The following is a 57,671-nucleotide window of genomic DNA, read 5'->3' on the forward strand; positions in this document are numbered from 1 at the left end:
GCAGATCCAATCACCCCACTAGGCACCGGCATGGCCGACGCCAAAGGCAACGGCAAGAGCAGCTTTAGGGATGGCCGCGGGAGGCTGCTCCACCCATCGCATCGCATATCGCAACGCCCCCCAATGTGCCGCGCCCAACCGGCGTCATCCGCCGCCAAACAACGTCGACGCCCCGACCACCGCGACCATGTGGTCGATGAAAGCGCGTACGCGGCGAGGCACTTGGCCGCCGCCGACATATACGGCGTTGATCATTTCCAAATCGCCGGGGTTGTGGGCCTCCAGCACCGGCACCAACTCGCCGCGGGCGATGGCCTCGGCCACGTGCCAGTGGCTGAGACGGGCCAGGCCCAGGCCCGCCAGGGCCATCTGGCGCAGGGTCTCGCCATTGTTGACTTGCAGGCTACCGGACACCGGCACCTCAATCTCGCGTTCCCCTTCCCGGAAGGGCCAGCCGACACGGCTGCGGCGGAAGTTGAAGCCCAGGCAGTTGTGGTGGACGAGGTCGGCCGGCGTTCCCGGCGTGCCGTGGCGCGCCAGATAATCGGGCGCGGCGCAGATCACCCGCCGGCTCTGCCCCAGCTTGCGCGCCACCAGGGCGCTGTCCGGCAAGCCGCCCACACGGAAAGCCAGGTCGGCCTTCTGGGCCAGCAGGTTCACCACGTCGTCGGTGAAGCTGAGGTCGACGGTCAGGTCGGGATGGCGCGCCAGGAAGGCCGGAAGGGCGGGCGCCAGCACATGCGTGCCGAAGGGGACGGAGGCGTTGATGACCAGCCGGCCGCGCACGGTACCCGACCCCACCGCCTGGTCGGCGTCGTCCAGCGCCCGCAGCGCCCGCTCCGCCCCCTGCAGATACCCCCGCCCCTCGTCCGTCAGGGTCAGCGCCCGGGTGGTGCGGTTCAGCAGGCGGGCGCCCAGCCGCGCCTCCAGCCGGGCGATCAGCTTGCTGACGGCAGACGGCGTCAGGTCCAGGGTGCGGGCGGCGGCGGAAAAGCCCCCCTCCCGCACCACGCGCACGAACACCTCCATCTCGCCGGAGCGTTCCATCAGCACGCGCGCCATCTGTGCCTACCATTCATAGATATTGTTCCTGCATACTCCATACTCCCGCCGCCAGCCGCTGCCTAGATTTCGCGTCGAAACGTCATCGGGACGTGATGAGAGGAGTATGGGTCATGGACCTGAAGATCGCGGGCAAGACGGCCCTGGTCACCGGATCGACGGCCGGCATCGGCCTGGAAATCGCCCGCAAGCTGGCGGTGGAGGGTGCTGCCGTCATCGTCACCGGCCGCGACGGCCGCAAGCTGGACCAGGCGGTGGAGAGCATCCGCGCCTCGGGTGGTGTCCCGGTAACGGGTGTGCAGGTGGCCGGCGTGCGGGCCGACATCACCACGGCGGATGGCGCGGCCGAGCTGCTGGGCCAGGTGCCGTCGGCGGACATCCTGGTCAACAACCTGGGCATCTATGAAAGCAAGTCGTTCGCCGACATCAGCGATGCGGACTGGCAGCGCTACTTCGACGTCAACGTCATGAGCGGCGTGCGCCTGACCCGCCACTATTTCCCGCAGATGCTGGCGCGGAACGACGGCCGGGTCATCTTCGTCTCCAGCGAGACGGGCCTGGCGGTGGACCCGGCCATGATCCACTACGCCATGACCAAGACGGCGCAGCTGTCGATCGCGCGCGGCCTGGCCGGCCAGACCAAGGGCACGCGGGTGACCGTCAACTCGGTGATGCCCGGCCCCACCCGGTCGGAAGGCATCGTCGACTTCCTGCGCGGCGTGTCCAGCAAGCCGGACACCACGGTGGCCGAGGCGGAGGCCGAGTTCTTCGCCACCGCCCGGTCCGGATCGCTGCTGCAGCGCATGATAGAGCCGGAGGAGATCGCCAACATGGTGGCCTTCCTGGCCAGTCCCCTGTCGGCCGCCACCAACGGCGCCGCCATCCGGCTGGAAGGCGGACTGATCAACACCCTGGCGTGAGACGGACCCGCGCCCCGGCCATTATGGGCTGCCCCCCATGGAAGTTCTGATTTCAGAACTTCCATGGGGCCGCGAGGGGCGCACCCTGCGGCGCGCCAGGGGTCACTTCGCCTGCCAAACCTCGGGATGGGCGTCCATGTAGTCGCCCAGCGCCTTGGCGATCTTGGCGTCGTCCGCCAGGCTTGGATGGGAATGACAGCCGCTGAAGGCGATGTCGTGCATGGGCAGGAAGGCCAGGCGGCTCTCCCCGGCCGCGTGCAGCTTGTCCGCCACCTTGGCCACCTCGGCCGTGATCTCGCCCTCGGCCATGTCGGTGGCCCACAGCAGGAAATAAGCCTGGGGGTTGTGGGCGCGCAAGCCTTTCACGAAGTCCACATAGGTCGCCTCGTAATCGGCGTGCAGGGCGTCACGGGTGGCCCACTTCTCCCCCGCGTGCAAGGGCGTGGTGAAGTCGTTGGTGCCCAGGGCGATGACGATGACCTGGGGGTGCCAGGCCGGATCGTCATAGCGGACGGCATGGTCGAACAGGGTATAGGGGTAGGCCTGCGGCAGGGTGTCGGCAGCGAAGCCGTTGTAGTTGCGGACGATGCCCCGGCCGGAAATGGCGTTCACCTGGTAATCGGCGCCATAGCGGCCGGCCAGACGCGGCGCGATGCCCTGCGAAGTGTCGGTGGTGTCCCACACCTCGTCCGTCGTGCAGGTCTGCTGGAACGCCGCCTGGTCCGCCGTGTTGCCGTAGCCCACGGTGTGGCTGTCGCCGATGAATTCGATCTGCCGCGCCCGTGCCGGAACAGGCAGCGGCTTGGTGCCAGCCAGGGCGAAGAAACCGCCGAAGGTGCTGGGGCCGGCCTGGGTTTCGCTGGCAGTATCGACACGCAGGGTGTGCGCGCCCGCCTTCAGCCCCGTGACGCGATAGACGCCCGGCTTGGGCTTCACCAGCGCCACGGGCGCGCCGCCATCGACGCTGACGCGCAGGCTGACGTCGCCTGGGCCGACACGGAACAGGGCCGAGTTCCCATTGAACCGGGTCTCGACATAGGTGCCCGGCCATTGCCGGCGGAAACCGCCGTCGGTTCCCTCCGCCAACACCCGGCCCCCGATGTGCCCCGGCAGGGCCGTGGCCCCGGCGGGCAGGTCGGCCACAGGCTCCACCTTGGGCGCCCCCTTGAGGGACGGTGGCTCCTTGGCCAGGGCCGGGCCGGCGGCCAGGGTGGCCGTAAGCGACAGAACGAACGCCGACAGAACATTCAGGGACTTCACCGTTTTCCTCCCAGCATCAGACTTATATGCCAAATGCCGGGAGAGTAGCGGCATCGGCTGCCGGCTGCCAGTGCGCGAACTAAAGCGTCCCCGGCTGGCCGTAGGGATGCGGCCGCAAGATGTCCTCCAGCCCGATGCGACGCAGCAGTTCGGCCCGCACCCGGTCGGCCACGCCGTTCACCACCTCGCAGCCATCGCTGGCGGGATCGACATGGGTGCGAAAGGGACGCTGGCCGTACGGCATCTCCACCACCCGGGCCAAGGCGTCGGCGACCAGGCGGGCGTCGGCGTCCGGTGGTTCCAGCTTGGCCAGGCCCGCCTCCGCCACCTCGGCCATGCCCTTGTCCGGCCCCTGCTCATAGGCCAGCACGGTGGCCAGGTCCGCCGGGCGGCCGGCGTGCGCGAAATGGTTGGTCCCCTTGGTGAAGGCGCCCGGCACCAGGATGTTGGTCTCGATGCCCCAGCGCGCCAGTTCGCCGGCATAGCTGACGGCCAGGCTGTCCATGGCGGCCTTGGCGGCGAAATAGGGCGCCAAGTAGGGCGGCGTGCCGCCGCGTGCGCTGCTGGACGACACCCAGATCACCAAGCCGCGCCGCTGGCGCCGCATCTGCGGCAGCACGGCGCGGTTCACCCGCTGGGTGCTGATGACGTTGATGTCATAGAGCTCGGCGAACTGTTCCGGCGTGAACGCCTCCGCCGGGCCCAGGGACATGTGGCCGGCATTGTGCACCAGCACGTCGATGCGGCCATGGATGGCGACGATGGTGCCCACCGCCCGCTCCACCGAGGCCTGCGATTGCACATCCATCTCTATCGTCCGCAGATCGGACCGGTGGTCCTCCGCCCAGGCCGCCGCCTCGGCCACCGCGCGCGCGTTGCGGGTCGTGGTATCGCGCATGCTGGCGTAGACGGTGTGGCCGTTCAGAGCCAGGGCGCGCACGGCCAGGGCGCCGAAGCCGCTGGACGCGCCGGTGACGAGGATGACCTTGGACATGGGGGATGCTCTTCCTGGGGCTGGACGCCGCTGGCCGGCGGAACGACGGGAAGGCTAAGGCGCTGGTCCCCCCGCCCGACAGACACACCTAGGTTTGCCCATACCTTGGTTTACCTCCGAGAGCCCCATGAGCAATCGCGCGCGGATTTCGTTGCATAAATGCGATACTATTTACGAACCGCTAGACCCTTGATTATTCTGGTCGCCACGCAACACCGCAGGCCCGGCCTGGACAGAATAACACGGCGGATCATGGGCCCCTCTCCTTCGCCCCCCCAGCGGGCGGTGCCGCGCCGGCGGTCACGCCCCCTGGCGGTGCTGGCCGGCCATGGTCGCGCCCAGTGCCTGGCCGCGGCCGTGCTGGCGCTGCTGATTTTTTCCGCCGACGCCTTCAGCCCGCTGCAGGGCGCGGTGGCGGTGCTGCACACCGCCGTCGTGCTGCTGGTCGCCATCTCCCATGGTCGCCGGGCGGTGATGCTCACGGGCCTGGCCTGCGCCGCGCTGACCGCCGGCGCCTTCCTGGCCGGCCATATGGATGACCTGTCGGAAGGGGCGGCCATGCGCCTGGCCGTCAGCCTGACGGCCATCCTCATCACCACCCTGTTGTCGCTCAGCAACCGCAGCGCCCGCACCGCCATGGCGGAGCAGGCGCGCATCCTGGAGCTGACGCACGACACCGTCGTCATCCACGACGCCGACGGCATCATCCGCTATTGGAACGATGGCGCGGAACATCTGTACGGTTGGACCCGGGCGGAGGCGCTGGGCCAACCCTGTCAGCAGCTGCTGCGGACCGCGTATCCGGCGGACGAGGTGCGGCAGGCACTGGCCCAGGCCGGTCACTGGTCCGGCGAGCTGACACGGGTGCGCCGCGACGGTCGCCGCATCGTGCTGGCCAGCCGCTGGCTGGCCCGCTTCGACGCCCAGGGCGGCAACATCGGCATCATCGAGACCAGCGCCGACCTGACGGAACAGCGGCGGGCGGACGCGGAACGCCAGCGGTCGGAGGGACGCTACCGCGCCATCTTCAACGCCGCCGGCTTCGCCATCTGGGAGTCGGACTGGACGGACGCCTTCCGCGTGCTGGAAAAGGCGCGCGACCTGGGTGGCGGCGACCTCAAGGCCGGCCTGGCCCTGCACCCCGACCTGATCCGCCAGGCCGGGCAGGCAACCCGCATCCGCGCCATCAACGCCGCCGCCGTCCGCCTGTTCGAGGCCGAGGGGGCGGAGCAGCTGCTGGCGGGCAGCATCGTCGCCATGTACACGCCCAGCAGCGAAGCCGCCCTGGTCCAGGTGTTCGCCGCCCTGTCGGCGGGGGAGCGCATGGTGGAGGCGGAGGGACAGTTCCGCACCCTGTCGGGCGGCATGGTGGACGTGGTGCTGCGCGTCACCGTCCCGCCGGAGGATGAGGACTGGTCGCGCATCCTGGTCATGGCGCTGGACGTGACGGAGCGCAACCAGGCCCAGGCCAAGCTGGCGCAGCTCAGGACCGAGCTGGCGCATGTGTCGCGCATGACCACGCTGGGCCAGCTGGCGGCATCCATCGCGCATGAGGTCAACCAACCCCTGTCGGCCATCATCACCTATGGCAAGACGGGCCGCCGCTGGCTGGCGCGCGGGCCGGAGCATGCGCACGAGGTGGAGGACTGCCTGCAGCATGTGGTGACCAACGGCACCCGCGCCGCCGATGTCATCGCCCGCATCCGCGCCCTGGCCCGCAAGGCGCCGCCCAAGGCCGACGCCCTGGCGGTAGAGGCCCTGGTGACCGAGACCGTGGCCTTGGTGGGCCGCGAGGTGCAGGCCAAGGCCATCGCCGTTCGCGTCCTGTGCCCATCCGACCTGCCGCCCGTGCGGGGTGACAAGGTGCAGGTGCAGCAGGTGCTGATGAACCTGCTGATGAACGCCATCCAGGCCACCGCCGCGCAAGGGGGGCCGGTCGTGGACAACGATACGGCCCGCGACATCACCATCCTGGCGGAGCGGGCGGACGATCTGGTCAGGGTGTCCGTGCGCGACAGCGGCGGCGGTATCCAGGGCGTGGAACCCACCGCCTTGTTCGAGCCCTTCTTCACCACCAAGGCCGATGGCATGGGCATGGGCCTGTCCATCTGCCGCTCCATCATCGAGGCGCACGGCGGGCAGATCACCGCCGCCAACAACGATGGCACCGTCCCCGGAAGCGGCCGCCGGGGCGCCACCTTCGCCTTCACCCTGCCGGTGGTACCGGAGGCCGGGGCGGCCGGCGATGGCGTGGGGGAAAGCGACGGCGCGCACGCCGCGTGATCGCCATGCCAAGTCCCCGCCCCGGCAGCCAACACCCCAATTAACATCCCAAATAACATCTATGTATGATGGGCCCCCACCCGCTCCCCGGGGTACAGGGATGCGTTCAAGGAGGCGCGCGGCACCATGGGCGCGCATCCCCGCCAGCCCTCATCCGGCCGGTGCGTGTCCGAAGGCGGAGTAAGGGCCCTGAGCAATCCCATTATCGCGATCGTCGACGATGACGCGGAAGTCCGCGGCAGCCTGCTGAGCCTCATGCGCTCCGCCGGGTTCGATGCCTGGGGATTCGACGGGGCGGTGGCGTTCCTGGATTCCCCCGCGCGGGATCAGGCCGCCTGTCTGGTCACCGACCTGCACATGCCGGTGATGGACGGGCTGGCACTGCAGGCGGCGCTGCGCGACGCCGGCAACGACCTGCCCATCATCATCATGACCGCCTTCGCCGATCCCGCCCTGAGCCAGCGGGCGCTGCAGGCCGGTGCCGTGGCCTTCCTGTGCAAACCCCTGGACCCCGAGGATCTGCTGACCCGGGTCGAGGCGGCGGTGGCGGGGCGGGACCGATAGAGTTTTTCCGACTGTGTCGCAGCGGACGGGGCCCCTGCGTCAGGGCGCCCGGCCGGCGATGCGGTTAATGAAATCGCGCTCAGGCCGCGTGTCGACCTCGGGCGCGGCGATGCCCGATGGACGATCATGCTTGCCCGCCAAACCGGCGATGAACCGCCGCGCCGGATCCTCTGCCGGCCGAGCCTCGAGCCCGGACTGAGCTTGAGGATCATGCCGCGTTCCGGCATCCCGCTCACCCGCCAGTGACGCGATGAAAACTTTCGCCGGGTCATCCTGCCACGCGGCGAGCGCCGGGCTGGACATGATCCCCACCAGGATCAAGGCACTGATGGGCGCACGCAGCACCCTCTGGACAGAGGCGGACATCTTTTATCTCCGGCAATGCGCCGCGCCGCCGCCCTGAAAGGGATACAGACGACCGGCCGTTGGTAAAACCAGCCCGCGCCGCCGTGGGCGGGGTGTAGCATCACGCCACCCCGCTAAAATATGTGATGAGTGATGAATTTTCTATATCATCACTAGTCACGTTTCCGGATATCAGCCATGCCGGGACGAAAAAAGCCACGCCGGCGACGAACCGGCGTGGCGCGCAAGGGGGCCGCCACAGGCCCCCCCAGAGGTGCCTATCCGGCGTTGGGATTTCCAACGCCCGGGTGGAATCAAACGTCCGCCATCTCCGCCGCGATCTTGCCGGAGCCGAGATCGGCGCCGGTCACCGGGTCGCTTTCGGGATTGGACATGGTGCGGGCCATCAGGGCCCGGGCGGCTTCCTTCTGCGCGTCGGTCAAGGTGACGGACGGCAGGCCGTCACCGCCGTCCAGCGGCAGGCTGCCCTCCACATCGTCCAGCCGTTGCCAGGTCCCGCCGGTGTTCCACGGGCCTTCGGTGTCCCCTTCGCCTTGGGACGTGTTGACATAAAGGTCGGCGAATTCGGCCTTGCCCGGGAGCTTGCCGGGCGGGAAGTTGGGTTCGATGGCGTAGAGCGCCTTCTCGAACGACTTTTGGTGCGCGATCTCCCGTGTCATGAGGAAGCCCAGGGCATCCTTGATGCCGGGATCGTCGGTGACGTTGATCAACCGCTCGTACACGATCTTGGCCCGGCTCTCCGCCGCGATGTTGGAGCGCAGGTCGCAGGTGGGGTCGCCGATGCTGTCGATGTAGGCCGCCGTCCACGGCACGCCGGAGGAGTTGGTCAGCGACGGGCCGCCGCCGTACAGCAGCGACTGGGTATGGCTGTCGCCCCCCTGGTTCAGCGCGGCATAGAGGTCGGCCTCCGCCATGTTGGCCTCGGCCAGGTCGCCCTTGATGCCCTTGTTCAGCATGGCGACGATGCTGCCGATGATCTCCAGGTGGCTCAACTCCTCCGTGGCGATGTCGAACAGCATGTCCTTGCGGCCGGGGTCGGTCTCACCCAGCGCCTGGGTGAAGTAACGCATGGCGGCCGCCAGCTCGCCCTGCGGCCCACCGAACTGTTCCAGCATCAGGCTGGCCAGGACGGGGTTGGGTTCGGCGACCCGCACCGTGTATTGCAGGCGCTTGTTGTGCATGAACATCGTCTTCGTCCTTCTGATTCCTGTCGTGACCCATGGGCGACACCGCGCGCCCTCGAAGCGCCTTCTAAAAGGCCGCGAATCTGGAATTGTTCCAATAAAACGAGGCAGTAAAAGTAATTGCCGAGCCCAAGCTTCGCTTAGGCACGGAAAAATCGTAGTAATTCTCACTCAAAAATCTGCCGGGACCTCCATCCTCTTCTTCATCGCCACGGAACCGACGGCGACGGCCCGGCTTGTCTGCACACGGGGGAGGTGCCCATTGGAAATGCGGACGTTGGCGAAGCGGCGCCCGGTCGCCGGCCGGCTTTCCGCCCCGCGCCCCAGCCCGACCCACTCAACGAGGAGGATGGCCCATGGCCACGAACGAGGAACATCTGCTGGACTGGCTGCGCGACGCCCACGCCATGGAACAGCAGGCGGAAACGATGATGACCGCCATGTGTGAGCGTATCGAGAACTATCCCCCCGTGCGCGACAAGCTGCGGGAACACATCGCCGAAACACGAACCCAGACCCAGCGCCTGGAAAGCTGCCTGGCACGGCTGGGCGATGACAGCTCGACGCTGAAGGATCTCGCGGGGCGCGCCGCCGCCTTCGGCCAGGGCCTGGGTGGCATGTTCATGAGCGATGAGATCATCAAGGGGGCGCTGGCGAGCTTCGCTTTCGAGAACCTGGAGGTCGCCTCGTACACCATCCTGGTCGCGGCGGCGGATGCCGTGGGCGATACCGAGACACGCGACCTGTGTGAACAGAGCCTGCGTGAAGAGCAGGCGATGGCCGCCTGGCTGGCCGAGCATCTACCCGCCCTGACTAAGAAGTACCTGGTGCGCGACGAAGTGATGGAAGAGGGCGGTAAGCGCTAGGCCGCCAGGAACGGCGACGCGCGCCCAAACCAGTCCCGGAGGACTTGATGAATCCACAATCCCACGGCACAGCACCACCACCCCGCCAAGCAATCGCATCCATCAGGAGAAAGGACCTGGTCCGGGAAACCAGCGAGGATTCCTTCCCCGCGAGCGACCCGCCGGCCTGGACCGGCGTGTGCGGCACCTGCCAGCCGGGAGAGAAGACAGACCTGGCGCAATCGGTGGGAAGTCGCGCCCCTGCCGCTAAACCGCCGAGGTAATCGGCGGCGCGACCGAGGCGGTTGTGAGGTTGGAGGGGTCTAGCCGCAGGCGTTCATTCCGCGGCCAGACCCTCCGCCTGCAGGCGCCACATGCGGGCGAACAGGCCGTTGTGCCGGCGCAGGTCCGCCGCTGACCCGTCCTCCACGATGCGGCCGTCCTCCATGACCAGGATCCGGTCGAAGGCGGCGACGGTGGACAACCGATGCGCCACGGCGATGACCGTGCGCCCGGCCATCAGCTCGACCAGGGAGCGCTGGATTTTCAGCTCGGATTCCGTGTCCAGGGCGGACGTCGCCTCGTCCAGGATGAGGATGGGGGAATTTTTCAGGAAGGCGCGGGCGATGCCGATGCGCTGGCGCTGGCCGCCGGACAGCTTGGTTCCCCGCTCACCGACCAGGGTTTCGTATCCCTCCGGTAGGGACAGGATGAAGTCATGGCAGTTGGCGGCGCGGGCGGCGGCGTGGGCCTCCTCATCCGTGGCGTCGGGCCGACCGAACCGGATGTTTTCCAGGATGGTGCGGTGGAACAGGGTGATTTCCTGGGGCACGACGGCCAGGGCCGCGCGCAGATCGTCCTGGCGCAGCCCAGCCACCGGCCGGTCGCTGATCAGCAATTCCCCGTCCTGGACATCGTAGAGGCGCTGCAGCAGGCTGACCAAGGTCGACTTGCCGGCGCCGGACGGCCCCACCACCGCGACCTTCTGGCCGGGCGGAATGTGGACGTCCAGGTCCCGCAGGGTTTCCGCCCGAGGCGGAACGCGGGGCCTGTCCTCATCCCCATCCTCATCCAGCGCCATCTTGGACGCGCCATAGGCGAAGGCCACCCGGCGCAGTTCCACGGCGCCCGGCTCCGCCACGGGATCGAAGGGAGCGCTCGCCGGGTCGTCGGTGATGGTGGGGCGCAGGCCGATGACCCGCAAGGTGTCCTCGATATGGCCGACATGCTGCACCATGTCCACCAGCGCCAGCGCCAGGTCGCGGGCGCCATGCAGGATGCGCAACGTCAAAGCGCTGACGATCACCACGTCGCCGGTGGTCACGGCCCCCTGTCCCCAGCGGAACAGCACCCAGGACAGCATGGCGCCGGCCATGATCCACAGCACCACGTCATAGAGCATGCGGGTCTTTTCCATGTGCATCCAGCTGGCCTTCTGCATCCCCGCCTCTTCCCGGAAGCCGGTCGCCAGCCGCTCATATTCCCGCCGCCGGGCCGAAAACGCCTTCACCGCCCACATGTTGGAGATGACGTCGGTCAGGGCGCCGGCCACCTCGCCCGCGCGGGCGGCATAGGCGCGGTGCAGCGGCTGCCCCCCTGGCCGAACAGGATCAGCCCCGTGGTCACCAGGGTCACGAACACCGCCAGCGCCGCCGCCATGCGCCAGTCTATGGTGGAGAACACCACCACGGCGCCCAGAAAATCCACGCAGGGCGGCGCCACCCGCCAGATGACGGTGTTGCACAGCGCCCCGAAGTTGCCGGCGGTGGCGGTGATGCGCTGGCCCAGCGACCCCGCCAGGTTTTCCGTGAAGTAGCGCATGGGCAGGCCGCTGAGGTGCGCGAACAGGTCCAGCCGCATGTCGACGCCGATCCCGACGGTGGTGCGGCACCCCAGCCAGCCGGTCAGGCGCCACAGGACGCTTTCCAGGCCGATCAGGGCGATGAACAGCGCCAGCGGCCGCCACACCGCCACCGGCACGCCGCCACCGTCCGGCGCGCCGGCGGACATGGCGTCGATCAGCAGCTTCATGCCGTACTGAACCGCGACGGCGCAGGACGCCGCCCCCAGCACCAGCACCGCCAGCACCAGGCAATGCCCCCGCCAGCGCCGGGCGTACCGCGCGATGAAGCGGCGGGGTGAGGTCAGGAAGGCGGGCAGGCCGGCATCCGCCGGGTTGTCGCGGTCATCCATGCCGCACACCTCCCGCCAGCGCCCCATCCAGTGCCATGGACGGCGGGAACACCCGCCCCCGGCGCCCTTCCCGGTCCAGAAGATCGCGTTGCACGGCCAACTCCTCCATCAAGGGCCGATGGATGCGGCTGGGCCCCGCCGGGCCCCGCGCGGTCAGCAAGCCGACCTCACAGGGCCGCTCATCATCCCAGCCGGGATAGTCCAGCACCGGATAGAGGCAGACCCCCTGGACGGGAACGCCGCAGGCCAGCGCCTGGCGCACCTCCGCGCACACATAGTGCAACCAGGAGGGGCGCGCGCTTCCCTCCGCCCCGGTCTCCGCGATCAGCAGCGGCCGGCCATATCGGGCATGGAATTCCGCCAATATCTGATGCAGGGGCCGGTAGCCGTGGTGGCCCAGCGGGATGGTGCCGCCCCCCTGGTACCATTGGTTATGCGGGTAGAAGTTGACACCGACGATGTCCAGATAGGCCGGCGCGCCGCCCAGGCCCGGATCCTCCCGGCCGCTCAGCATGTCGTAGGTCTGGAACTGCGACAGCCGGCGCCGTTCCGCCGCCTCGTGCTCCTCCGCCAGAGGAGCCCCCGCCGTCACGTGGATGGCCGGTTCGGCGTAGACGAAGCGGGCCCTGGGGTCGACCGCCCGGATGGCGTCGACGGCGGCGATGGCGGCCCGCACCAGCTGGGCCTTCAGCCGCTCGCCCTCCCCCCGGGCGAAGGGGTTCATGTAGCCCTCGTCCCCCCAGCCCATGCCAGGAAGGAGATTTCGTTTATCGGGCAGAAGAAGGGTATGGCGTCGCTTTCCGTGCGGACAAGCCGGGCCGCCGCCGCCGCGAAGCCGGCGAAGCGATCCACGAAAGCCGGCGACCAGATGTCCAGGTCATCCGGCCAGCCGTAGTGGCAGAGATCCCAGATCACCTGGATGCCCGCCGCCCTGGCCGCCCGCAATTGGGGCAGGACGGTCGACCAGTCGTACCATCCGGGCCCGACCTCGACCCTGTGCCAGCGCATCCCATCGCGCACGGCGTGGATGCCGGCCGCCGCCAACAGACGGTAGTCCGCCTCGGCATGGCGGTCATGGCCGGTGGCCGCGAGTATGTCCAGCCGGCGCCCGTCCCGCCGGCGGTGGGTTGAGCACTCGAAGCCCCCCAGAAAGAAGCTTCGGAACAGATCCCAGTCCTGCACGTCCATGTCACCTCCGCTCCCGGCCCGATGCTGGCCGTGGGTTCAGCGGGGGCATAATTCCCGGGCGACCGCCAAGTTCTGCCTTCCGCGTTGAATTTTTTATTTCCGTAAACCCGCCCCTTACCGCGACGCCGCCGGGAACTTTCGTTCCGCCCTGTTCTTGCAGCTTCAGACGCCGGAACACGCCCCGGAACACGCCAGCGCGAGCAACCGGCCACCTTCCCCGACAATGAACCCCCGGATCTTCCCGGCGGCAGGAGTAATGCCATGCAGGACGCACGGGCACTCAGCCCTCGCCTTGACTCGATTGCCCCCGGCGCGGCTCGCGCGCCCGACCTGGTCTGTTTTTCCCATCTGCGGTGGGATTTCGTACGCCAGCGCCCGCAGCATCTGTTGAGCCGCGCGGCCAAACACTACCGCGTCCTGTTCATCGAGGAGGCGATCTTCGCGGCGGACGGTGAAACGTCCCTGCCCCGCATGGACGTCACCTCACGCCCCGATGGCGTCTCCGTCGCCGTGCCCATCCTGCCCCCCGGCCTCGACGGCGACGCGGTGACCTTCCACCTGAGCCAGCTGGTGCACGCGCTGCTGGCCGGCCGCGATCCGTCGTCCCGGGTGCTGTGGTACTACACGCCAGCGGCCCTCGATTTCACCGGCGACCTGCCGGCGGCGGTGACGATCTATGACAACATGGACGAGCTGTCGGCCTTCCTCGGCGCCTCGCATCGCCTGCTGGCCCAGGAAAACGCGCTGTTCGCCAAGGCCGACCTGGTCTTCACTGGGGGCATGAGCCTTTACGCGGCCAAGCGCCACCGCCACCCCGCCGTGCATGCCTTCCCCTCCAGCATCGACGCGCCGCATTTCGCCCAGGCCCGAAGCTATGACGGGGTTGAGCCGGCCGACCAGGCGGACATCCCCCACCCGCGCATTGGCTTCTTCGGCGTGATCGATGAACGCATGGACCTGGACCTGGTCGGGCGGCTGGCCGACCTCAGGCCCGACCGGCACTTCATCATGCTGGGCCCGGTCGTCAAGATCGACGCCGCCAGCCTGCCCCGCCGGCCCAACCTGCATTGGTTGGGGCCGAAGGGCTATGGCGAGCTTCCCCGCTACCTGGCCGGCTGGGACGCGGGCTTCATGACCTTCGCCCTGAACGAGGCCACGCGCTTCATCAGCCCGACCAAGACGCCGGAGTTCCTGGCGGCCGGCGTGCCGCTGGTGTCCACGCCCATCACCGACGTGGTCAACCCCTATGGCACCAAGGATCTGGTCAAGATCGCGGACGACGCGGCGGCCATGGCGGCCCACCTGGACGATCTGCTGACGCAGCCCCGGGACCTGTGGCGAGTGGCGGTGAAGCGCCAGCTGGCCGCGACGTCGTGGGACAAGACCTGGGCCGCCATGCGGGGCCTGATCGAGGGGGTCGCCACGGCGAAAGCCCGGCCGGGGCGGAGAAGCCCCACGGCCGCGCCGCCGGCGAGGCACGCGTACACGGCGGCGCCAGCCGAGCAGGAGCCCGCCCATGTTTGACTGGTTGATCGTCGGCGCCGGCTTCGCCGGCAGCGTGTTGGCGGAACGCCTGGCCAGCCAGCGGGACGAGCGCGTCCTTCTCATCGACCGCCGGCCCCATGTCGGGGGCAACGCCTACGACCGCTACAACGAGGACGGGCTGCTGATCCATGAGTATGGGCCGCACATCTTCCACACCAACAGCGGCGAGATCGTGGACTATCTGTCCGCCTTCACCGCATGGCGCGACTACAGCCACCGGGTGCTGGCGTCGGTGGATGGCAAGCTGGTGCCCATCCCAATCAACCGCACCACCCTCAACATCCTCTACGGACTGTCCCTGTCCAGCGACGAGGAGGCGGCCGCCTTCCTGCGGGCGAGGGCGGAACCTGTGACACCGGTTCTGACCTCGGAGGATGTGGTGGTCAGCGCCGTGGGACGGGAGCTGTATGAGAAGTTCTTCCGGGGCTACACCCGCAAGCAATGGGGCCTGGACCCCAGCCAGCTGGACCGGTCCGTCACCGCCCGCGTGCCCACCCGCACGAACACCGACGACCGCTACTTCACCGACAGCTTCCAGGCCATGCCGCGCGACGGCTACACCCGCATGTTCCAGCGCATGCTGCGCCATCCCAACATCAAGATCATGCTGCAGACCGACTACGCCGACCTGCGGGACGTGATCCCCCACAAAAGGCTGATCTATACCGGACAGATCGACGAGTTCTTCGGATACCGCCACGGCCCGCTTCCTTACCGCTCGCTGCGGTTCGAGCATGTGACCCTGGATCGGACCCGGCACCAGCCGGTGGCGGTGGTGAACCACCCCCAGGACCAGGCCTACACCCGGGTTACGGAGTACAAGCACCTGACGGGCCAGGTCCATCCCAAGACGGCCCTGACCTATGAGTATCCCAGCGACGTCGGCGACCCGTATTATCCCGTGCCCCGGCCTGAGAACCAGGACCTCTACCGCCGCTACGAGGCGCTGGCCGACGCCACTCCGGACACCTGGTTCGTCGGCCGCCTGGCCACCTACCGCTACTACAACATGGACCAGGTGGTGGGCCAGGCCCTGGCCACGTTCCGCCGCATCGAGGAACGGCTGCCCCGGCACCGCCGCCCCGCCGCCCCGGCGGCGGCGTTGGAATTGGCGGGCGGATGAGCGGGGACAGGCGCCGGGCGCGGGAAAGGCGGGGCCTTCATGAAGGAACCGGCCGGGGCGGCGCCACATAGGTGAAGCCGCCCGCCGCCGGCGCCGACCGCCATTGGGCGAGTGCCGCCCGCATATCCTCCAGCCCGGCGCGCCAGCGCTCCGCGATGGACTGGGCGGAGAAATTGAGGCTCTTGCCCACCTTTTCATGTGGCGGCGCCCGATGGGCGGCGTGCACCACGGTCAGGCTGCCCGGCAGGCCGGCGCGTTCGCGCAGGGCGTAGCCGCGGCGCAGGCCCGCCAGCGCGCGCTGCGCATGGCCGGCGCATTGCAGATCCTGGCACCGCGCCAGAGTGGAGGCCATGTCCGTCGGCGGCCGCCCGTCGATGGAGAACAGTTCGCTGGCGAAGCACAGCAGCCTGTCCTCCGGCCGTTCCAGCGCCGGCAGGTCCAACGGCATGTTGTTGCGATGGACGGGGTCGCACAGCAGGCGCCCGTCCAGTTCCAGGGGCGGGAACAGGGGCATGGCGGCGGTGCTGGCCAGCAGGTGGCGGCTGGTGATGGCGTGCGCGGCGCTGTCGAAATGGATCTCCTCCCCCGTCGCCACGTCCAGGCATCCCACGGTCAGCCGGATGTCGCCGGCATCCAGCCGGCCATAGTCCAGCAACCCGTCCAGCGTGGCCGCCATGGGATAGTGATCCATGAGGGCGGTATCGTCGGGCAGGCCGGGCAACACCGTCAGCAGGCCCGGGAAGCGTCGCGTGAAAAATCCCGGCCGGCCCATCAGCAGGGCGCCCAGCGCGTGCACCTCGTTGTAGTCGTCGCGGCCGGCGGCCACCAACCACGGGGGGCTGGCGGCGCTGGCCAATTCCCAGTATCGCCGCAGCCGGGGCAGGCGCAGTTCGGCCGGGTTTCCGGCGATCAGCGCGCCCGTGACGGCGCCGATGGACGCCCCGACGATCCAGTCGGGCTGGATGCCGGCCTCGACCAGCGCCTCATAGGTGCCGCCGTGATAGGCGCCCAGCGCGTTGCCGCCGCCCAAGACCAGGACGGTCGTGTCAGCCTGCCTGTCCATCGGAATGAACCCTCCACAGCCATCGAGGTATGGCCGTGTCAAGAAGCTGAAACCCCACCGGTTCCCCAAGGCGCGTCGTCCGGCCATCGGGGGTATTCCCGAGGAATTTCAGCGGGGCGCGTTCCGCATATTCCGGCTTATGTCCCTATGGCCGATTCCTCACCGCGGATTTCGATGTTTTTCTTTCCGCCGATCGGGAACTTCCCGGACCATTCCTCCCCAGCGTTTGTTTTTACCATCCCGCTCCTGGCACGCCTTCTGGTTATCACCGTGCTTAAGTTAAGGCCGGCTTCGCCGGAACCACCGAGGGCTTCCCGGGCTGGAAGCCTTCAGCCGGGGGGAGTGTCCACAACCTGTAATTCGGAACGAGGGCCACCTTGGTTGAAACGAAGCCCCTGTCGCCTAGGGCCGCAACCGGTATACCCGGCTTGGATGATGTTCTGGCCGGCGGGCTGTCGCGCCGTCACGCGTTCCTGCTGGAAGGGAGCCTGGGTCGGGAAAGACGACCATCGCCCTGCAGTTCCTGCTTCAAGGTGCGTCCGAGGGGGAACGCACCCTCTACGTCACCATGTCCGAAACGGAGGCCGAACTGCGCGAGGGCGCCGCGTCACGGGGATGGACCTTGCCGCCCAGCATACGGATATTGGAACTGGTGCCGCCCGAAGCGCTGCTGGACGCCGATCAACGTCAGACCCTGATCCATGCCTCGGAACTGGAGCTGGGCGAGAGCATGGAACGCCTGGTGCAGGAGGTGGCGCGCGTCAACCCCGACCGCATCGTTTTGGACAGCCTGTCGGAACTGCGCCTACTGGCCCAAAGCTCCCTGCGGTATCGCCGTCAGGTACTGACGTTGAAGCATTACTTCGCCAGCCTGGGCGCGACGGTCCTGATGCTGGACGATCTGACCACAGACACCTGGGACAGGACGGTCCACAGCGTCGCCCACGGCGTCATCCGCCTGGAACAGCTGGCCCCCGCCTATGGGGCCGAACGCCGACGGCTGAGGGTGTTCAAATACCGGGGTACGGCGTTCAGGGGCGGCTTCCACGACTTCATCATCACTGACAAGGGGGTCAGCGTCTTTCCCCGCCTGGTCGCCATCGAGCATAAGACACGGTTCGCCCGGGAGGAGTTGAGGAGCGGCAACGCCGCCCTGGACCAGCTGCTGGGCGGCGGGGTGGAGGCCGGATCCAGCACGCTGCTCATCGGCCCGGCGGGAACCGGCAAGTCGCTGCTGGCCATGACCTTCGTCGCCGCCGCCATCGCGCGCGGCGAAAAGGCGGCAATCTTCGCGTTCGATGAGGAGATCGGGCTTCTCTTCAAACGGATGAAGGCCTTCGGCATCGATCTGGAGACGCTGCGCAAACGGGGCGACGTCTTCGTGGAGCAGGTGGACGCGGCCGAACTGTCACCCGGGGAATTCTCGCACCGGGTCCGCGCCGCCGTCGATGAACGGGGAATCAAGACCGTCGTCATCGACAGCCTGACCGGCTATGAGGCGGCCATGCCGGAGGAGCGGGCCCTGGTCCTGCACCTTCATGAAATCCTGCTCTACCTCAACCGCCAGGGGGTGACGACCTTCGTGACGGTGGCCCAGCACGGCCTGTTCGGTTCCATGGAGAGCCCCGTCGACATCACCTACCTGGCCGATACCGTGGTCCTGCTGCGCTATTTCGAGGCCGATGGCGATATCCGCAGGGCGATATCCATCGTGAAGAAACGAACCGGCAGGCACGAAAGCACCATACGCGAATTCCGCATCACGGAAGGCGGCCTGCAATTGGGCGAGCCGCTGCGCAGCCTCCAGGGCGTGCTGCGGGGAACACCGCTCTACACCGGCGCATCTACCGCCCTGTTTGACGGAAACCCAGCGTGATCCCCGGCCCGCAATCCCTTCGCACCCTTATCCTGACGCCAACGGGGCGCGACGCGAAAATCGCGGCCGGCATCCTGGGCGACGCGGGCCTTCCAACATTCATCTGCGCCGACCTGGGCGAGTTGTATCAGCAAATCCTCGTCGGGGCCGGCGTGGTCCTGGTGACCGGGGAGGCGTTGCTGAAGGCCGACCCCGACCCGCTGTTCCGCTGGGTGGCGGAGCAGCCGTCCTGGTCCGACCTGCCCTTCATCGTGCTGACCTTGCGCTCCGGCCCCGCCATTGGGCCCGCGGCCCAGGTCCTGGCGGACGGATTGGGCAACGTCACCTTCATGGAGCGGCCGTTCCGAGCGACCTCGCTGGTCAGTGTGATCCGGTCCGCCGCCCGGGGTCGCCGGCGGCAGTATGAGGCCCGCGACCGCATCGAGGAGTTGGGGGAAAACCGCGACCTGCTGGCCCGCCAGACCCATATGCTGGAACTGCTGAACCAGACCGCCATGCGCATCGCGGCCGGCCTGGACCTGCGGGCGGTGGGGCAACGCGTCGTCGAGGCCGGCGTGGAATTGACCGGCGCCGCCTATGGCGCCTTCCACGCCACCACCGGTGAGGCCGGGGAATCTCGGCAGCCCTATGCCTGGTCCGGCGCGCGGACGGACATCTTCGCCGCGTTTCCTATGCCACTGGATCTCATCCGGAGCGACGACATCGCCCAGGATCCGGCGCAGGGCGGGAGTGGTCCGGAGCATGACATGCCCCGGATGGCCAGCTACCTGGCCGTGCCCGTCCTCTCACGCTCGGGCGACAGGCTTGGCGGGCTGTTCTTCGGCCATCCGGAAGCGGGTGTTTTCGACGAACGGTCGGCATTGATGGCAAGCGGCTTGGCCGCCTTGGCGGGCGTCGCCATGGACAACGCCCGCCTGTTCCAGGACGTGCAAGACGCCAACGCGACCCTGGAAGCGCGGGTCGAGGAGCGCACGCGCGAGCGCGACCGCATGTGGCGGCTGTCGACCGACCTGATGGCCGTCCTGGATGCCGAGGGCGCGCTGCTGGCCGTGAACCATGCCTGGACGGCCGCGCTGGGATGGCCGGAAGAGCACCTGCGGGTCACCAACCTGTTCGACCTGGTCCACCCCGAGGACGCCGGTGGCATCAAGCACCAGATGAGGCGGCTGAAACGCGGGGACCCGATATCGAACTTCGAGGGGCGGCTGCGCGCGCAGGATGGAAGCTTCCGCAGGATCGCCTGGACCGCGTCCCCCGACGAAGGGCTGCTCTATACCGTCGGGCGCGACATCACGGCCCAGCGTGAAATCGAGGAACAACTGCGGCAGTCGCAGAAGATGGAGGCCGTGGGCCAACTCACCGGCGGCATCGCGCATGACTTCAACAATCTTCTCCAGGGCATCACCGGCTCACTGGACCTGGTCAACCGCCGGCTCACGCAGGGCCGGACCAGCGATGTGGAGCGCTTCACCGCCGCGGCCATGGCCTCCGCCAACCGCGCGGGCGCCCTGACGCACCGCCTTCTGGCCTTCTCCCGCCGCCAGCCGTTGAAGCCGACGCCGGTCGACGCCAACAGCCTCGTCGCCTCCATGGTGGAACTGCTGCGCCGCAGCCTGGGGGAGCGTATCGACCTGGAACTCATGCCGGCGGACGGCCTGTGGCCGACGCTGTGCGACCCCAACCAGCTTGAGAACGCCATCCTGAACCTGTGCCTCAACGCGCGCGACGCCATGCCGGATGGCGGCAAGCTTTTGATCGGGACGCGCAACGTGCAGGTGGACGGTGCGCAAGCGGCGGGCGCGGGCGAGGTGCGGCCGGGGTGCTATGTCTGCATTTTCGTGACCGACACCGGCATGGGCATGTCCCCCGAAACGATCCGCCGGGCCTTCGATCCCTTCTTCACCACCAAGCCGCTGGGCCAAGGGACGGGGCTGGGCCTGTCCATGATCTACGGCTTCATGCGCCAGTCCGAAGGGTACGCCCGGATCGAGAGCGACCTGGGCAAAGGCACGACGGTCAAGCTTTACCTTCCGCACCACGGTGGGCGGAGGAAGCGCCGGAGGCGAACCTGGCGACGGCGCCGGAAGACCATCGCGCGCGCTCGGACGAGGTCGTCCTGGTCGTCGAGGACGAGGCGGTGGTGCGCAAGCTGATCGTCGAGCTGCTGGGCGACCTGGGCTATCGGGTGCTGGAGGCGGAGGACGGGCCATCCGGCCTGGCCGTCCTGCAATCGGACCAGCAGGTCGACCTGCTGATCACCGATGTCGGGCTTCCGGGCCTCAATGGCCGGCAGATCGCCGACGCCGCCCGTCCCAAGCGGCCCGGCCTGAAGGTCCTGTTCATGACCGGCTACGCCGAAAACGCCCTGCCGGCGCACGATTTCCTGACGCAGGACATGGAGTTGATCACCAAGCCGTTCCCCATGGACGTCCTGGCCCAGCGCCTCGGCAAGATCATGACGCGATAAGGCGGCGTCCCTGGAACCGGCGCGCCCGAAATCCGGTTGAACCCAGGAAGGGGACCGCGCGCTTTCGGGGCGCCCGGCCCATCAACAGATGGGGAAGCGACACCGCATGACCAGACCTGAGGATAGGGCGGAGCGGTTGCGGCGGATCCGCAACGTGAAGATGGCCAAGTCCGCCCATGCCTACGTCCGGGGCAGTACCGTGAAGTTTTACGAATGGCTGGAGTCCGGGCCGGGCGATTTGCCCCAGGGGCCGCCGGTCTGGATATGCGGGGACTGCCATGTGGGCAACCTGGGGCCGGTGGCGGACTATAAGGAGCGGGTGGCGATCCAGATCCGCGACCTGGACCAGACGGTCATCGGCAACCCCGCCCACGACCTGATCCGGCTGGGACTGTCCTTGGCCTCGGTCGCGCGCGGCGCCGACCTGCCGGGCGTCGTCACCGCCCACATCCTGGAAAACCTGGTGGCCGGCTATGAGCTGGCCTTGGCGGGCGACTTCGATGATGACGGTGAAAAGGCCCTGAGGCCCGCCAGCATCCGCAATCTGCTGGACCGGTCCATCCGCCGGCGGTGGCGCCACCTGGCATGGGAACGATTCGCAACGGTCAAGCCCGAGATGCCGCTGGGCAAGCGGTTCTGGGCCCTGACCGAGGCCGAACGCGCCGCGCTGCACGCCCTGTTCCAGGAAGAGGCGGTCCGCGACCTGGTCACCGGCCTGCAATCCCGCGACCGTGGTGACATGGTTCGCCTGGTGGACGCCGCCTATTGGCGGAAAGGCTGCAGCTCCCTGGGGCGTCTGCGCTTCGCCGCCATGGTGCAGGTCGGCGATGGCAAGGGCGCCTCCTTCTGCCTGATCGACCTTAAGGAGGGGGTGACGGCGGCGGCCCCCCGGTCGCCGGAGGCGAGCATGCCCCGGGACAACGCCATCCGGGTCGTGACCGGCGCCCGCGCCCTGTCGCCCAAGCTGGGCCGTCGCATGGTGGCCACGCGCCTATTGGACAAGGCCATGGTGCTGCGCGAACTGATGCCGCAGGACCTGAAGCTGGAGGTAGACCGACTGACACCCGCCAAGGCCAAGCCCCTGGCCGCCTACCTCGGCGGGGTCGTGGGCACCGCCCACGCCCGGCAGATGGAGCCGCAAGAGCGATCCGCCTGGATGAAGGACTTGGCCCGCGCCCGCTCCGCCAGGCTGGGGGCGCCCAGTTGGCTGTGGGCCAGCGTGGTCGACCTGCTCGGCATCCATGAACGCGCCTATCTGGAACACTGCCGGCTGCACGCCCTGCCGCGCCCCCGCGCCGACGACGCGGCGGCCGGTGAGCTGAAACGCGCGGGATAGGGGCCGCGTCAGGCGGCCTCAAGCGCGTTGCCGATGGCCAAGGCCAGTTCCTCGATACGATATGGCTTGGCCAGCACTTGGTAGCCCCGCTGTGCGGCGGGTTCCTCGCTATAGCCGGTGGACAGGATCACAGGCAGGTCGGCCCGCACGCGCTTGACCTCCCGCGCCAGGTCCAGCCCGTTCATGGCCCCCGGCATGACGATATCGCTGAACAGCAGATCGAAGTCCCGGCCTGCGAGGATGAGATCCAGCGCGTCCTGGCCGTTGGCGACATGGGTCACGTCGTAGCCGAGATCTTCCAGCGCCGATCCGATGATCGGCGCCAGGATGGGATCATCCTCCGCCACCAGGATGCGGGCGGTGCCACGCGGGGCGGCAGCCGGGGATGATACCAGGGGCGCCTTGGGAGCGTCCGCCGCCCGGGGCAATACCAGGGACACGGTCGTCCCGGCGCCCACGGCGCTGTCGATCCAGGCGGCACCGCCCGACTGGTGGGCGAAACCGTAAACCTGGGACAGGCCCAGCCCCGTTCCCTTGCCCTTCGCCTTGGTGGTGAAGAAGGGATCAAAGGCGCGCGCCACCACCTCGGGCCGCATGCCGCTGCCCGTGTCGGACAGGTAGACCCGTACCGCGTCGGTTTGTCCCTGCCACCCGCTGATGTTTTCGGCGCCCAGCACCAGCTTCCCGCCCGCCGGCATGGCGTCGCGGGCATTGGCCGCCAGGTTCAGAAGCGCCACCTCCAGCTGGACGGGGTCGGTCTGCACTGGCCAGATGCCGCCGGACAGCTCCAGCGTCACCTCGATATCGCTGCGGACCACCTGTTTGATCAGGCCGATGCAGCTGAGCAAGGCGTCCCGCAGGTCCACCGACTCCACATCCATCTGGCGCTGGCGCGAGAAGGTCATCAATTGCTGTATCAGCTTGGTGCCCCGGTCCACCGCCTGCATCCCGGCCTCGACCAGGCGCGCGTTGCGGCTTCTGTCCTCGCTGCGGCCGATCATCTGCAGGCAGCTTGAGATGGCCTGCAGCAGGTTGTTGAAATCATGGGCCATGCCGCCCGTCAGCTGGCCGATGGCCTCCATCTTCTGGGCATGGCGCAGCCGTTCCTCCAGTTCCCGGCGCTCGGTGTTGTCGCGGGTGATCTTGGCGAAGCCCACCAGCTTGCCCGTGTCGTCCCGGATGGCATCGATGATAACGTGCGCCCAGAAGCGGCTGCCGTCCTTGCGGACGCGCCATCCCTCCTTCTCATAACGCCCCTCCGCCTCCGCGGTGGCCAGGGCGCGGGCGGGCAGCCCGGCGGCCAAATCCTCCTCGGTGTAAAATCGCGAGAAGTGTTCGCCGATGATCTCTTCGCTCCGGTACCCCTTGATCCGCTCGGCGCCGGCGTTCCAGTTGGTCACGTGGCCGGTGGGGTCCAGCATGTAGATCGCGTAGTCGGTGACGCCCTGGACCAGCAGGCGGAAGCGCGCCTCGCTCTCCCGCAGGGCCTGCTGGGCCTCCCGCCGCTCGGTGATGTCCCGGGTGACCTTGGCGTAGCCGATCAGGGTGCCGGCCTCGTCCCGGACGGGATCGATGACGACGCTGGCCCAGAACCGCGTCCCGTCCTTGCGCACCCGCCAGCCCTCGGCCTCGAACCGGCCTTCGGTCTCGGCGATGGCCAGCGCCCGCTGGGGCACGCCCGCGTCGCGGTCTTCCTGGGTGTAGAAGCGGGAAAAGTGCTGGCCCAGGATCTCCCCGGCCTCGTAGCCCTTGAAGCGCCGGGCGCCAGGGTTCCAGCTGCTGACCACGCCGGCCGCGTCCAGCATGTAGATCGCGTAGTCGTCGATGGCGTCCACGAGACGCTGGAACCGCCGGCTGTCGCCCCCTTGCGCGTCGCCGGTCGCGATTTCCGTATCCAACGGCATGCCCTCAATCATGCGGTGGTCGCGAAACAGGACCCCCGATGTCTTGTCCAGTCACCATTTAGATCATGGCTAGGACCAAAAATTCCATTAATGAAAGCGGGATATTTATTTGGTCGTAATAGGGAATAATTGAACTTCTTCAAGTCTTTGGCGCCTATACGCAAATGGGTTCCGGCCACGCCGCCGACGTGGCCGGAACCTGCCGGCCGCCTGGAGGAAGCGAAGGCGGCCGGCTTTCGAAAGCGGCGGTGGTGTCTGGCTAGGACGGCCGCCGCCTTCAACCCATGGGAGTTACCAGCGTATCAAAGCGATCCCGCGTCCGCCCTAGCGGTGCCCATGGGACGCTTCGCCGCCCTTGCGTCCCGCCTCCGACGCGCGTTCCGGATTGTTGGCGAAGTTGCCGCCACCGCCCCGGTTACCGCCGCCGGAAGCCTCGCCCCCCTTGCGGCCGGCCTCGGCAGCCCGCTCGCGGTCGTGGGCGAAGTTGCCACCGGAGGCCTCACCACCCTTGCGGCCCGCTTCGGCGGCCAGTTCGCGATCCTGCGAGAAACTGCGCTTCTCATCCGGAACGCTGGCGCCACCCTTCCGGCCGGCTTCGGCCGCCAACTCATGATCCTGGGAGAAGCTGCGCTTCTCGTCGGGCACGCTGGAGCCGCCCTTGCTGGCGATATCGCGCTGCTTGTCCTCGTCCATCGAGGCGAAGCCGCGGTTCGAAGTGCCATTGTCCTTACTCATGACGTCCTCTCCATTCTGGGGAAGTACCGTCGTCTCCGGAACCGGCGAGCCCGGCCCGGATGTCTTATCTTTCTGACGGTGTGCCATATAAAGACCGGAAGCTTCCATCGGTTCCGGATTTTGTTAAATATTGGCCAAATTTTGAAATATAGATAAGTCAAAGCTGCGCTTAAATATCGAATTTTCATATTGTTACATTTGCACCCAACCGAGCGTCCCCGCGTACGCCGGCATTTCATCCTGGAAACATTGATGAACATTTCATTCCGCGTGGAACGGAAACCGGCGTCGGCGCTTCTCCGCCAGCAAGGCCCTGGGGTGGGACCATACCGGACCGCCCGATCAGATCGGAGAGCAAGCCATGGCGCAAAAGACCCTGCAAACCATGTTCATCGAGGAACTGCGAGACATCTACAGCGCGGAACGCCAGATCGTCCGCGCCCTGCCAAAGCTGGCCAAGGCGGCGTCGGCTGACGATTTGAGGCAGGCGCTGGAAACCCACCTGGAGGAAACCCGGGGCCAGGTGGAACGACTGGACAAGGTGTTCGAGACGCTGGACACCAGCAGCCGCAGCCGCGGCAAGAAATGCGAGGCCATGGAGGGCATGCTGTCGGAAGCGAACGAGCTGCTGGACCTGGGGCTGTCACCCGAGGCGTTGGACAGCGCCATCATCGCCGCTGCCCAGAAGGTGGAGCATTATGAGATCGCCAGCTATGGCTCCGCCATCGCCTGGGCCATGGCGCTGGGCTACGACGAGGCCGCCGACATCCTGGCCGAGACGCTGGAGGAGGAAAAGAATGCCGACCAGATCCTGAACCAGGCGTCCCGCACCGTGAACGACACGGCGGCGGAACAGGTCCGCGCGGCCTGACGCCGCCCGAGCAACGCAAACGGGGACGGGTCCCGGCCGATTATGGCCGGGACCCGCCGGTCCATCAGGGCGTCTCGCCGAAATCCAGGGTGCGGCTGAAGAAGGGGATGACCTGTTCCTGGATGCGGAACGCCACATGGCTGGTGTGGGTGCCCGGATAAATCTCAAAGCTGTTGGCGATGCGGTAGCTGTCCAGCGCCTCATGCAGCTTGCCGGCGTCCACCTTGAGGCCGTCCTGGTCGCCCACGTCGATGGCGATGGCCCGGTAGCGGCGCAATGCCCCGACGTACTGGTCCATGAAGGCCAGCGGGGCGTTGGCCGCCCATTTGGCCAGCACCTCCGGCCGCGGCTGCCCGTCCTTCACGGGCAGGTCCAGGTACAGCGGCGGGTTCTGCGGGTTGGGCGACCAGGCGGCGGCGGTCGCCAGCTGCGCCCGCGCCATGAACGGCAATGTGCCCGAGTCCGCCGGCGCCTTCACCGCCTCCAGCGTCTCCCACGTCTTGGGATCGATGGGCCCCAGGGCCCGTGGCGACAGGCAGCAGGGGCTGAGCATGTAGAGCGCGCCGAAGATGTCGGCATGCCTCATGCCGATGCGGGAGGTGCCGTAGCCGCCCATGGAGTGCCCGGCCAGGCCCCGGCTCTCCCGCTTCGCGATGGTGCGGTAGTGCCCGTCGATATAGGCGACCAGGTCGCGGGAGATGAAGGTCTCGAAATCGCCCGTGGTCACCGAACTGGAATACATGGAGCCATTGTGGACCGTCTTGCTGTCCGGCAAGACGACGATCATCTCCCGCGCGCCCTGGGCGTAGGCGCCCTCCACCGTCTGGGGCACGTGGATTTCCGCCATCCACTGGGCGGCACCGATGGAATAGCCGTGCAGGGCGTAGACCACGGGATAGCGCTTCTTCGGGTTGGCGGCGTAGCCGGGCGGCAGCAGCACGTAGACATCACGGTCCACGGCGTCGCCCTCCAGGTTTCCTTCCAGCGTGGGGGCGTGCACGGTGATGTGCTCCACCGTCACCGCGCGGGCGCCGGGCACGGGGGCCGGCGCCTCCGTCGTCACCTGGGCGCGGGCGGTGCCGACGCCCACCCCCACCGCCAACACCATGGCCAGGCAATAGGCCGCTTTTCTCATTCGTTCCTCCCTGCGGATATCATTGGCCGGCGACCCGGGCGGGGCCGCTCATGCGGACGGGGAATTCGTAGATCAAGGTGGAAAGCGCCGGCACGCTCAGGGGCCCGCGCAAAGACGGGGCCGGCGCCTCGATGATCGTCACCTGGGGGGTGGCGCCCACCTTGTTCTGCGCGTCCAGGTCCGGCCCGCTCAGGCGCCAGACCCGGCCGGCCCCGTCCGCCTGCGCCCCCTGGACCGCCAGCGACAAGGGCCGCGGCTGGAAGGTGGCGTTGACCACGGCGACCCGTAACACGCGCCGATCCGGACTGAGACCGGCGACGATGTCCAGCGGATAGGTCGGGCTGCCGGACTTCACCTGGGGATGATCGTAGCCCACCGCGAACTTAGGGTCCGGCTGCGGCGCGTCGCCCGTCACCGCCACGGGGATGACACCGGCGCCGAACCGCTCCCCATACAATTTGAAGACCTGGCCCGTCGCGTTCAGGGTGGCCCCCGCCGGCGTCACGTCCAGGGTGGAGATGCCGAAGGTGAAGGCGCTCATGCGGATGAAGTCCGAGTGGCGCAGCATCTCCTGCAACACCATCGAATAGGCCAGCGCCAGCTTCAGGGTGGGCTTGTTCCCCGCCCCGATGTAGGCGTACTCGTCGATCGACAGGAAAATGGGCTTCTGCGTCATCGCCGGGAAGCGCCGCTGGTAGATGGCCCACTCCTCCGCCTTCATGCGCACCTGGTTGGCGGGGGCGCGGGCGAATTCCATCAGCTCGTCCGCCGGCGGGGCGTCGGGGCGCTTCTCCACCGTGTCGTACCAGTGCTCGCTCAGGCCGTCGAAGTCGCCCCAGGCCTTGGCCAGCAACCCGCCGGTCCAGTCGTTCTCGGTCCCGAACTTGGCCTGGATGCTCTCCAGACTGGCGTTCTCCTTGGCGTCGCGGGGGTGCATCTGGTCCGGCATGGCGCCGGATCCGATCAGGGTGATGGTCGGATCCACCGACCGCATCGCGGCGGCGAACTCACGATGCTTGATCATGAAGTAGTCCAGCGAGGTGCGGCCGATCTGCCACCAGCCGTACGGCTCGTTCCCGATGTTCCAGTAGCGCACGCCGTAGGGCTCGGGATGGCCGTTGGCGGCGCGCTTGGCACCCCATTCGCTGGTCGCCGGGCCGTTCAGGTACTCCACCTCCTCCGCCGCCGAATGGGCGTCGCCCAGTCCGGCGTTGACCGTCACATAGGGGTCCACCCCCAGCAGGCGGGTCAGCGCCATGTACTCGTCCATGCCCAAGTCGTTGGGCTGCATGGCGCTCCAGGCGTAGTCGTAGACGGGGGGCCGCCGGTCACGCGGGCCCAGGGCCTGATGCCAATCCCAGTTCGACAGGAAGTTGCCGCCCGGCAGGCGCCAGAAGCCGGAGTGCAGCGACTTCAGCACGGCGATGCTATCGGCCCGCCAGCCGTCCACATTGTCCGCCGGCATGAGGGTGACGGCGCCCACGCGGAAGAAGCCCGCGCCCGTGCCCGTCACCTCGAACCGGGCGTCCGCCGTGTCGGCCCCCGGCTTGAAGGCGAAATCCAGGCTCTGCCAGTCCGCCGTCAGCGGCGGCAGGGTGATCGTCTGGCGGTCCCCGGCACCCGGCCCCCAAACCAGCGCCACCGTCAGCACCGTGCCCGGGGTCCCGTTGGCCACGATATGTCCGACATAATCGCGCCCGCGCGCCACCCCCAACCCGCCCTGGCCGAAGCCATGCGGTGCGGCCGCGTCCACCGCCACGCGCACGCTTTGCGCGCCGACATAGGGTTGGGCCCGGTCCATGGTCACCGCCGCCTCATCCCCGATAGGGCGCCATTTGCGATTGACCAGCGCCGGCTTGCCCTCCACCGACAGCGGCTGCGGCGGGTCCTTCCCCTCGGCGACGACGGGGAAGTAGAATTTGCGGTCGTCGAGCAATTCCGCCCACAGCGCGCGGTTCATGAGGCCGCCGATGGGCTCGATGAACATGCCGTAGGCATAGGGCGTGACGGCGGCGTTGACACGCGTCGCGTCGATACGCGCGGTGACGGGACGCGCGCTGAAGGGGCGCGTGGTCGCGGATTCCGCCGCCGCGTGCGCGGTACCGCCCAGCAATAGTGTCGAAAGCGCGAGGACCGCCCCCAGGCGGCTGTGCGTGGCTGCCATTATCCCCTCCCAGGTGGGCCCTTCCCTGTCGGGTCGCCCGGTTTTTGCCCCCCGTCCGTGACGGCGGGAGGTGTGCCTGTCGGCGCAATGTGAGCGCTAACATGATTTAATTGTCTGAGTATTTGATTTGGAGTCAAGATGTGTCAGGGTGGCGCCACAAAAAATGGGAGGAACAGTTGGCGGCGCGTGGATGGCGGAGCGAGGACGGCCGGAAGGGCCGGGCGGCCGGGCGGCAGCGGCGGGTGCGCGCCTTGGCGGCCGGCTTGCTGGCGCTGAGCCTGTCGTCCCGGCCGGGACTGGCCCAGCCCGTTCCCACGCCGGTGACCATCACGGTGGACCTGGCCCATGCGGTGGGCCCGACTCATCCCCTCTACGCCTGGTTCGGCTATGACGAGGCCAACTACACCACCATGCGTGACGGCCGGGCCCTGCTGTCCGAACTGCACGACCTGGCGCCGGTGCCGGTGCACATCCGCACCCATCACCTGCTGAGTTCCGGCGACGGCGTGGCGGCCCTGAAATGGAGTTCGACCAACGTCTATTCCGAGGACGCGGCCGGCAATCCCGTCTACGATTTCCATATCCTGGACGGGATTTTCGACGCCTACCGCGACGCCGGCGTGGTGCCCATGGTGGAACTGGGCTTCACGCCCAAGGCCCTGGCCAGCGGCGCCGGGACCTATGAGGACGTCTATCCCGACGCCGCCATCGGCGGCACCGTGCACAGCCCGCCCAAGGATCACGCCAAGTGGCGGGCACTGATCCGCACGGTGGTGGCCCACCTGGCCCAGCGCTACGGCCGGGAAACCGTGACCGGCTGGTATTTCGAGGTGTGGAACGAGCCGGACATCCCCTACTGGCACGGCACGCCCGCCCAGTATTTCCAGCTGTACGACACCACCGTCGCCGCGGTTCGCGACGTGCTGCCCCAGGCGAAGGTGGGTGGTCCCGCCACCACCGGGCCCGGCGGGGCCAGCGGCGCCCAGTTCCTGAAGGATTTCCTGGACCATGTCGCCGCCACCCGGGCGCCGCTGGACTTCATCTCCTTCCACGCCAAGGGCCAGCCCACCTTCCAGGACGGGCAGGTGACCATGGGCCTGGCGCAAGAACTGACGGACGTGGACAAGGGCTTCGGCCTGGTGGCGCGCTATCCCCGATTCCGCCACCTGCCCATCATCCTGTCGGAGGCCGACCCAGAAGGCTGCGCCGCCTGCTCCATGAGCGTCAACCCCGCCAACGCCTATCGCAACGGCGCGCTGTATCCCGCCTATACCGCCGCCGCCTACAAGCGCCTGTTCGAGCTGGCCGACCGGCACGGCGTCAACCTGGCCGCCATGCTGAGCTGGTCGTTCGAGTTCGAGGGCCGGGCCTATTTCGAGGGCTTCCGCGACCTGTCGACCAATGGCGTCGACAAGCCCATCCTGAACTTCTTCCGGATGGCGGCGATGCTGCGCGGCACGCGCGTCGCCACCACCGGCGCCACCATCCGGAATGCGGCGGACATCATCGCCCACGGCGTGCGTGACGCACCGGACATCGACGCCCTGGCCACCGCCGACGCGCGCGGCGCCGCCGTGATGGTGTGGAACTATCACGACGCGGCGACGCCGGCCGACCCCACGCCCGTGGCACTGACCCTTACCGGCCTGCCCAAGGCGGCGGTGCGGGTGCGGCTGAGCCACTATCGCATCGATGACCACCACTCCAACGCCTATACCGCCTGGCAGGCCATGGGCTCGCCGCAGAACCCGACCCCGGCGCAACTGGCGGATCTGAAGGGTCAGGCCGGGTTGCAGCTGGCGGAATCACCACGCTGGCTGGCGCCCTCGGGCGGGACCGCGACACTCACCCTGGATATGCCGCGCCAGTCGGTCTCGCTGCTGGCGCTGGATTGGTAACGGCGGCCCCGGCCAACCTGTGGAAGAACCTGGTAAAAGAACAAGGAATGGGAAGGAAAAGAATGCGTTATCGCCCCCTGACACGCGCGCTGCTGCTCGGCGCCGCCTTCTTCGCCCTGGCACCGCAGGTGCGCGCGGACCAGCCCGCCGCCCCCGCCGTCAGCGAGGCGTGGCAAAAGGCGCAGGCCCTGGTCGCCCGCATGACGCTGGATGAGAAGCTGGGCCAGCTGGTCAACGTGGCGCCGGCCATCCCCCGGCTGGACATCCCCGCCTACAACTGGTGGACGGAATCGCTGCACGGCGCCATCGGCGCCGTCCCCACCACCAACTTTCCCGAGCCCATCGGCCTGGCCGCCACCTTCGACGCGCCCCTGGTGCACGACGTCGCCGGGACCGTCAGCGTGGAGGTGCGCGCCCTGCACACCCTGGGCCGCGCCACGGGCCACCTGGGCCGCATCGGCACCGGCCTGGACACCTGGTCGCCCAACATCAACATCTACCGCGACCCGCGCTGGGGCCGGGGCCAGGAAACCTATGGCGAGGATCCCTACCTGACGGCGCGCCTGGCGGTGGCCTTCGTCGGCGGCATGCAGGGGCCCAACCCCGACCTGCCGGACGTGGTGGCGACGCCCAAGCATTTCGCCGTGCACAGCGGCCCGGAATCGACCCGCCACGCCGCCAACGTCTATGTCTCGCCGCATGACCTTGAGGACACCTACCTGCCCGCCTTCCGCGCCGCCATCGTGGAGGCGCGTGCCGGGTCCATCATGTGCGCCTACAACCGCATCGACGGGCAGCCGGCCTGCGCCAGCGACCTTCTGCTGAAGGACCATCTGCGCGGCGCCTGGCACTTCACCGGCTATGTCGTGTCGGACTGCGACGCGGTGAAGGACATCGCCGACAATCACAAATACGCGCCGGACCAGGCGGCCGCGGTGGCCGCCGCCCTGAAGGCCGGGGTGGACAACGAGTGCAACGTCGCCACCCTGTTTGGCGCCGGCGGTGGGCTGGCGGCGCGCTACAAGGAGGCGTACACGCGCGGCCTGATCGGCGCCGCGGACATTGACCTGGCGCTGGTGCGCCTGTTCTCCGCCCGTTACCGCAACGGCGACCTCCCCGGCCTGGACCGTCCCAAGCAGGATGTGCCCGTCCAGGCCATCGGCACGGCGGAGCATCAGCAGCTGGCGCGCAAGGTGGCCGGTGAAAGCATGGTGCTGCTGAAGAACGACGGCGTGCTGCCCCTGAAGCCCGGCGTCAAGGTGGCGGTGATCGGGCCGCATGGCAATTCCACCCGCGTGCTGCGCGGCAACTACTCCTCGGCCCTGTCTGCCCCGCCGGTGTCGGTGCTGGACGGCCTGCGCCAGGTGATGCCGGGCACGCGCATCACCCACGTCCCCTTCAACGAGACCGTCATGGACGGCGACCCAGTGCCCACGTCCGCCCTGGTGACGCCTGATGGCAAGCCGGGCGTGCGGGCGCAATATTTCAACGCCACCGGCCCGGTGAAGATCCCGGCGCCGGACGCGCCCTTCGGCTCCATGCCGCCGCTGGAGGTGGCGTCCAAGCCCGTGGTGACGCGGGTGGAGGCGCAAGTGGGCGGCAGCGGCCATGACCAGAAGACGGTGGCGGAGAATTACCGCGTGGTCTGGACAGGCTTCCTGGTGCCACCGGAATCCGGCACCTACCGCCTGGGCATGACCGGCTTCTCCGGCGGGGAATTCGAGTTCGACGGCCGCCGCGTGGACCTGGGCACGCCGCTGTGGGGTGACCTGCCCAAGCTGGAAACCGTGACCCTGGAAAAGGGCAAGCGCTATCCCATCCGCGTCGCCACCGACGTGCACGGCATGGGCGGGGTGGAGTTCCTGTGGAAGCGGGTGGCGCCCGCCGCCGCCGCTGACGGCGACTTGGCCACGGCCGTGGCCGACGCCGACGTCATCGTCGCCGCCGTGGGCCTGAGCGCCGACCTGGAGGGCGAGGAGATGAAGCGCCAGATCGAGGGCTTCGCCGGCGGCGACAAGACCTCCCTCGATCTGCCATCGGAGCAGCGCCGCCTGCTGCAGGCGGCCAAGGCCACGGGCAAGCCGGTGGTGGTGGTCCTGCTGAACGGCAGTCCGCTGGATTTGTCGTGGGCCAAGGACAACGCCGCCGCCATCGTCGAGGCCTGGTACCCTGGCCAGGCGGGGGGCCTGGCCGTCGCCGACGTGCTGTCGGGCAAGACCAACCCGGCCGGCCGCCTGCCGCTGACCTTCTACCGCAGCGTGGCCGACCTGCCGCCGTTCGACGATTACGCCATGACGGGCCGCACCTATCGCTATTTCACCGGCCAGGCCGTCTACCCCTTCGGCTACGGCCTGTCCTACACGCGCTTCGACTACGGCGCCGTGACCGTGGAGCCGACGCACGGTGGCGCCGAGAACGGCGTACGGGTGACGGCCACGGTGACCAACACCGGCGATCGCGCCGGCGACGAGGTGGCGCAGCTGTACCTGAAGCCGCCAGCGTTCGAGGGGGCGCCGCGCCTGGCGCTGCGTGGCTTCCAGCGCCTGTCCCTGGCGCCGGGCGAAAGCCGCACGGTGTCGTTCGAGCTGTCGCCCCGCGACCTCAGCTTCGTCACCCGGGACGGCGACCGCCAGGTCATGGCCGGCACCTACCAGGTCAGCGTCGGTTCCGGCCAGCCGGACAGCGGCGTGCCCGTCAAGCAGGGGCAGTTCGCCACCACGGCGGCGCTGTCCATCGAGCGGTAAGTCCCAAGTCCGCGCGCGGCCCGGTCCATGTCTTGCCCGGTCTATGCCTTGCCGGGGCTATGCCTTGAAAGACTGGGCCGTGTCGCGCAGCGCCTCGGTGATCAACAGGCGCATGGCGTCGCGCGCCGCTTCCGCATCGCGGGCGGCGACGGCGTTCAGGACATAGCGGTGCAGGGGGATGGGGTCGCGCAACACCACCCCCTCGCGCAGCTTGTGGATGGTGCTCCACCGCACCGCCGCCCCGATGCTGACGGCCAGCGACCCGATGAGGGGATTGCTGCTGGCCTCCAGCAGGGTGTCGTGGAAATCGGCGTCGGCGGCCTGCCCCTCCTCCGCCGCCAGGGTATGGCGGTCCATGATGTCCAGCGCCGCCGTCATGCGGGCCAGCTGGTCCTCGGTGCGCCGCTCCGCCGCCAGGGCGGCGATGCCGGGTTCCACGATCATGCGCAGTTCGAACAGGCTGTAGATGAAGTCCTTGCTGGGCTCGGTCGCGAAATGCCAGGCCAGGACGTCGGGATCCAGCAGGTTCCAACGCGACCGGGCGCAGACCTGGGTGCCGCTCTTGGGCCGGCTTTCCACCAGCCCCTTGGCCGCCAGGATGCGCAACGCCTCGCGATAGGCGGAGCGGGAGACCTTCAGCCGCTCGGCATTGACGATCTCATTCTCCAGGACGTCGCCCGGCTGGTAGCGGCCGGTGACGATGTCGGTACCCAGCTTGCGGGCCAGGGAGCCGTGCAGCCGTCCCATTGGGGAGCCTCGGCCCAGGCGGGTCAGCCCGGCGATCAATTCATCCATACGACAATCCGCCGGCGCTGACGTCCACAGGGGCGGCCCCGCGATGGGCCGCCGCCAGCACCGTTGTAACATTCGCGGCGACAACGGCCAATCTTGGGCCGGGCTTTCTCACCGGGGGTCATAACCTGGCTTCTTATAAAGCGTGCCGGGCTTGTCCACGATGTCTGGCTTGTAGACCGCCTCCACCCAGTCGGCGGGATCCACGTCCTCGATGCTGATGGACACCGACGCCTCGCTGCTGCCCATGTGGGTCATGAGGGTCCGGGTCAGTTCCTCGGCCAGCTTGGCCTTCTGCGCCTCGCTGCGGCCGGCGTACATCTTCACGATGATGTGGGGCATGGGTCAGGCCGCCACAGACTGGTCAGGACCGACGGGTGGATTGGTCCGCGTGGGACCGGTGACGGTGTCGGGTAAGCCCCTGCCCTGGGCCCGCGCCCCGGCGCGCATGATCTTCATGTTCCAATCTCCCGCTGATCCATGATCATGGACATCTTAACAGACGCCGATGCCACGATCAGGCGCCGCGTTAACACCTGATCCGCCGGCGGACAGGCCCCGACGGACGCCCTTCCGCCGCCTGGCTTCTTCCCCTTCTGGTTGCTGCACCCGCGAAAGGCGCCGGAGTCCCTATACCGCGCCGCCGTTGTTCGCCACGCACCCGGCGCTGAGACCGTTCTCATCGCCCCGTCGCCACCGGGAATGTTGGTACAAATGACACACTCGCCGTCTCAAAATCGCAATGTTCAGATTTTTGTCGCCCCTACCCGCACCCTGTGGTAGCGTTACCATTGCATAGGGTTGGGGGCTTTCCACGACAGTGGCGGCTTAGAATTACTCTAGCGAACGGGAGGATGAACGCTGGCCGGCAAATCATGCCGCACGCCTGCCAGCCATAAGCTGCACACGGGATTTTGCATATAAATATGATAGCGCTAACAACAAGCGTTGGCGTTGCCATATTTTTCTATTCCGTGCCCGGTATCACAAACAAAACCAGCGCCTTCAAAACTAGGGAGGGAAAATATGGTGAGTTTCCAAAGAAAAAAGGGAGCGTCCAAGTCACCGACGGCGAATTTCCGCACGGCCGTTCTGACCGGTGTTTCGCTGATGACCATCGCGGGCCTGGCAACGCCGGCATTCGCGCAAACGACTCAGCCCAGCCCAGGCAAGGGCGGCACCAATTCCGACACGATGGAAGATATCATCGTCACCGGCATCATCGGGTCTCTGCAACGTAACCTTGATATCAAGCGCGAGGCGGATGGCATCGTCGACGCCATTTCGGCCGAGGACATCGGTAAGTTCCCCGATTCCAACGTCGCGGCCTCGATGCAGCGCATTCCCGGCGTGTCCATCAGCCGCGGCACCAGCAGCATGGGCGGCGTGCCCACCTCCACCGGTGACGCCACCGCCATCACCGTCCGCGGCTTCGGCCCCAGCTTCAACGAGACGTTGTTCGACGGCCGCGTGTCCGCCTCGGCCGCCAGTTCCGGCCGCGGTTTCGACTTCAGCTCCGTCAGCTCCGACTTCGTCGGGCAGATCGACGTCCTGAAGTCGCCTGACGCGTCTCTGTCGGCGGGCGCCATCGGCGCCACCGTCAACATCAAGTTCCCCAAGCCGCTGGAGCATTCGGGCTTCCGGGCGGCAGGTTCCGTCTCGGGCTCCTACGCCTCTGACGCGGACGGCGCCTCACCCAACGGCGCTTTCCTGGTCAGCGACACCTTCGCCCACGACACCTTCGGCATCCTGCTGGCCGCCGGCTTCAACGAGACCCAGACCCTGGGCAACCACGTGAACAGCCAGGGCTGGATCGGCACCACCAGCGACAAGTTCGGCAGCCTGGCGTCGGGCACGCCGTCCGGCGTTCCGGCCTGGTTCATCCAGGACTACGGCCTGTATCAGGAACACAGCGACACCATCCGCAAGTCGGGCCGCCTGGCCCTGCAGTGGCAGCCGTCCGACCAGCTTGAAATCACGCTGAACGACGACTTCCAGCGTGAGGACGCCCACCAGAACCAGTATGGCTACAGCATCTGGTTCAACTCGGGCGCCCTGCAGAACGTGAAGCTGAACAGCAACGGGTCGGTGGTCGACTTCGTTCAGCCCAACACGCCGACCGACTTCCAGGCCCAGTACAACAGCCAGGTGCTGCAGAACAACCTGTACGGCCTGAACATCAAGTGGACGCCGACCAACAACTGGAAGATCACGGTCGACGCCGCCCGGTCCGAATCCTGGCAGAACCCGAACGACCAGCTGACCAGCCTGGACGCCGACGTGGGTTACGGCTCCTGCGCCAGCGGCACCTGCATCAACACCAACAACGTGGGCATCACCGGCGTCGCGGCCGGCGCCCTGCCCTATCCCACCGTCTACGGGCCGAACGGCGACAAGTCGCACTTCACCAACGGCTTCATCGGGTCGCACGTCTTCCCGATGAGTTCGACCCGCAATTACAACGTCATCGACCAGGGCAAGGCCGAGGCTGAATGGAAGAGTGGCGACACCACCATCCGCTTCGGCATGCAGTACATCGATAACAAGGAAGACCTGAGCAGCTACGACACCTTCACCAACAGCGATTGGCAGGCGTACAGCGGCTACGGTCCGGCCTCGGGCTCGCCCACGGGCGTCGCCCTGCCGCAGGATTGGTTCACCAAGACCTTCAGCACGTCCAACTTCATCCCGGGCTTCGCCAACAACGGCAACCTGCCGTCGCAGATCCTGATGGCCAACCCGGGCCAGATCCTGAACTACCTGCAGTCGCTGGGCAATCCGCAGACGAAGAACATCCCGGGCTTCAACTACGGCTGCTGCACCCCGCCCTTCGACGGCACCTACCGCCTGATCCTGTCCCCGGGTTCCAAGCGCGACATCGAGGAAGAAACCTTCGCCCCCTATGTCGCGGCGACGTTCAAGACCCAGGTGGCGGATATGCCGCTGAAGGTCAACGTGGGCGCCCGCGAGGAAATCACCCACGTGACGTCGTCCGGCCTGGGCCAGACGCCGACCGCCTTCACCGTGACGCCGGGCGACAAGACCGCGTTCACGGTGGCCTACGGCCCCGTCACCACCGTCTCGGGCACCAACAACTACCAGTTCCTGCTGCCCAACCTGGATCTGACCTTGGGCGTCACGGACGACCTGCAGGTGCGCTTCAACGCGTCGCGCACCCTGACCCGTCCGCCGCTCAACAACATGACCCCGGTCTACAGCATCAGCACGCAGCGCGTCGGCACGGTATCGGCGTCGGGCGGCAACCCGCAGTTGATGCCCTACCTGTCCGACAACGTGGACATCGGGGCCGAGTACTACTACCAGCGCAACTCCTACGTCGCGATCGACGGCTTCATGAAGAGCGTCACGAACTTCGTGGTCGGCGGCACGTCGCAGAAGAGCTTCGTCGGCGTTCTCGACCCGACCACGGGCAAGGACGTCCAGTACGCCTACAGCACCTACCTGAACGGGCCGTCGGCCCAGGTCTATGGTCTGGAAATGTCCATCCAGCACGTGTTCGATGACACCGGCTTCGGCTTCCAGGCCAACGCCACCGTCGTCGGCACCGACAAGCCCTATGATCCGAACAACCTGTCGGTCAGCGGCTTCGCGGTCACGGGTCTGGCCAACTCCGCCAACTTCGTCGGCTTCTACGACAAGTATGGGTTCCAGGCGCGTATCGCCGTCAACTGGCGCGATGAGTACCTGGACCACTTCGGCCAGGCGCAGGGTGGTTCCATCTACGGGTCCGAGCCGACCTTCGTCGACCCGGCCTGGGAGGTGGACTTCAGCACCAGCTACGACGTGAACGAGTATGTGAGCGTCTACTTCGAAGCCTTGAACCTGACCAACGAGACCTACTCAACTCATGGCCGGTACAAGGAGCAGCTGCTGGATGCCGTCGCCTACGGGCAGCGGTACACTGTCGGCGCGCACTTCAAGTACTAAGGTTTGTTTGTGAGCGTACCTTCCTCCTAAACTCCTGGGGGGCCGCCGTGGCACGTGGCGGCCCCTTTTTCCCTCTGAAGGAGCGGGAGAAAGGCCTTACACTGGACCGATACCGGATGCCGCATGTCCCCGCCAGGGAGGGGGGCCGGCATCCCGAAAACCAGGATGCCTTCATGGATCGTCCCATCCAGCATATCGTCATCGTCGGCGGCGGTACCGCCGGCTGGCTGACCGCGGGCGTCATCGCCGCCCGGCACAAGGCGCGTATGGCCTCGGGCTTCAAGGTCACCTTGGTGGAATCCCCCAACGTCGCCATCATCGGCGTGGGCGAGGGCACCTGGCCCACCATGCGCACCACGCTGGAAAAGATGGGCGTGTCGGAGACGGAGTTCTTCCGCCATTGCGACACCGCCTTCAAGCAAGGTGGCAAGTTCGTGGGCTGGACCACCGGCGCCGCCGACGATGCCTACTACCACCCGCTGATGCTGCCGCACGGCTGGTCCCAGGTGAATCTGGTGCCCCATTGGCTGCAGGACGGGCGCGGCCGCACCTTCTCCGCGGCCGTCTGCCCGCAGGAAACCATCTGCGAGGAAGGCCTGGCGCCCAAGACCATCGCCACCCCCGAATACCGGGGCTTGGCCAACTACGCCTACCACCTGGACGCCGGCAAATTCGCCAGCTTCATGCAGAAGCACTGCACGGAAAAGCTGGGCGTCCGTCATGTCCTGGCCGACGTCACCCAGGTGAAGCAGGATGAGGCCGGCGACATCACCGGCCTGGTGACCGAGCAGGCGGGCGAGATCACCGGCGACATGTTCGTGGACTGCACCGGCTTCCGCGCCTTGCTGATCGGCAAGACGCTGGGCGTGGGCTTCAAGGAATGCCGCGACGTGCTGTTCTGTGACACGGCGCTGGCGGTGCAGGTCCCGCATGAGAGCGAGGACGCCCCGATGGCGTCGCAGACCATCGCCACCGCACAGTCGTCCGGCTGGATCTGGGACATCGCCTTGCCCACCCGGCGCGGCCTGGGCTACGTCTATTCCAGCGACCATATCGATGAGGAGGCGGCGCGGGCCGAGCTGGCGCGCTACGCCGGCACGAAGGCCGAGGCGCGCAAGATCCCCATCCGCTCCGGCCATCGCGAGATGTTCTGGAAAAACAACTGCGTGGCCGTGGGCCTGGCCGCCGGCTTCCTGGAACCGCTGGAAGCCTCCGCCATCATGCTGATCGAGCTGTCGGCCAAGATCATCGCCGACCAGCTGCCCGCCCGCCGCAGCGTCATGGATGTCGTCGCCCGCCGCTTCAACGAGGTGACCCACTACCGCTGGGGCCGCATCATCGATTTCCTGAAGCTGCATTATGTCCTGACCCAGCGGACGGACACGGCGTTCTGGCGCGACAACGTCGATCCCGCCTCGACACCGGAACGGCTGCGGGATCTGCTGCGCCTGTGGAAATACCGCGCGCCCTGGTTCCTGGATGAGTTCGACCGGCTGGAAGAGGTGTTCCCCGCCGCGAGCTACCAGTACGTGCTGTACGGCATGGGCTTCCGCACCGAGGTGGACCCCGCCGAAAACAGTGCCGACGCCCTCCTGGCCAGCCGCATCATGGAAGAGAACGCGGCCATGGCCCAGAAGATGAGGGCGAACCTGCCCAAGAACCGCGACCTGGTGCGCAAGATCCGCGACCACGGCATGCAATCGATCTGAGCCCGGATGGGACCCATGACCAATATCGCCATCGTCAACGCCCACGCCCACCGCGACCTGCAGGTGAAGGCCAAGGCCAACCCCGCCTTCGACGCCAAGCATTTCGTCGCCGTCATCGTGGCCGAGTTCCCCCTGCTGGCCGTGCAGTGCCCCATCCTGCTGTCCAAGGACGCGGAGACCGGCGCCTTCGTCTGTGGCGCCGTGTTGGGCTTCGCCCAGAATGAAAACCTGTTCCTGACGCCGGACGGCTGGCAGGGCTATCGCCCGCTGACCCTGCAGCGCGGCCCCTTCTACACGGTCGGGGAGGATCTGGCCATCGACCTGGACGACGCCCGGGTGGGCATCGACGCGGGCGAGCCGCTGTTCGCGCCGAACGGGGAGATGACCCCCTATCTGCGGGGCATCATCAACGCCATGCAGGAATTGCGGCCGGGGCTGGAACGCACCAAGCGCTTCATCGAGACGCTGATGTCCCTGAAGCTGATCGAGCCCATCGACATCAGCCTCAGCTTCGACGACGGCAGCCAGCACGACCTGGCCAACCTGTACACCATCGACCGTGAGGCCCTGCGCGCCTTGCCGGATGCCGCCGTGCTGGACCTGTTCCGCCGCGGCTACATGCAGTTGATCTACCTGATGATCGCGTCGCTGAAGCACGTGCCCCTGATGGCGGAGCGCAAGAACAAGCAGCTGAGCGCGGGCCTGTCCGCCGCCCCGGCCTGGGGCTGACGGCGGCACCCCCATGACGACCGAAGTCGCCGAACGCGACGGCAGCGCCATCACTTCGCGGGAGCAATTCCTGGATGAGGTGGTGGCGGTGGGCAGCCCCCTCATCCTGCGCGGGCTGGTGACGCACTGGCCGGTGGCGGCGCGGGCCGCCCCCGCCGCCCTGCGCGACTATCTCAACGGCTTCGGACCCGGCGTCGCCATGGAGACCTTCGTCGGCCCGCCGGGAATCCGGGGCCGCTATTTCTATGGCGCGGACCTCAAAAGCTTCAATTTCGAACGCCGCACCCTGCGCCTGGGCGAGGCGCTGGACCTGATGGTGCGGGGCCTGGATGATCCCACCGCCCCCACCCTCTACGCCGGGTCGCTGACCCTGGATGAGCATCTGCCGGGCTTCACGGCGGAAAACCCCATGCCCCTGCTGCCGGCGGGGGTGGCGGGCCGCATCTGGCTGGGCCATGCCTCCACCGTGGCCACCCATTACGACGCGTTCGAGAACCTGGCCTGCGTCGTGGCCGGCAAACGGCGCTTCACCCTGTATCCGCCGGCGTCTGTGGGCGACCTCTACATCGGCCCCATCGACAACACCCTGTCGGGCCAGCCCATCAGCCTGGCCGCGTCCGATCCCGACAACCCCGCCTACCCGCGCTTCCAGGCCATCCGCGACCAGGCGCTGGTGGCGGAACTGGAGCCCGGCGACGCCCTGTTCCTGCCCAAGCTGTGGTGGCACCAGGTGGAGGCGACCGCCCCCTTCAACGGCCTGGTCAACTACTGGTGGGACGCCTTCGCCACCGGCCCGGACGCCCCTTTCACCAGCCTGCTTCTGGCCATGATCACGATGGCCGAGCGGCCGGAGGCGGAGCGGCAGGCCTGGCGCGCCTTCTTCGACCATTACGTCTTCCGCCCCCAGGGCCATCCCCTGGCCCACCTGCCGGCGGAGCAGCACGGCGTGCTGGGCCCCCTGAAGGCGGGCAACTACGGCCGCATCCGCGCCCGGGTGATGCAGTTGCTGCGCGGGGGGTGAGAAGGGTCATCCTCCGCCATCGGCCACCAGGCGCCTCATCGTGACGGGTGCGCGGCGCAGTGCCGGTCGATGAAGGCTTGGTGGTGGGGCATGGTCTGGACCACGCGGCCGATGACGTCGTGGATGTTGGCCAGGGCGCCGCGCATCTTTTCCGGATCCAGCAGGTCGGTCAGGGGGTCGTAGCGCCGGGGGCGCAGGCCCTGGCCGGTGAAGACGTAAAGCCAGCTTTGCTCCGGGAACAGCTCGGTGTCCTCGCGCTGGATGCGGCCATGGCTCTGGAACAGCTCGATCTTGGCCTTCAGGCTGTCCGGCCAGTCGATGGCGGCGCAATGGCGCCAGAATTCGGTATCCCGCCGTTCGTTGGTGGCGTAGTGCAGCACCAGGAAGTCGCGGATGCGCTCGTACTCGAACGCCACCATCCTGTTGTAGCGGGCGATGTCCGCGGGCTCGCACCGCCGGTCGGGCAGCATCTGGATGAACAGGGCCAGGCCCCGGTGCACCATGTGGATGCTGGTGGACTCCAGGGGTTCCAGGAAGCCGCTGGCGAGGCCCAGGGACAGGCAGTTGCGCTTCCAGGTCTCGCGTCGCCGGCCGGTGACGAAGCGCAGGATGCGCGGGTCGGCCAGGGGCTTGCCCGCCAGGTTGGCCAGCAACGTTTCCCGCGCCGCCTCATCGCCCAGGAAATCGCGGGCATAGACCACGCCATTGCCCTCGCGGTGCTGCAGCGGGATGCGCCATTGCCAGCCGGCGTCCCGCGCCGCCGCCAGGGTGTAGGAGGGCGGCGCGCCCGTCCGCTCGCTGGGGACGGCGACGGCGCTGTCGCAGGGCAGATAGCTTTGCCAGTTCTCATAGCCGGCCTGCAGCGCCTCCTCGATCAGCAGGCCGCGGAAGCCGCTGCAATCGATGAAGAAGTCGCCCTCCACCCGGCGGCCGTCTTCCAGCCGCAGGGCCTCGATGAAGCCATCCTCGGGCCGTAGGTCGGCCTTCACCACCTTGCCCTCCACCCGGGTGACGCCGCGCGCCTCGGAATAGCTGCGCAGGTAGCGGGCGAACAAGGCGGCGTCGAAATGCAGGGCGTAGGTGATACCCTCCAGCGGCGATCCCGGCGCCTTCACCGGGCGCATGAAGCGGTTGTGCGCCGCCGCCTGGGCCTGCAGCGAATATTCCTCCAGCGGCGCGGCGGCGCCGGCCAGCCGCATGCGCATCCAATAGGCGGGGAACCCTATCCCCTCCATCTCGAAACCGGTGTGGCCGAAGGGGTGGAAATAGGAATGGCCCAGGCGGGTCCAGTCCTGGAAGCGGATGCCCAGCTTGAAGGTGGCGTTCGTCTGGCGGATGAGGTCGTCCTCATCGATGCCCAGCACGCGGATGAAGTTCATGATGGGCGGGATGGTGGCCTCGCCCACGCCCACGGTGCCGATCTGCTCGGATTCCACCAGCTGGATGTCACACTTCAGGTTGCGCAGGAACTTGGCCAGGCTGGCCGCAGCCATCCATCCGGCGGTGCCGCCGCCGACGATGACGATGCGGCGCAAGGGCGCGTTGGTAGCGGTATCATCTGCGGTGTGCGGCGCGGCCATGCGTTGGGTCCCGGCGATGTCTCTCCCTGTCCCTCCTTTCTATCGTGGCGCGACACGCGGCGTCACAACTTTTTGTGGCGCGAGCCATAAATCGTCGAAAGGCCATAAATCGTCGAAAGGCTTGAAGCCCCGGGCCTTAATCGCCAAATTGGCGGCCATGCGCTGGTTGCTCGCCCTTCTGCTGCTGTTCACGGCGGTGTTCGACGGCCCGTCCCTGACCGAGATGGCGGGCGGCGCGCCGACGTGCGGCGCCATCCAGGAGCACGTCGTCGTGGAAGGGGCGCCCGACCCCACCGACGGCCTGCGCCACAGCGCCGTGCATTTTCACGCCGGCCAGGGCCCCTGCGGCCATGTTCATGTGGCCGACGCCGTCGGGCCCGCGCTCATGCCGGGGCCCAGCGTCCAGCCGCGTCCCACGGCCTTGCCGCCGTTGGACCAGCCCTACACCACCCGCACCCTGGCCCCCCCGGACCGGCCACCGGCCGCCTGATCGATCCACCGCGCGCTTTCGCGCCCTGACGCCGCCCCCCGGGGGCGGCTTGATCGATCCTGCTTGTCCGGAGCCTTCATGCGCATCCCGATTCTCGGGCTGGCCGCGGCCTTGGCCGTGACCTGGCCCGCCTGGGCGGTGGCCGAACCGCCACCGCCCGTCCCCGCCGCGTCCATCCATGACGCCACCCTCGCCAACCTGATCGCCCAGGCGCTGGCCACCAACCCGCGCTTGAAGGCGGCCCAGGCCCGCGTGGCCGCCGCCCAGGGCGACGTCATGCAGGCCGGCGTGCTGCCCAACCCCCAGGTCTCGCTGCAAACCGAGAACCTGGCCGGATCCGGCCCTTACAGCGGCACCCGCGCCATGGAAACGACGCTGGGCCTGAACCAATTGGTGGAGCTGGGCGGCAAGCGCGGCAGCCGCCAGGCCGTGGCGACGGCGGCGGAAAGCCGCGCCCGCCTGGACGCCGACATCGTGCGCCTGGACCTGGTGCGCGACGTGCGTGTGGCCCACGCCGCCCTGCTGGCCGCCACCGTCCGCCGCACCATCGTGGAGGAGCAGCGCGGCCTGGCGGCGGAAACCGCCCGCGCGGTCGCCGCCCGGGTGCGGTCCGGCCACGACAGCGCCATCCAGGAGGATCGCGCCGCCACCGACCTGCGCCAGGCGGAGATCGAGGCGGCCCGCGCCGCGCGGGATGAGACCGCCGCCCGCCGCAGCCTGGAACTGCTGGTGGGTGGCCCGGTGCCGCCGTTGGACCCGGCCGTCCTGCGCGACTTGGGCCCCACCCTGCCCGCCGCCGCCGGCGGGAACACCCCCGACGTGGCCCGCTGGCGAGCGGAGGTGGGCCGCACCCGAGCCACCATCGCCGTGGAGCGGGCGCGGGCCGTGCCCGATGTGACCGTGGGCGCCGGCGTGCGCCGCTTCAACGACGGGCGCGACACCGCCCTGGTGCTGGGCGTCACCATCCCCATCCCCGCCTTCGACACCAACCGGGGCGGCATCCACCGCGCCTATCAGGAGAGCACCGAGGCGGAGATGGAATTGGACCGCGCCACCCGCGACCAGGACACCGCCCTGGCCATCGCGCGCGACCGCGTGGCGGTGGCGCGGGCGGAGGCCGAGACACTGGCCGGGCAGGTCGTGCCCGGGGCGGAGCAGGCCGCCGCCGCGACCCGCGATGGCTACCGCCAAGGCAAATTCCCCTACCTGGATGTGCTGGACGCCCAGCGCACGCTGCTGGCGGCCCGCCTGACCCTGGTGGCGGCCTATCAGGACTATCACCAGAGCCGCGCCGACCTGGACCGGCTGACCGGCGCCGAGGAGGCCCAGCCATGACCCCTATCTCCAAGCAGACCCTGTGGCGCCTGGGCGCCGGAGCGCTGGCCCTGGGCGGGCTGGTTGTCTGGATCGCCACCGGCGAGGCGCCCAAAGGCGAAGAGTCCGCCACCCATGAGGCGCACGACGACGGGCTGGTGCGCCTGACGGCGGAACAAGCCAAGGCCGCCGGCGTCACCGCCGTCGTCGCCGGCCCCGGCCGCCTGGTTCGCCAGGTGCGCGTCACCGCCACGGTGACGGCCGACCAGGACCACATCGTCCACATCGCCCCCCGCATCGCCGGCGTGGTGACGGAAGCGCGCAAGAAGCTGGGCGACGCGGTCACGGCCGGCGAGGTGCTGGCCCTGATCGACAGCACGGAGGTGGCCGACGCCCGCGCCGAGTACCTGGCGGCGCGGGAAAACGAGGAGCTGGCCCGCACCACGGCGGTGCGGGAAGAGGCGTTGTGGCGCCAGCGCATCTCGCCCGAGCGGGACCACCTGCAGGCCAAGGCGGCAGCGGCGGAAGCCAGCATCCGCACCGGCCGCGCCCGCCACAGCCTGCAGGCCTTGGGACTGGATGAAACCAGCGCCAAGGCCAAGGGCGGCAATCTGCAGCGGCTGGAATTGCGCAGCCCCATCGCCGGGCACGTCATCGCCCGGGGCGCCACCCGGGGCGACCGGCTGGCAGCCGACACCGACGCCTATGTCGTGGCCGACCTAGCCAGCCTGTCCCTGACCTTCCCCGTCTATGCCCGCGACCTGCCCTTCGTGGCGGTGGGCAAGGAACTGGGCGTCAGCGGCGCGGACGGCCGCACGGCCACCGCCCGCGTCACCCACGTCGGGCCCGTGCTGGATCCGGCCACCGGCGCCGCCCCCGTGGTGGCGACCCTGGAAAACCCGGACGGATCCTGGCGCCCCGGCGATTTCGCCACCGGCACGCTGGCGGCGGACGCGCAGGAGGCCGCCGTGCTGGTGCCGGAGGACGCGGTGGTGACGCTGGAGGGACGGACCCAGGTGTTCGTGCCCGTGCCCGCCGGTTATGAGCGGCGGCCGGTCACCCTGGGCCGTGGCGATGGCACCCGCGTGGAAGTGCTGGCCGGCCTCAAGCCCGGCGACACCATCGCCGCCGGCAATGCCTTCATCCTGAAGGCGGAGGCCGGCAAGGGCGACGCCGGCCATGACGAGTGAGGAGACCAACAATGCTTGAACGTATCCTCACCCTGTCCGTGCGTCACCGCTGGATGGTGGTGGCGCTGGCCCTGCTGGCGATGGCCGTGGGTGGCTGGACGGCCCTGCGCCTGCCCATCGACGCCGTGCCCGACATCACCAACAAGCAGGTGCAGATCAACACCACCGCCCCGGCCCTGTCGCCGGTGGAGGTGGAGAAGCAGGTGACCTTCCCCATCGAGACGGCGCTGGCCGGCATCCCGGGGCTGGAGGGCACGCGCTCGCTGTCGCGCAACGGCTTCTCCCAGGTCACCGCCCTGTTCGCCGAGAATGTGGACATCTACTTCGCCCGCCAGCAGGTGGGGGAACGCCTGGGCGAGGCCAAGGCCGCCTTGCCCGAGGGGGCGGAACCCCACATGGGGGCGCTGTCCACTGGGCTGGGGGAGGTCGCCATGTGGACCGTATCCCTGGCCCCCTTCGATCCCGCCAAGGTCAAGCCGGGCGCCGCCGGCTGGCAGGCCGACGGCGGCTATCGCACGCCGGAGGGCGAGGTGCTGACCACGGAGGCGCAGCGGGCGACCTACCTGCGCACCGTGCAGGACTGGATTATCCGGCCGCAGGTGAAGGGCGTGCCCGGAATCGCCGGGGTGGACGCCATCGGCGGATATGTGAAGCAGTACCAGGTGGCACCCGATCCGCAGCGGCTGGCCGCCCGGGGCCTGACCCTGACAGACGTCGCACAGGCGCTGGAGCGCAACAACACGAGCGCCGGCGCGGGCTACCTGGAACGGCGGGGGGAGGCCTACGTGGTGCGGGCCGACGGCCGCCTGCGCGATACGGAGGACATCGCTGCCGTGCCCATTGCGACGCGCGACGGGACGCCCGTCCTGCTGCGCGACGTGGCCGCCGTGAGCCTGGGTCATGAACTGCGCAGTGGCAGCGCCAGCGAGAACGGGCTGGAGGTGGTGGTGGGCACCGCCCTGATGCGGGTGGGTGGCAACAGCCGCACGGCGGCCGCGGCCGTGACGGCCACGCTGGCCGACGTCGCCCGCACCCTGCCCCCCGACATCAAGGCGGAGGTGGTGCTGAACCGCACCAAGCTGGTGGATGCCACCATCCACACCGTGGGCAAGAACCTGGCGGAGGGCGCCCTGCTGGTGATCGTGGTGCTGTTCGCCCTGTTGGGCAACATCCGCGCCGCCCTGATCACCGCCGCCGTCATCCCCGTGACCATGCTGCTGACGGCCATGGGCATGGTGGAGGCCGGCATCAGCGCCAACCTGATGAGCCTGGGCGCCCTGGACTTCGGCCTGATCGTCGACGGCGCCGTCATCATCGCGGAGAACTGCCTGCGCCGCTTGGGCCACCGCCAGCAGGCCCTGGGCCGCCCCCTCTCCCCACCGGAACGGTTGGCGGAAGTGGTGGCCGCCTCCAAGGAGATGATCCGCCCGTCCGTCTACGGCCAGGCCATCATCATCCTGGTCTATGTGCCGCTGCTGACCTTCACCGGGGTGGAGGGCAAGATGTTCCAGCCCATGGCCTTGACGGTCATCACCGCCCTGGTGGGGGCCTTCATCCTGTCCCTGACCCTGGTGCCGGCGCTGATCGCCCTGGCCATCACCGGGCCCGTCAATGAGACGGAGAACCGTGTGGTGGCGCGGGCCAAGGGCTGGTACGCGCCTGTCCTGGAACGGGCGTTGGCCACGCCCCTGCCCTGGATCTTCGGCGCCGCCTGCCTGTTCCTGGCCAGCGTGGGCCTGTTCACCCGCATGGGGCAGGAATTCATCCCCACGCTGGATGAGCAGGACATCGCCGTGCAGGCGGTGCGCATCCCCAGCACCTCGCTGACCGAATCCACCGCCATGCAGCAGCAGGTGGAACGGGCGGTGGGCGCGATGCCGGAAGTGGCCTTCGTCTTCTCCAAGACAGGCACGGCGGAGATGGCGGCCGACCCCATGCCGCCCAACGCGTCCGACACCTTCATCATCCTGAAGCCACGGTCGCGATGGCCGGACCCGGGCTTGCCCAAGGCCGACCTGGTGGCCCGCGTCGAGGCGGCGCTGGGCCAACTGCCCGGCAACGCCTATGAGTTCACCCAGCCCATTCAGATGCGCTTCAACGAGCTGATCTCCGGCGTGCGCAGCGACGTGGCGGTGAAGCTGTACGGCGACGACTTCGAGGCCCTGCAGGCCTCGGCCAATCGCATCGCCGGCGTGCTGCAGGGCATCGCCGGCGCGGCCGACGTGCGGGTGGACCAGGCGGCGGGCCTGCCCACCCTGGACATCCGCGTCGACCGCCAGACCGCCGCCCGCTTCGGCCTCAGCGCCCAGGACGTACAGGACGTCGTGGCCATGGCCGTGGGTGGGCGGGCCGCCGGGCAGGTGTTCGAGGGCGACCGCCGCTTCGACGTCACGGTGCGGCTGGCCGATCCCATGCGCAATGACCTGGATACCCTGCGCGCCCTGCCGGTGCCCCTGCCCGAAAAGGGCGCAGATGGTCCCCGCTTCGTGCCGCTGGGCACCGTCGCCAGCTTCACCCTGGCGGAAGGGCCCAACCAGATCGGGCGGGAGGACGGCAAGCGGCGCATTGTCATCCAGGCCAATGTGCGCGGCCGGGACATCGGGTCCTTCGTGGCGGAGGCGCAAGCGCGGCTGGCCTCGGTATCCCTGCCGTCCGGCTACTGGGTCAAGTGGGGCGGCCAGTTCGAGAATCTGGCGGCGGCGCGCGACCGTCTGGCGGTGGTGGTGCCGGCCTGCTTCGCCGCCATCTTCCTGTTGCTCTACGGCGCCTTGGGCTCGGCACGGGACGCCGCGCTGGTGTTCAGCGGCGTGCCGCTGGCCCTGACCGGCGGCATCGCGGCGCTGTGGCTGCGCGGCATGCCCTTTTCCATCTCCGCCGCGGTGGGCTTCATCGCCCTGTCCGGCATCGCCGTGCTGAACGGCCTGGTCATGGTGTCCTTCATCCGCCAGGCCATCGCCAACGGCGACGATCCCCTGGCCGCCATCCGCGACGGGGCGCTGAACCGCCTGCGGCCGGTGCTGATGACGGCCCTGGTCGCGTCACTGGGCTTCGTGCCCATGGCGCTGGCCACCGGTCCGGGGGCGGAGGTGCAGCGGCCGCTGGCCACCGTCGTCATCGGCGGCCTGATCAGCGCCACCGCGCTGACCCTGGTCGTCCTGCCGGCACTCTACCGCCGCTTCGCCGTGCCAAGCCCGGCACCGGCGGGAAGGGCGGTGCCGTCACTGGCGGAATAGTGCCGGAACCGGCTGTCCGTTCCGGTGGTTTCCTGGGGTCAATTGCCGCAGGAGATCGCCGGAATGGCGCCGCGTTCGTTCTGGAAGGGCTATCTCAAGCTGTCCTTGGTCACATGCCAGGTGGCCATGACGCCGGCCACGTCGGAGAACGAGAAGGTCCGCTTCCACACCCTGAACCGCGAGACGGGCAATCGGGTGGTCAGCCGCTACGTCGACGCCGTCACCGGCGACCCGGTGGACGAGGACGATGAGGCCAAGGGCTATCCCCGGGGCGAAGACGACTATTTGATCCTGGAGGATGACGAACTGGATGCGGTTGCGCTGGAAAGCACCCGCACCATCGACATCGAAATGTTCGTGCCGCGCGATAGCATCGAATGGATTTGGTACGACACCCCCCACTACCTGACGCCCAGCGACCCCGTGGGGGAGGAGGCGTTCTCCGTCATCCGTGAGGCCATGGCCGCCACCGGCAGGGTCGGCATCTCCCGCCTGGTGATGTACCGGCGGGAACGGGCCGTGATGCTGGAGCCACAAGGCAAGGGCATCATCGTCTGGACCCTGCGCTATGGTGATGAGGTGCGCGACCCGGACGCCTACTTCGGCGGCATCGGTGAGGAGAAGCCCGAGCCCAAGCTGATGTCCCTGGTCAAGACCCTGATCGAGGAACGCACGCGGCCCTGGGACCCCTCCCTGGTGGATGATCCGGTGCAGGACCGCCTGTTGGACCTGATCGCCGCCAAGAAGAAGGGCCGCAAGCGCCCCGCCAAGGCCAAGGCGCCGGAGGCCGACGCCCCCAGCAACGTCATCAACATCATGGACGCGTTGAAGAAAAGCCTGGCCGCCGAGGGCAAGGGCGCGCCCAAGCGACGGTAGGCCCGCCCGCTCAGGCGTATGGCACGGCCTGGAATTCGGGCAGCGCCTCCGCACGATCCGACAGGCGGACCAGGCCGGGATGCTTGGCCGGGTCGATCAGTCCGGGGGCCATGTTCTGGGCGAAATACCAGGCGACGGCGGTGGTGATGTCGGCCTGGTTGGGACGGTCGCCGCCCATCCAGGTGGTGCCGTCCCCCACCTCGCGCTCCAGCAGGTCGAAGGCGGTGACGGCCTGGGCGCGCACCCGTTCCAGCCAGGGTTGGTGCTGCTTGTCCTCGGGGCGCAGCTCCAGTTCATAGACCACCTGCACCGTCTTCTCGCACGCCACCAGCGCCAGGCCGATCAGGCGCTGGGCGCGGATGAAGGCGGCGGTGTCGGCGGGCATGAGATGCCTGTCCGCCGGCACCAGGCGTTCCAGCGCGTCCAGGATCAAGGTGCTGTCCATCAGCACCGTGCCGTCATCCAGCACCAGGGTTGGCGCCTTCACCACCGGGTTGATGGCGGCGAAGGTGTCGTAGTGGCGGAAGACGGACACCCGCTCATGCTCGAAGGGCAGCCCCATGGCCACCAGCGAGATGCCCACGCGGCGGACATAGGGTGAATCCGGCATTCCGATCAGGCGCATGGCATCAGCCTCTTTGGCGGGTGGGGGACGCATTCTGCCTGAAACCGGGCGCGGCGCCAGCCCCTTGACCCGCCGCCCTAGCCGGCCCGCTTGCGCGCCGGCCTCTTCCCCTCCTCCAAGGGCCGGGCCGCCGCCCGGAAATCGGCCCACGGGTCGGCGGAAAGGGCGGCCAGTCGCGTGGGAGCCGTCATGACCGTGAAATAGGCGGGGCCGATGGCCGGGCTCAATTCCTCCCACGCCATGGGCATGGAAACGGCCGCGCCGGGCCGGGCGCGGGTGGAATAGGCGGCGACCGCCGTCGCGCCCCGCTGGTTGCGCAGGTAGTCGACCAGGATTTTGCCGGTGCGCTTGGCCTTGGTGATGGTGGCCACGAACCGGTCCGGGCTGTCGGCGGCCATGGCGTCGGCGATGCCTTTGGTGAAGGCCTTCACGGCCGTCCAGTCGGCCTTGGGCATCAACGGCGCCACCACATGCAGGCCCTTGCCGCCGGTGGTCTTGACGAAGGCCGCCAGGCCCGCGTGCTCCAGCCTGTCCTTGACCTCATGCGCGGCATCGATGACCGCCTGCCATGCCACGCCCTCCCCCGGGTCCAGGTCCAGGGTGATGGTGTCCGGCCGTTCCCAATCCTTGAGGGTCGAGCCCCAGGGGTGGATTTCCAGCACCGCCGCCTGCACCAGGCCCAGCAGACCGTCCAGGTCGTTGATCGCGATCAACGGCCCTTCCGCCGGTTCCGTCGGGTCGGGTACCTGGACAATGGCTTTGCTCAGCCCCTTCCAGGCATGCTTTTGGAAGAACTTCTCACCGGCGATGCCGTTGGGGCAGCGCAGCAGGGCCAGCGGCCGGCCGACGATGAAGGGGGCGATGGACCGCCAAACCTCCGTGTAGTAATCGACCAGACCAGCCTTCGTCACCCCCTCGTCCGGCCAATAGAGGCGGTCAGGATGGCTCAGCTTCATCAGGGGCTTGGGCTCCGCGCGGCCCGCCACGCGGACGGTGCCCGCCGGCGCCCTGGCGGCTGGTTCACGCACCACGTCTTTCGGATCCTTGTCTTCCCGCAGGCCACGGAAGGCAGCATGGCGGATGTTACCGTCGCCCGTCCAGGTGCGGAAGTCCACCTCCGCCACCAGGTCGGGCCGGACATAGCGCACCAGGCGCCGTTCCTCCGCCGTCAGGGTGTCGTCGAACGGGCTGTCCTGCACCCGCATGCGTTCCAGCCGGCGGAACAATTCTTCCGCCACCGAAACGGTATAGCCGGTGCCGACGCGCCCGACGTGGCGCAACTCGCCCTCGTCATAGACCCCCATGACCAGCGAGCCGATGGCGCGGCGCGCGGTGGTGGACGGGACATAGCCCGCCACCACGAATTCCTGGCGGTTGCCGCACTTGGACTTGATCCAGCCTTTGCCCCGGCCCGGCCGGTAGGCGGCGTCGCGCACCTTGGAGACAATGCCCTCCAGGCTCAGGCGGCAGGCGTGGTTCAGCACCAGGCCGCCGCTCTCCTCGAAATGTTCGCTGTATCGCAGGGGATCGCCGGCGTCCGCCAACAGGTCCTTCAAGGCCGCCTTGCGCCGCTCCAGCCCCACGCCGCGCAGGTCCCGGTCCTCCAGATGAAGAAGGTCGAAGGCGTAGAACAGGAAGCGGTCGCCGCGGCCCTCGCTGAGGTCGGCCTGCAAGGCGGAAAAATCGGAAGCGCCGGCGGCGTTTTCCACCACCAGCTCGCCATCGATCAGCGCCTTGCCCACCGGCAGCGCCGCCAGCGCCTCCGGCACCGCCTTGCCGAACTTCTTGGTCCAGTCCAGGCCGCCCCGGGTCAGCAGCTTGACCCGCCCCGCCTCGACGCGGGCCTGCAGACGGTAGCCGTCGAACTTGATCTCATGCACCCAGCGATCCCCCACCGGGGGCTTGGCCTGCAGCGTGGCCAGGGCGGGCTCCACGAAATCCGGCAGCGGGCCGGCCTTGGCCCCTTTCAGCTTGGGCGTCCCGGCCGCCGCGGCGGTCTCGGCGACAGTCTCGCGGGCCGGGGTGCGGGCCTTCCTCTGGATCCTGCCCGTTTTGGAGGACCAGCCCGGTTCCTCCCCCGCCACCTCGGCGATGACCCGGCCCGTCTTCACCGATTCCGGCCGCTCTTCCAGGATGTCGGCGTCGCCCTCGCCGCGCGCGGCCCCATCCTCGCCCTTGATCAGCAGCCAGTTCTCGCGCTTTTCCCCCGGCCGCTTGTGCATCCGCACCAGGTGCCAATGGCCGCCCAGCTTTTCCCCGTGCAGCTCGAAATCGAGGTGCCCCTTGGCGTAGCCCTTGTGGGCGTCGCCGATGGGCGTCCACTCGCCCCGGTCCCAGACGATGACGGTGCCGCCGCCGTATTCGCCCTTGGGGATGGTACCTTCGAAGTCGCCATAGTCCAGCGGGTGGTCCTCGACATGGACGGCCAGGCGCTTTTCGCCGGGCACCAGGCTGGGCCCCCGGGTGACCGCCCAGCTTTTCAGCACGCCGTCCATTTCCAGCCGGAAATCATAGTGCAGGCGGGTGGCGTCATGCTTTTGGATGACGAAGCTGTGGCCCGCCTTGCGGCCCTTGCGTCCCCGGGGCTCGGGCGTGGCCGTGAAGTCGCGCTTCTTATGGTAGGTCTCCAGCGCCATGGCTCAGCTGGCCTTCCGCCGGGCGGGGGTTGCCTTGCGCTTCGGCACAGTCCCGGTGGAATGGGGCCGGGTGGAGTGGGGTTTGGCACGGTTGGCGTTGGATGCGGCCTTCTTGGCCGGCGGCTTGCCGCCCAGCCCCGCGCTTTCCCGCAGGGCCGCCATGAGGTCGGTGGTCTTGGCCGGCGGCGCCCGTTTCCGCGCCGGCGGGGCCTTGCCCTCCAGCTTGGCCTTCACTAGGTCGGCCAGCGCCGTCTCATATCGGTCGTCAAAGTCCGCCGGCTTGAAGACGCCCTTCTTGGTCTCGATGATGTGCCGGGCGAGGTCCAGCATCTCACCCTCGATCTTGATGTCGGCAATTTCATCAAAGGCCTGGGCGGCGGATCGCACCTCGTAATCGAAGTTCAGGGTGGTGGCGATCAGGCCGACGCCATGGGGGCGGACCAGCACGGTGCGCACCCGGCGGAACAGCACCGTCTGCGCCAGCGCCGCCACCTTTTTGGCGCGCATGCCCTCGCGGATGAGGGCAAAGGCCTCGTCCGCGTGCCGGTCGCTGGGCGCCAGGTAATAGGGTTTGTCGAAATAGACGTCATCGATCTCGGCGCAGGGGATGAAGGCCAGGACGGACAGGGTCTTGTCGCTTTCCGGCACGACGGCGGTCACCTCGTCCGGTTCCAGCACCACGTAGTCGCCGCGTGCGATCTCATATCCCTTCACCTGGTCTTCACGGTCCACCGGCTTGCCCGTCTCGCCGTCCACGAACTGCCGGTGCACCCGATGGCCGGTGGCGCGGTTGACGGTGTGGAAGGCGATGCGTTCAGATGCGGAAGCGGCGGTGTAAAGCGCCACCGGGCAACTGACCTCCCCGATCTTCAGGAACCCCTTCCAGTTCGCCCTGGGTGCCATGGTCGCCGCCTTCCATATCCGCCTTCCACATGGGAACCGCGACTCAACGCCGGCGGCGGCGCGCGGGTTCCGGGAACCCCGGGCGGAACCACGGACGCCGGCGTACGGTTTAACGCGCGCCATCAGCGGGGGAGATTCGAGCGTGAAGCTGTTCAACTGCCAGGCCTGCGGCCAGATGCTGTATTTCGAGAACCGCGTCTGCGAGCGTTGCGGCCACCGTCTGGGCTACCTGCCCGATGACGACAAAATGCATGCGGTCGAGGCGGAGGGGGAGGCCTGGCACGCCCTGGGCGCGCCTGAGCAGCTTTACAAGTTTTGCGCCAACGCGGAGCTGGACGCCTGCAACTGGCTGCTGCCGGCGGGGTCGGAGGAGCGCCTGTGCGCCGCCTGCCGGCACAACCGCACCATCCCCGACGTGTCCTGTCCCACGGCCTTGGCCCAATGGCGCAAGATCGAGCTGGCCAAGCATCGCCTGTTCTACACGCTGATCAAGCTGGGCCTGCCCCTGGCCAACCGGACGGACGACCTGGAGGGCGGCCTGGCTTTCGACTTCCTGGATGACCTGCCGGAGGGCGCTGTCATGACAGGGCATGACAACGGCTTGATTACATTGGCGTTGAAGGAGGCCGACGATGCGGAGCGCGAGACGCGCCGCACCCAGCTGCATGAGCCCTATCGCACCCTGCTGGGCCATTTCCGGCATGAGATCGGCCATTACTATTGGGATCGGCTGGTGCGCGACGAGGATAGGCTCGACGCTTGCCGCGCGGTGTTCGGCGACGACCGGCAAGATTACAGCGCCGCCCTGCAACACCACTACGACCAGGGCGCCCCGGCCGACTGGCAGCAGAATTTCATCAGCGCCTATGCCACCAGCCACCCGTGGGAGGATTTCGCCGAGACCTGGGCGCACTACCTGCATATCGTCGACACGCTGGAAACGGCCCACGCCTTTGGCGTGCGGGTGCGCCCCGCCGTGGACCGCACTGGCGATCTGTCCGCCAAGGTCGACTTCAACCCCTATCGCCACGGCACCATCGCCGACATCGTTGAGGCCTGGCTGCCCATCGCCTTCGCCGTCAACAACATCAACCGCAGCATGGGGCAGGTGGATTTCTACCCCTTCATCCTGACCCCGGCCGTCATCGCCAAGCTGGGTTTCATTCACGACCTGGTGGGCGCCGACCGGACAGCCAAGGCGGCGGCGTGAGGATTTCCAGCCATCATTCCGGCAGCGCATCTGTCTTGCCAGGACAGATGTGACTTTTTCTTGTGACTTGCCGATTGTCACAGGCCAGACTGGGGTGTAATCCGACAGCGATGTCATCACCCGGGATGCCATCCCCAGGACGAGCGCACCATGACAGGGGGGCATACCGATGCTCGATGGCCACAGTCACGTTGACGCCCTGCACGCCATCGCCGCCAGCCTGTCCGGTACCAACCTGGAGCGGGCCAGCGACCATAACCAGCGCGTCACCCTGCAGGCCATCCGCGTCAGCGGCCAGATCACCCGCGCCGAACTGGTGGAACTGACGGGACTGACCCTGCCGGCCATCGCCAACATCACCAAGCGGCTGCTGGCCGAGGGGCTGATCGTCGAGGCCGGGCGCCAGCACGGCGGCCGGGGCCAGCCCGCCATCCTGCTGGAGATGAACCCGGACGGCTGCTTTTCCATCGGCGTCACCATCGACCGCGACCACATCACCCTGGTGGTGCTGGACCTGCTGGGCACGGTGCGGGCGCGCGCCTCGCGGGAGATCGACTTGGCGCCCCCGGAGGTGGTGGCCCAGTTCTTCCGGACGGAAATCTCCGCCATCCTGGCGAGCACCGGCCTGCCCCTGTCGCGCTTCATCGGCATCGGTGTCGCCATGCCCGACGACATCGGCCGCGTGAGCCTGGCGCGCTGGCCCCAGGCCTATGCCGCCTGGCGCGACGTGGACGTGGCCCGCCTGTTCGCCGACGTGCTGCCGCTGCCCGTGTTCGTCGAAAACGACGCCACCGCCGCCGCGCTGGGGGAGCTTCAGTTCGGCCACGGCCTGCGCCATCGCAGCTTCTTCTACATCCTGATCAGCGGCGGCCTGGGTGGCGGCATCGTCGTGGACGGCAGCCAGTTCCGCGGCGCGCGGGGCCGCAGCGGTGAGATCGGCTTCCTGCCGGTGCGGTCGGACCGCACCACCGCCCGCACCCTGCAAGAGGCCGTGTCCCTGTCCGCCCTGTATGATCGCCTGGCCGCCGCCGGCCACACCGTGGATGAGCCTGGACAGCTGTGCCGGTTGGCCGGCACCCCGGCCGAGGCGGTGGTGGAGGAGTGGATAGAGCTGGCGGCCGACCTGATGATCGACCCGCTGGTGGCAACCAACTGCCTGGTCAATCCCGAGGCCATCTTCCTGGGCGGACGCCTGCCCGCCCCGCTGGTGGACAAGCTGGCCGCCGCCCTGAACCTTCGCCTGGGCGCGTTGCGGGACATCCCCCAGGTGGCGCCCGTGCTGCGCGCCGCCATGGCCGCCGACGCGCCGGCCGTTGGCGCCGGCATGCTGCCCTTCACCGATCGCCTGCTGCCCAGCCGCGCCGCCCTGATGAAGACGGCGGACAATTGACGCCGCCCTCTGTCCTGCCGGACAGAAAGCCGCGCTTGATTAAGCAAAACAAATTCCTTTAATTGGGCCGCGACAACAGCGCCTGGGGAGGGCGGCCCGGTGATCCAACGGACGATCCAAGCGCTTTTGGCGCTGACCCTCTTGCTCATCGGCGCGACGCAGGCTTATGCCGCAACGGTAGAAGTCTTCACCAGCATCGGCGCCCTGCTCGGCACCGGCGATGGCAAAGGCGGCGCCGTGTTCCAGGGCATCCCTTTCGCTCAGCCGCCCGTGGGTCCGCTACGCTGGCAGCCACCACAGCCCGT

45 protein-coding genes (1 of these 45 cut by a window edge) are annotated in these 57,671 nt (G+C 68.3%); 25 read left to right on the top strand and 20 right to left on the bottom strand.

What is annotated here, in order from left to right:
• Positions 1-144: 144 nt before the first annotated feature.
• Positions 145-1,062 (bottom strand): LysR family transcriptional regulator, encoded by a 918-nt coding sequence (locus UAJ10_RS06650; protein ID WP_322914597.1) that lies wholly within the window; start codon positions 1,060-1,062, stop codon positions 145-147.
• Positions 1,063-1,175: 113 nt separating this feature from the next.
• Here UAJ10_RS06650 and UAJ10_RS06655 point away from each other — a divergent pair, with 113 nt between their 5' ends.
• Entirely contained in the window at positions 1,176-1,982 is an 807-nt protein-coding gene (locus tag UAJ10_RS06655) for an SDR family NAD(P)-dependent oxidoreductase (RefSeq protein ID WP_322914598.1), read from the top strand.
• A gap of 102 nt (positions 1,983-2,084) precedes the next feature.
• Here the strand turns inward: UAJ10_RS06655 and UAJ10_RS06660 are convergent, their stop codons facing one another.
• Together UAJ10_RS06660 and UAJ10_RS06665 are read right to left on the bottom strand one after the other, a co-directional pair.
• Entirely contained in the window at positions 2,085-3,242 is a 1,158-nt protein-coding gene (locus UAJ10_RS06660; protein WP_322914599.1) for an SGNH/GDSL hydrolase family protein, read from the bottom strand.
• A 79-nt stretch (positions 3,243-3,321) separates the two neighbouring features.
• Positions 3,322-4,236, bottom strand: coding sequence for an SDR family oxidoreductase (locus tag UAJ10_RS06665; protein WP_322914600.1), 915 nt, complete (start codon positions 4,234-4,236; stop codon positions 3,322-3,324).
• 252 nt (positions 4,237-4,488) lie between these two features.
• Between UAJ10_RS06665 and UAJ10_RS06670 the strand changes: the two genes are divergently transcribed.
• Both UAJ10_RS06670 and UAJ10_RS06675 read left to right on the top strand, forming a co-directional pair.
• A complete protein-coding gene (locus UAJ10_RS06670) occupies positions 4,489-6,519 on the top strand; it encodes a PAS domain-containing sensor histidine kinase (RefSeq protein ID WP_322914601.1) in 2,031 nt (676 codons plus the stop codon).
• A gap of 126 nt (positions 6,520-6,645) precedes the next feature.
• A complete protein-coding gene (locus UAJ10_RS06675; protein ID WP_322914602.1) occupies positions 6,646-7,083 on the top strand; it encodes a response regulator transcription factor in 438 nt (145 codons plus the stop codon).
• 39 nt (positions 7,084-7,122) lie between these two features.
• Here UAJ10_RS06675 and UAJ10_RS06680 read toward each other — a convergent pair whose 3' ends face one another.
• Both UAJ10_RS06680 and UAJ10_RS06685 read right to left on the bottom strand, forming a co-directional pair.
• Positions 7,123-7,449: a hypothetical protein gene (locus UAJ10_RS06680; RefSeq protein WP_322914603.1), complete on the bottom strand. Its 327-nt coding sequence runs from the start codon at positions 7,447-7,449 to the stop codon at positions 7,123-7,125.
• A gap of 293 nt (positions 7,450-7,742) precedes the next feature.
• A complete protein-coding gene (locus tag UAJ10_RS06685) occupies positions 7,743-8,636 on the bottom strand; it encodes a manganese catalase family protein (protein ID WP_322914604.1) in 894 nt (297 codons plus the stop codon).
• Between the two features lie 353 nt (positions 8,637-8,989).
• On the opposite strand from UAJ10_RS06685, the gene UAJ10_RS06690 reads away from it, so the two are divergent.
• Positions 8,990-9,499: a ferritin-like domain-containing protein gene (locus tag UAJ10_RS06690; RefSeq protein ID WP_322914605.1), complete on the top strand. Its 510-nt coding sequence runs from the start codon at positions 8,990-8,992 to the stop codon at positions 9,497-9,499.
• Between the two features lie 316 nt (positions 9,500-9,815).
• Here the strand turns inward: UAJ10_RS06690 and UAJ10_RS06695 are convergent, their stop codons facing one another.
• Genes UAJ10_RS06695 through UAJ10_RS06710 form a run of 4 tightly spaced genes read right to left on the bottom strand, consistent with a single transcriptional unit; the run spans position 9,816 to position 12,859 of the window.
• The gene (locus UAJ10_RS06695; protein WP_322914606.1) at positions 9,816-11,030 is read right to left on the bottom strand and encodes an ABC transporter ATP-binding protein; all 1,215 of its coding nucleotides are present in this window, start codon (positions 11,028-11,030) and stop codon (positions 9,816-9,818) included.
• Positions 11,015-11,671 (bottom strand): ABC transporter transmembrane domain-containing protein, encoded by a 657-nt coding sequence (locus tag UAJ10_RS06700; protein WP_322914607.1) that lies wholly within the window; start codon positions 11,669-11,671, stop codon positions 11,015-11,017. The genes UAJ10_RS06695 and UAJ10_RS06700 overlap by 16 nt, the downstream gene beginning before the upstream one ends.
• Positions 11,664-12,395, bottom strand: coding sequence for a hypothetical protein (locus tag UAJ10_RS06705; protein WP_322914608.1), 732 nt, complete (start codon positions 12,393-12,395; stop codon positions 11,664-11,666). Before UAJ10_RS06705 ends, UAJ10_RS06700 begins: the two co-directional genes overlap by 8 nt.
• Positions 12,392-12,859 (bottom strand): hypothetical protein, encoded by a 468-nt coding sequence (locus UAJ10_RS06710; RefSeq protein ID WP_322914609.1) that lies wholly within the window; start codon positions 12,857-12,859, stop codon positions 12,392-12,394. The genes UAJ10_RS06705 and UAJ10_RS06710 overlap by 4 nt, the downstream gene beginning before the upstream one ends.
• A gap of 261 nt (positions 12,860-13,120) precedes the next feature.
• Between UAJ10_RS06710 and UAJ10_RS06715 the strand changes: the two genes are divergently transcribed.
• Positions 13,121-14,383 carry a glycosyltransferase family protein gene (locus UAJ10_RS06715; RefSeq protein WP_322914610.1) on the top strand — a complete coding sequence of 421 codons (1,263 nt, stop codon included), beginning with the start codon at positions 13,121-13,123 and terminating at the stop codon, positions 14,381-14,383.
• Complete coding sequence (gene glf / locus UAJ10_RS06720; protein ID WP_322914611.1) at positions 14,376-15,527, top strand: UDP-galactopyranose mutase; 1,152 nt, start codon at positions 14,376-14,378, stop codon at positions 15,525-15,527. The genes UAJ10_RS06715 and glf overlap by 8 nt, the downstream gene beginning before the upstream one ends.
• Positions 15,528-15,564: 37 nt before the next feature.
• Here the strand turns inward: glf and UAJ10_RS06725 are convergent, their stop codons facing one another.
• On the bottom strand, positions 15,565-16,590 hold the full coding sequence (locus UAJ10_RS06725) for a patatin-like phospholipase family protein (protein ID WP_322914612.1): 1,026 nt from the start codon (positions 16,588-16,590) through the stop codon (positions 15,565-15,567).
• Between the two features lie 523 nt (positions 16,591-17,113).
• On the opposite strand from UAJ10_RS06725, the gene UAJ10_RS06730 reads away from it, so the two are divergent.
• The 4 genes from UAJ10_RS06730 to UAJ10_RS06745 all read left to right on the top strand — a co-directional run bounded on the left by UAJ10_RS06730 (position 17,114) and on the right by UAJ10_RS06745 (position 22,269).
• A complete protein-coding gene (locus UAJ10_RS06730; protein WP_322915012.1) occupies positions 17,114-18,466 on the top strand; it encodes an ATPase domain-containing protein in 1,353 nt (450 codons plus the stop codon).
• Entirely contained in the window at positions 18,463-20,619 is a 2,157-nt protein-coding gene (locus tag UAJ10_RS06735; protein ID WP_322914613.1) for an ATP-binding protein, read from the top strand. Before UAJ10_RS06730 ends, UAJ10_RS06735 begins: the two co-directional genes overlap by 4 nt.
• Positions 20,607-20,933 carry a response regulator gene (locus tag UAJ10_RS06740; RefSeq protein WP_322914614.1) on the top strand — a complete coding sequence of 109 codons (327 nt, stop codon included), beginning with the start codon at positions 20,607-20,609 and terminating at the stop codon, positions 20,931-20,933. Before UAJ10_RS06735 ends, UAJ10_RS06740 begins: the two co-directional genes overlap by 13 nt.
• 106 nt (positions 20,934-21,039) lie before the next feature.
• A complete protein-coding gene (locus tag UAJ10_RS06745) occupies positions 21,040-22,269 on the top strand; it encodes a DUF2252 family protein (protein WP_322914615.1) in 1,230 nt (409 codons plus the stop codon).
• Between the two features lie 8 nt (positions 22,270-22,277).
• Here UAJ10_RS06745 and UAJ10_RS06750 read toward each other — a convergent pair whose 3' ends face one another.
• The gene (locus UAJ10_RS06750) at positions 22,278-24,173 is read right to left on the bottom strand and encodes a hybrid sensor histidine kinase/response regulator (RefSeq protein ID WP_322914616.1); all 1,896 of its coding nucleotides are present in this window, start codon (positions 24,171-24,173) and stop codon (positions 22,278-22,280) included.
• A 324-nt stretch (positions 24,174-24,497) separates the two neighbouring features.
• Positions 24,498-24,908, bottom strand: a complete 411-nt coding sequence (locus tag UAJ10_RS30000) for a con-10 family general stress protein (RefSeq protein WP_145611956.1) — start codon at positions 24,906-24,908, stop codon at positions 24,498-24,500.
• A gap of 361 nt (positions 24,909-25,269) precedes the next feature.
• On the opposite strand from UAJ10_RS30000, the gene UAJ10_RS06760 reads away from it, so the two are divergent.
• On the top strand, positions 25,270-25,779 hold the full coding sequence (locus tag UAJ10_RS06760; protein ID WP_322914617.1) for a YciE/YciF ferroxidase family protein: 510 nt from the start codon (positions 25,270-25,272) through the stop codon (positions 25,777-25,779).
• A gap of 64 nt (positions 25,780-25,843) precedes the next feature.
• Here UAJ10_RS06760 and UAJ10_RS06765 read toward each other — a convergent pair whose 3' ends face one another.
• Positions 25,844-26,914: an alpha/beta hydrolase gene (locus tag UAJ10_RS06765; protein WP_322914618.1), complete on the bottom strand. Its 1,071-nt coding sequence runs from the start codon at positions 26,912-26,914 to the stop codon at positions 25,844-25,846.
• Between the two features lie 19 nt (positions 26,915-26,933).
• The gene (locus tag UAJ10_RS06770; protein WP_322914619.1) at positions 26,934-29,078 is read right to left on the bottom strand and encodes an alpha-N-arabinofuranosidase; all 2,145 of its coding nucleotides are present in this window, start codon (positions 29,076-29,078) and stop codon (positions 26,934-26,936) included.
• 176 nt (positions 29,079-29,254) lie between these two features.
• Between UAJ10_RS06770 and UAJ10_RS06775 the strand changes: the two genes are divergently transcribed.
• Complete coding sequence (locus UAJ10_RS06775) at positions 29,255-30,976, top strand: GH39 family glycosyl hydrolase (RefSeq protein WP_322914620.1); 1,722 nt, start codon at positions 29,255-29,257, stop codon at positions 30,974-30,976.
• Between the two features lie 62 nt (positions 30,977-31,038).
• Positions 31,039-33,720 (top strand): glycoside hydrolase family 3 C-terminal domain-containing protein, encoded by a 2,682-nt coding sequence (locus tag UAJ10_RS06780; protein WP_322914621.1) that lies wholly within the window; start codon positions 31,039-31,041, stop codon positions 33,718-33,720.
• Positions 33,721-33,777: 57 nt separating this feature from the next.
• Here UAJ10_RS06780 and UAJ10_RS06785 read toward each other — a convergent pair whose 3' ends face one another.
• Together UAJ10_RS06785 and UAJ10_RS06790 are read right to left on the bottom strand one after the other, a co-directional pair.
• On the bottom strand, positions 33,778-34,515 hold the full coding sequence (locus tag UAJ10_RS06785) for a FadR/GntR family transcriptional regulator (RefSeq protein ID WP_322914622.1): 738 nt from the start codon (positions 34,513-34,515) through the stop codon (positions 33,778-33,780).
• A gap of 108 nt (positions 34,516-34,623) precedes the next feature.
• Positions 34,624-34,854, bottom strand: coding sequence for a tautomerase family protein (locus tag UAJ10_RS06790; protein WP_322914623.1), 231 nt, complete (start codon positions 34,852-34,854; stop codon positions 34,624-34,626).
• A gap of 768 nt (positions 34,855-35,622) precedes the next feature.
• Here UAJ10_RS06790 and UAJ10_RS06795 point away from each other — a divergent pair.
• The 4 genes from UAJ10_RS06795 to UAJ10_RS06810 all read left to right on the top strand — a co-directional run bounded on the left by UAJ10_RS06795 (position 35,623) and on the right by UAJ10_RS06810 (position 41,919).
• Complete coding sequence (locus UAJ10_RS06795; protein WP_322914624.1) at positions 35,623-38,460, top strand: TonB-dependent receptor; 2,838 nt, start codon at positions 35,623-35,625, stop codon at positions 38,458-38,460.
• A 173-nt stretch (positions 38,461-38,633) separates the two neighbouring features.
• Positions 38,634-40,169: a tryptophan halogenase family protein gene (locus tag UAJ10_RS06800; RefSeq protein ID WP_322914625.1), complete on the top strand. Its 1,536-nt coding sequence runs from the start codon at positions 38,634-38,636 to the stop codon at positions 40,167-40,169.
• A gap of 15 nt (positions 40,170-40,184) precedes the next feature.
• Complete coding sequence (locus UAJ10_RS06805) at positions 40,185-40,898, top strand: SapC family protein (RefSeq protein ID WP_322914626.1); 714 nt, start codon at positions 40,185-40,187, stop codon at positions 40,896-40,898.
• Between the two features lie 13 nt (positions 40,899-40,911).
• Entirely contained in the window at positions 40,912-41,919 is a 1,008-nt protein-coding gene (locus UAJ10_RS06810) for a cupin-like domain-containing protein (protein ID WP_322914627.1), read from the top strand.
• Between the two features lie 35 nt (positions 41,920-41,954).
• On the opposite strand, the gene UAJ10_RS06815 is transcribed toward UAJ10_RS06810, so the two are convergent.
• On the bottom strand, positions 41,955-43,499 hold the full coding sequence (locus UAJ10_RS06815) for a tryptophan halogenase family protein (protein ID WP_322914628.1): 1,545 nt from the start codon (positions 43,497-43,499) through the stop codon (positions 41,955-41,957).
• 157 nt (positions 43,500-43,656) lie between these two features.
• Here UAJ10_RS06815 and UAJ10_RS06820 point away from each other — a divergent pair, with 157 nt between their 5' ends.
• From UAJ10_RS06820 to ku (UAJ10_RS06840), 5 genes are all read left to right on the top strand, one after another.
• Positions 43,657-43,989, top strand: a complete 333-nt coding sequence (locus UAJ10_RS06820) for a hypothetical protein (protein WP_322914629.1) — start codon at positions 43,657-43,659, stop codon at positions 43,987-43,989.
• A gap of 78 nt (positions 43,990-44,067) precedes the next feature.
• Positions 44,068-45,324, top strand: coding sequence for a TolC family protein (locus UAJ10_RS06825; protein WP_322914630.1), 1,257 nt, complete (start codon positions 44,068-44,070; stop codon positions 45,322-45,324).
• The gene (locus tag UAJ10_RS06830) at positions 45,321-46,493 is read left to right on the top strand and encodes an efflux RND transporter periplasmic adaptor subunit (protein ID WP_322914631.1); all 1,173 of its coding nucleotides are present in this window, start codon (positions 45,321-45,323) and stop codon (positions 46,491-46,493) included. Before UAJ10_RS06825 ends, UAJ10_RS06830 begins: the two co-directional genes overlap by 4 nt.
• Positions 46,494-46,504: 11 nt before the next feature.
• Positions 46,505-49,726, top strand: coding sequence for an efflux RND transporter permease subunit (locus UAJ10_RS06835; RefSeq protein ID WP_322914632.1), 3,222 nt, complete (start codon positions 46,505-46,507; stop codon positions 49,724-49,726).
• A gap of 63 nt (positions 49,727-49,789) precedes the next feature.
• On the top strand, positions 49,790-50,602 hold the full coding sequence (gene ku / locus UAJ10_RS06840) for a non-homologous end joining protein Ku (RefSeq protein WP_322914633.1): 813 nt from the start codon (positions 49,790-49,792) through the stop codon (positions 50,600-50,602).
• A 10-nt stretch (positions 50,603-50,612) separates the two neighbouring features.
• On the opposite strand, the gene UAJ10_RS06845 is transcribed toward ku (UAJ10_RS06840), so the two are convergent.
• The 3 genes from UAJ10_RS06845 to ku (UAJ10_RS06855) form a co-directional block, all read right to left on the bottom strand.
• Positions 50,613-51,227 carry a glutathione S-transferase family protein gene (locus UAJ10_RS06845; RefSeq protein ID WP_322914634.1) on the bottom strand — a complete coding sequence of 205 codons (615 nt, stop codon included), beginning with the start codon at positions 51,225-51,227 and terminating at the stop codon, positions 50,613-50,615.
• Between the two features lie 77 nt (positions 51,228-51,304).
• Entirely contained in the window at positions 51,305-53,863 is a 2,559-nt protein-coding gene (ligD, locus tag UAJ10_RS06850) for a DNA ligase D (RefSeq protein ID WP_322914635.1), read from the bottom strand.
• Between the two features lie 3 nt (positions 53,864-53,866).
• Entirely contained in the window at positions 53,867-54,766 is a 900-nt protein-coding gene (ku, locus tag UAJ10_RS06855) for a non-homologous end joining protein Ku (protein WP_322914636.1), read from the bottom strand.
• A 142-nt stretch (positions 54,767-54,908) separates the two neighbouring features.
• Between ku (UAJ10_RS06855) and UAJ10_RS06860 the strand changes: the two genes are divergently transcribed.
• The 3 genes from UAJ10_RS06860 to UAJ10_RS06870 all read left to right on the top strand — a co-directional run.
• The gene (locus UAJ10_RS06860) at positions 54,909-55,976 is read left to right on the top strand and encodes a zinc-binding metallopeptidase family protein (RefSeq protein WP_322914637.1); all 1,068 of its coding nucleotides are present in this window, start codon (positions 54,909-54,911) and stop codon (positions 55,974-55,976) included.
• A 169-nt stretch (positions 55,977-56,145) separates the two neighbouring features.
• Positions 56,146-57,366: an ROK family transcriptional regulator gene (locus UAJ10_RS06865; RefSeq protein ID WP_322914638.1), complete on the top strand. Its 1,221-nt coding sequence runs from the start codon at positions 56,146-56,148 to the stop codon at positions 57,364-57,366.
• A gap of 99 nt (positions 57,367-57,465) precedes the next feature.
• Positions 57,466-57,671, top strand: partial view of a carboxylesterase/lipase family protein gene (locus tag UAJ10_RS06870; RefSeq protein ID WP_322914639.1) — the start only. The gene runs 1,321 nt beyond the window's last position; 206 of the gene's 1,527 nt are visible here — the first part of the coding sequence; its start codon is at positions 57,466-57,468; the stop codon falls past the right edge of the window.

The sequence above is a fragment of the Nitrospirillum guaranorum genome, from assembly GCF_034653275.1.
Lineage (GTDB): Bacteria > Pseudomonadota > Alphaproteobacteria > Azospirillales > Azospirillaceae > Nitrospirillum.

Coding starts and splice junctions, on each gene's coding strand:
- UAJ10_RS06650 (WP_322914597.1), bottom strand. CDS start 1,062: ATGGCGCGCGTGCTGATGGAACGCTCCGGCGAGATGGAGGTGTTCGTG.
- UAJ10_RS06655 (WP_322914598.1), top strand. CDS start 1,176: ATGGACCTGAAGATCGCGGGCAAGACGGCCCTGGTCACCGGATCGACG.
- UAJ10_RS06665 (WP_322914600.1), bottom strand. CDS start 4,236: ATGTCCAAGGTCATCCTCGTCACCGGCGCGTCCAGCGGCTTCGGCGCC.
- UAJ10_RS06670 (WP_322914601.1), top strand. CDS start 4,489: ATGGGCCCCTCTCCTTCGCCCCCCCAGCGGGCGGTGCCGCGCCGGCGG.
- UAJ10_RS06675 (WP_322914602.1), top strand. CDS start 6,646: ATGGGCGCGCATCCCCGCCAGCCCTCATCCGGCCGGTGCGTGTCCGAA.
- UAJ10_RS06680 (WP_322914603.1), bottom strand. CDS start 7,449: ATGTCCGCCTCTGTCCAGAGGGTGCTGCGTGCGCCCATCAGTGCCTTG.
- UAJ10_RS06685 (WP_322914604.1), bottom strand. CDS start 8,636: ATGTTCATGCACAACAAGCGCCTGCAATACACGGTGCGGGTCGCCGAA.
- UAJ10_RS06690 (WP_322914605.1), top strand. CDS start 8,990: ATGGCCACGAACGAGGAACATCTGCTGGACTGGCTGCGCGACGCCCAC.
- UAJ10_RS06700 (WP_322914607.1), bottom strand. CDS start 11,671: ATGGATGACCGCGACAACCCGGCGGATGCCGGCCTGCCCGCCTTCCTG.
- UAJ10_RS06705 (WP_322914608.1), bottom strand. CDS start 12,395: ATGAACCCCTTCGCCCGGGGGGAGGGCGAGCGGCTGAAGGCCCAGCTG.
- UAJ10_RS06710 (WP_322914609.1), bottom strand. CDS start 12,859: ATGGACGTGCAGGACTGGGATCTGTTCCGAAGCTTCTTTCTGGGGGGC.
- UAJ10_RS06715 (WP_322914610.1), top strand. CDS start 13,121: ATGCAGGACGCACGGGCACTCAGCCCTCGCCTTGACTCGATTGCCCCC.
- glf (WP_322914611.1), top strand. CDS start 14,376: ATGTTTGACTGGTTGATCGTCGGCGCCGGCTTCGCCGGCAGCGTGTTG.
- UAJ10_RS06725 (WP_322914612.1), bottom strand. CDS start 16,590: ATGGACAGGCAGGCTGACACGACCGTCCTGGTCTTGGGCGGCGGCAAC.
- UAJ10_RS06745 (WP_322914615.1), top strand. CDS start 21,040: ATGACCAGACCTGAGGATAGGGCGGAGCGGTTGCGGCGGATCCGCAAC.
- UAJ10_RS06750 (WP_322914616.1), bottom strand. CDS start 24,173: ATGCCGTTGGATACGGAAATCGCGACCGGCGACGCGCAAGGGGGCGAC.
- UAJ10_RS30000 (WP_145611956.1), bottom strand. CDS start 24,908: ATGAGTAAGGACAATGGCACTTCGAACCGCGGCTTCGCCTCGATGGAC.
- UAJ10_RS06760 (WP_322914617.1), top strand. CDS start 25,270: ATGGCGCAAAAGACCCTGCAAACCATGTTCATCGAGGAACTGCGAGAC.
- UAJ10_RS06765 (WP_322914618.1), bottom strand. CDS start 26,914: ATGAGAAAAGCGGCCTATTGCCTGGCCATGGTGTTGGCGGTGGGGGTG.
- UAJ10_RS06770 (WP_322914619.1), bottom strand. CDS start 29,078: ATGGCAGCCACGCACAGCCGCCTGGGGGCGGTCCTCGCGCTTTCGACA.
- UAJ10_RS06780 (WP_322914621.1), top strand. CDS start 31,039: ATGCGTTATCGCCCCCTGACACGCGCGCTGCTGCTCGGCGCCGCCTTC.
- UAJ10_RS06785 (WP_322914622.1), bottom strand. CDS start 34,515: ATGGATGAATTGATCGCCGGGCTGACCCGCCTGGGCCGAGGCTCCCCA.
- UAJ10_RS06790 (WP_322914623.1), bottom strand. CDS start 34,854: ATGCCCCACATCATCGTGAAGATGTACGCCGGCCGCAGCGAGGCGCAG.
- UAJ10_RS06795 (WP_322914624.1), top strand. CDS start 35,623: ATGACCATCGCGGGCCTGGCAACGCCGGCATTCGCGCAAACGACTCAG.
- UAJ10_RS06800 (WP_322914625.1), top strand. CDS start 38,634: ATGGATCGTCCCATCCAGCATATCGTCATCGTCGGCGGCGGTACCGCC.
- UAJ10_RS06805 (WP_322914626.1), top strand. CDS start 40,185: ATGACCAATATCGCCATCGTCAACGCCCACGCCCACCGCGACCTGCAG.
- UAJ10_RS06810 (WP_322914627.1), top strand. CDS start 40,912: ATGACGACCGAAGTCGCCGAACGCGACGGCAGCGCCATCACTTCGCGG.
- UAJ10_RS06815 (WP_322914628.1), bottom strand. CDS start 43,499: ATGGCCGCGCCGCACACCGCAGATGATACCGCTACCAACGCGCCCTTG.
- UAJ10_RS06820 (WP_322914629.1), top strand. CDS start 43,657: ATGCGCTGGTTGCTCGCCCTTCTGCTGCTGTTCACGGCGGTGTTCGAC.
- UAJ10_RS06825 (WP_322914630.1), top strand. CDS start 44,068: ATGCGCATCCCGATTCTCGGGCTGGCCGCGGCCTTGGCCGTGACCTGG.
- UAJ10_RS06830 (WP_322914631.1), top strand. CDS start 45,321: ATGACCCCTATCTCCAAGCAGACCCTGTGGCGCCTGGGCGCCGGAGCG.
- UAJ10_RS06835 (WP_322914632.1), top strand. CDS start 46,505: ATGCTTGAACGTATCCTCACCCTGTCCGTGCGTCACCGCTGGATGGTG.
- ku (WP_322914633.1), top strand. CDS start 49,790: ATGGCGCCGCGTTCGTTCTGGAAGGGCTATCTCAAGCTGTCCTTGGTC.
- UAJ10_RS06845 (WP_322914634.1), bottom strand. CDS start 51,227: ATGCGCCTGATCGGAATGCCGGATTCACCCTATGTCCGCCGCGTGGGC.
- ligD (WP_322914635.1), bottom strand. CDS start 53,863: ATGGCGCTGGAGACCTACCATAAGAAGCGCGACTTCACGGCCACGCCC.
- ku (WP_322914636.1), bottom strand. CDS start 54,766: ATGGCACCCAGGGCGAACTGGAAGGGGTTCCTGAAGATCGGGGAGGTC.
- UAJ10_RS06865 (WP_322914638.1), top strand. CDS start 56,146: ATGCTCGATGGCCACAGTCACGTTGACGCCCTGCACGCCATCGCCGCC.